The sequence below is a fragment of the Chryseobacterium sp. NG-CE01 genome (assembly GCF_055695505.1).
The window spans coordinates 3,337,190-3,394,860 of record NZ_CM146369.1; the positions used below are offsets into that span (position 1 = coordinate 3,337,190).

The 57,671-nt window shown below is 36.6% G+C and carries 48 protein-coding genes and 1 tRNA gene (2 of these 49 running past the window's edge); 30 read left to right on the top strand and 19 right to left on the bottom strand.

Annotated elements, in window-relative coordinates; translation table 11 throughout:
* Positions 1–692: the 5' portion of an L-histidine N(alpha)-methyltransferase gene (gene egtD, locus ACYT6F_RS15540; RefSeq protein WP_472598539.1), read on the bottom strand. It extends 301 nt beyond the left edge of the window; only the first 692 of its 993 coding nucleotides appear in the window; it begins with the start codon at positions 690–692; its stop codon lies off the left edge, out of view.
* A 219-nt stretch (positions 693–911) separates the two neighbouring features.
* Here egtD and ACYT6F_RS15545 point away from each other — a divergent pair, with 219 nt between their 5' ends.
* Both ACYT6F_RS15545 and ACYT6F_RS15550 read left to right on the top strand, forming a co-directional pair.
* The gene (locus tag ACYT6F_RS15545; RefSeq protein WP_472598540.1) at positions 912–1,916 is read left to right on the top strand and encodes an SDR family oxidoreductase; all 1,005 of its coding nucleotides are present in this window, start codon (positions 912–914) and stop codon (positions 1,914–1,916) included.
* Positions 1,917–1,950: 34 nt separating this feature from the next.
* Positions 1,951–2,271: a hypothetical protein gene (locus ACYT6F_RS15550; RefSeq protein WP_472598541.1), complete on the top strand. Its 321-nt coding sequence runs from the start codon at positions 1,951–1,953 to the stop codon at positions 2,269–2,271.
* Positions 2,272–2,358: 87 nt separating this feature from the next.
* On the opposite strand, the gene ACYT6F_RS15555 is transcribed toward ACYT6F_RS15550, so the two are convergent.
* Positions 2,359–4,509 carry a glycoside hydrolase family 97 protein gene (locus ACYT6F_RS15555; protein WP_472598542.1) on the bottom strand — a complete coding sequence of 717 codons (2,151 nt, stop codon included), beginning with the start codon at positions 4,507–4,509 and terminating at the stop codon, positions 2,359–2,361.
* Positions 4,510–4,700: 191 nt separating this feature from the next.
* On the opposite strand from ACYT6F_RS15555, the gene ACYT6F_RS15560 reads away from it, so the two are divergent.
* A complete protein-coding gene (locus ACYT6F_RS15560) occupies positions 4,701–5,207 on the top strand; it encodes a hypothetical protein (protein WP_472598543.1) in 507 nt (168 codons plus the stop codon).
* Between the two features lie 20 nt (positions 5,208–5,227).
* On the opposite strand, the gene ACYT6F_RS15565 is transcribed toward ACYT6F_RS15560, so the two are convergent.
* The 3 genes from ACYT6F_RS15565 to ACYT6F_RS15575 all read right to left on the bottom strand — a co-directional run bounded on the left by ACYT6F_RS15565 (position 5,228) and on the right by ACYT6F_RS15575 (position 8,513).
* A complete protein-coding gene (locus ACYT6F_RS15565; protein WP_472598544.1) occupies positions 5,228–7,267 on the bottom strand; it encodes a PAS domain-containing sensor histidine kinase in 2,040 nt (679 codons plus the stop codon).
* A gap of 180 nt (positions 7,268–7,447) precedes the next feature.
* Positions 7,448–7,609, bottom strand: a complete 162-nt coding sequence (locus ACYT6F_RS15570) for a hypothetical protein (RefSeq protein ID WP_169230391.1) — start codon at positions 7,607–7,609, stop codon at positions 7,448–7,450.
* A gap of 139 nt (positions 7,610–7,748) precedes the next feature.
* Positions 7,749–8,513 (bottom strand): Rossmann-fold NAD(P)-binding domain-containing protein, encoded by a 765-nt coding sequence (locus ACYT6F_RS15575; RefSeq protein WP_472598545.1) that lies wholly within the window; start codon positions 8,511–8,513, stop codon positions 7,749–7,751.
* 237 nt (positions 8,514–8,750) lie between these two features.
* Here ACYT6F_RS15575 and ACYT6F_RS15580 point away from each other — a divergent pair, with 237 nt between their 5' ends.
* Complete coding sequence (locus ACYT6F_RS15580) at positions 8,751–10,250, top strand: PAS domain-containing sensor histidine kinase (RefSeq protein WP_472598546.1); 1,500 nt, start codon at positions 8,751–8,753, stop codon at positions 10,248–10,250.
* 1 nt (position 10,251) lies between these two features.
* A complete protein-coding gene (locus ACYT6F_RS15585) occupies positions 10,252–10,614 on the top strand; it encodes a response regulator transcription factor (protein ID WP_169230388.1) in 363 nt (120 codons plus the stop codon).
* Between the two features lie 65 nt (positions 10,615–10,679).
* On the opposite strand, the gene ACYT6F_RS15590 is transcribed toward ACYT6F_RS15585, so the two are convergent.
* Positions 10,680–11,528: a cyanophycinase gene (locus ACYT6F_RS15590; protein WP_472598547.1), complete on the bottom strand. Its 849-nt coding sequence runs from the start codon at positions 11,526–11,528 to the stop codon at positions 10,680–10,682.
* Between the two features lie 244 nt (positions 11,529–11,772).
* On the opposite strand from ACYT6F_RS15590, the gene ACYT6F_RS15595 reads away from it, so the two are divergent.
* Positions 11,773–12,369 (top strand): Crp/Fnr family transcriptional regulator, encoded by a 597-nt coding sequence (locus ACYT6F_RS15595; RefSeq protein ID WP_472598548.1) that lies wholly within the window; start codon positions 11,773–11,775, stop codon positions 12,367–12,369.
* Positions 12,370–12,425: 56 nt separating this feature from the next.
* Entirely contained in the window at positions 12,426–13,028 is a 603-nt protein-coding gene (locus ACYT6F_RS15600; RefSeq protein WP_472598549.1) for a DNA-3-methyladenine glycosylase, read from the top strand.
* A gap of 81 nt (positions 13,029–13,109) precedes the next feature.
* Here ACYT6F_RS15600 and ACYT6F_RS15605 read toward each other — a convergent pair whose 3' ends face one another.
* Positions 13,110–13,730, bottom strand: a complete 621-nt coding sequence (locus ACYT6F_RS15605; protein ID WP_472598550.1) for a DUF4142 domain-containing protein — start codon at positions 13,728–13,730, stop codon at positions 13,110–13,112.
* A 197-nt stretch (positions 13,731–13,927) separates the two neighbouring features.
* On the opposite strand from ACYT6F_RS15605, the gene xth reads away from it, so the two are divergent.
* From xth to ACYT6F_RS15645, 8 genes are all read left to right on the top strand, one after another.
* On the top strand, positions 13,928–14,698 hold the full coding sequence (gene xth, locus ACYT6F_RS15610; RefSeq protein ID WP_472598551.1) for an exodeoxyribonuclease III: 771 nt from the start codon (positions 13,928–13,930) through the stop codon (positions 14,696–14,698).
* A 196-nt stretch (positions 14,699–14,894) separates the two neighbouring features.
* Entirely contained in the window at positions 14,895–15,287 is a 393-nt protein-coding gene (locus ACYT6F_RS15615; protein ID WP_472598552.1) for a Fur family transcriptional regulator, read from the top strand.
* 158 nt (positions 15,288–15,445) lie between these two features.
* Complete coding sequence (locus ACYT6F_RS15620) at positions 15,446–15,811, top strand: response regulator transcription factor (RefSeq protein ID WP_472598553.1); 366 nt, start codon at positions 15,446–15,448, stop codon at positions 15,809–15,811.
* Between the two features lie 138 nt (positions 15,812–15,949).
* Positions 15,950–16,037 (top strand) — tRNA-Ser (locus tag ACYT6F_RS15625).
* Positions 16,038–16,288: 251 nt separating this feature from the next.
* Complete coding sequence (locus tag ACYT6F_RS15630; RefSeq protein ID WP_472598554.1) at positions 16,289–17,509, top strand: site-specific integrase; 1,221 nt, start codon at positions 16,289–16,291, stop codon at positions 17,507–17,509.
* Positions 17,510–17,876: 367 nt separating this feature from the next.
* Positions 17,877–20,336 carry an N-6 DNA methylase gene (locus ACYT6F_RS15635; protein ID WP_472598555.1) on the top strand — a complete coding sequence of 820 codons (2,460 nt, stop codon included), beginning with the start codon at positions 17,877–17,879 and terminating at the stop codon, positions 20,334–20,336.
* 2 nt (positions 20,337–20,338) lie between these two features.
* Complete coding sequence (locus ACYT6F_RS15640; RefSeq protein WP_472598556.1) at positions 20,339–21,523, top strand: hypothetical protein; 1,185 nt, start codon at positions 20,339–20,341, stop codon at positions 21,521–21,523.
* A gap of 327 nt (positions 21,524–21,850) precedes the next feature.
* On the top strand, positions 21,851–26,281 hold the full coding sequence (locus ACYT6F_RS15645; RefSeq protein WP_472598557.1) for an AAA domain-containing protein: 4,431 nt from the start codon (positions 21,851–21,853) through the stop codon (positions 26,279–26,281).
* Here ACYT6F_RS15645 and ACYT6F_RS15650 read toward each other — a convergent pair.
* From ACYT6F_RS15650 to ACYT6F_RS15670, 5 genes are all read right to left on the bottom strand, one after another.
* The gene (locus tag ACYT6F_RS15650) at positions 26,278–26,820 is read right to left on the bottom strand and encodes a hypothetical protein (RefSeq protein ID WP_472598558.1); all 543 of its coding nucleotides are present in this window, start codon (positions 26,818–26,820) and stop codon (positions 26,278–26,280) included. The two genes, ACYT6F_RS15645 and ACYT6F_RS15650, sit on opposite strands and share 4 nt — an antisense overlap.
* A 91-nt stretch (positions 26,821–26,911) precedes the next feature.
* Positions 26,912–27,781, bottom strand: coding sequence for a cyclic GMP-AMP synthase DncV-like nucleotidyltransferase (locus ACYT6F_RS15655; RefSeq protein WP_472598559.1), 870 nt, complete (start codon positions 27,779–27,781; stop codon positions 26,912–26,914).
* Between the two features lie 76 nt (positions 27,782–27,857).
* Positions 27,858–28,880, bottom strand: a complete 1,023-nt coding sequence (locus tag ACYT6F_RS15660) for a CBASS cGAMP-activated phospholipase (RefSeq protein WP_472598560.1) — start codon at positions 28,878–28,880, stop codon at positions 27,858–27,860.
* A 6-nt stretch (positions 28,881–28,886) separates the two neighbouring features.
* Positions 28,887–29,159, bottom strand: coding sequence for a hypothetical protein (locus ACYT6F_RS15665; RefSeq protein ID WP_472598561.1), 273 nt, complete (start codon positions 29,157–29,159; stop codon positions 28,887–28,889).
* 50 nt (positions 29,160–29,209) lie between these two features.
* Positions 29,210–29,362: a hypothetical protein gene (locus tag ACYT6F_RS15670; RefSeq protein ID WP_472598562.1), complete on the bottom strand. Its 153-nt coding sequence runs from the start codon at positions 29,360–29,362 to the stop codon at positions 29,210–29,212.
* A 96-nt stretch (positions 29,363–29,458) separates the two neighbouring features.
* On the opposite strand from ACYT6F_RS15670, the gene ACYT6F_RS15675 reads away from it, so the two are divergent.
* Positions 29,459–30,904 (top strand): RNA repair transcriptional activator RtcR family protein, encoded by a 1,446-nt coding sequence (locus tag ACYT6F_RS15675; protein ID WP_472598563.1) that lies wholly within the window; start codon positions 29,459–29,461, stop codon positions 30,902–30,904.
* A gap of 346 nt (positions 30,905–31,250) precedes the next feature.
* Here the strand turns inward: ACYT6F_RS15675 and ACYT6F_RS15680 are convergent, their stop codons facing one another.
* The gene (locus tag ACYT6F_RS15680; RefSeq protein ID WP_472598564.1) at positions 31,251–31,553 is read right to left on the bottom strand and encodes a hypothetical protein; all 303 of its coding nucleotides are present in this window, start codon (positions 31,551–31,553) and stop codon (positions 31,251–31,253) included.
* Between the two features lie 632 nt (positions 31,554–32,185).
* Here ACYT6F_RS15680 and ACYT6F_RS15685 point away from each other — a divergent pair.
* The 4 genes from ACYT6F_RS15685 to ACYT6F_RS15700 all read left to right on the top strand — a co-directional run bounded on the left by ACYT6F_RS15685 (position 32,186) and on the right by ACYT6F_RS15700 (position 38,792).
* Entirely contained in the window at positions 32,186–32,599 is a 414-nt protein-coding gene (locus tag ACYT6F_RS15685) for a hypothetical protein (protein ID WP_472598565.1), read from the top strand.
* 143 nt (positions 32,600–32,742) lie between these two features.
* Positions 32,743–34,041, top strand: coding sequence for a TlpA family protein disulfide reductase (locus ACYT6F_RS15690; RefSeq protein ID WP_472598566.1), 1,299 nt, complete (start codon positions 32,743–32,745; stop codon positions 34,039–34,041).
* A gap of 161 nt (positions 34,042–34,202) precedes the next feature.
* Positions 34,203–37,382 (top strand): SusC/RagA family TonB-linked outer membrane protein, encoded by a 3,180-nt coding sequence (locus tag ACYT6F_RS15695; RefSeq protein ID WP_472598567.1) that lies wholly within the window; start codon positions 34,203–34,205, stop codon positions 37,380–37,382.
* 24 nt (positions 37,383–37,406) lie between these two features.
* Positions 37,407–38,792 carry a RagB/SusD family nutrient uptake outer membrane protein gene (locus tag ACYT6F_RS15700; RefSeq protein WP_472598568.1) on the top strand — a complete coding sequence of 462 codons (1,386 nt, stop codon included), beginning with the start codon at positions 37,407–37,409 and terminating at the stop codon, positions 38,790–38,792.
* Positions 38,793–39,011: 219 nt separating this feature from the next.
* Here the strand turns inward: ACYT6F_RS15700 and ACYT6F_RS15705 are convergent, their stop codons facing one another.
* From ACYT6F_RS15705 to ACYT6F_RS15715, 3 genes are all read right to left on the bottom strand, one after another.
* Positions 39,012–40,058, bottom strand: coding sequence for a serine hydrolase domain-containing protein (locus ACYT6F_RS15705; RefSeq protein WP_472598569.1), 1,047 nt, complete (start codon positions 40,056–40,058; stop codon positions 39,012–39,014).
* 361 nt (positions 40,059–40,419) lie between these two features.
* Entirely contained in the window at positions 40,420–40,734 is a 315-nt protein-coding gene (locus tag ACYT6F_RS15710) for a hypothetical protein (RefSeq protein ID WP_472598570.1), read from the bottom strand.
* A gap of 279 nt (positions 40,735–41,013) precedes the next feature.
* The gene (locus ACYT6F_RS15715) at positions 41,014–41,442 is read right to left on the bottom strand and encodes a MauE/DoxX family redox-associated membrane protein (protein ID WP_472598571.1); all 429 of its coding nucleotides are present in this window, start codon (positions 41,440–41,442) and stop codon (positions 41,014–41,016) included.
* A gap of 269 nt (positions 41,443–41,711) precedes the next feature.
* Between ACYT6F_RS15715 and ACYT6F_RS15720 the strand changes: the two genes are divergently transcribed.
* The 3 genes from ACYT6F_RS15720 (at position 41,712) to ACYT6F_RS15730 (ending at position 44,905) form a co-directional block, all read left to right on the top strand.
* Positions 41,712–43,418, top strand: coding sequence for a helix-turn-helix domain-containing protein (locus ACYT6F_RS15720; RefSeq protein ID WP_472598572.1), 1,707 nt, complete (start codon positions 41,712–41,714; stop codon positions 43,416–43,418).
* 142 nt (positions 43,419–43,560) lie between these two features.
* Complete coding sequence (locus tag ACYT6F_RS15725) at positions 43,561–44,199, top strand: hypothetical protein (protein WP_472598573.1); 639 nt, start codon at positions 43,561–43,563, stop codon at positions 44,197–44,199.
* Positions 44,200–44,413: 214 nt separating this feature from the next.
* Positions 44,414–44,905: a DUF421 domain-containing protein gene (locus tag ACYT6F_RS15730; protein WP_472601129.1), complete on the top strand. Its 492-nt coding sequence runs from the start codon at positions 44,414–44,416 to the stop codon at positions 44,903–44,905.
* Positions 44,906–44,958: 53 nt separating this feature from the next.
* On the opposite strand, the gene ACYT6F_RS15735 is transcribed toward ACYT6F_RS15730, so the two are convergent.
* Both ACYT6F_RS15735 and ACYT6F_RS15740 read right to left on the bottom strand, forming a co-directional pair.
* Positions 44,959–45,441 carry a DUF6265 family protein gene (locus ACYT6F_RS15735; RefSeq protein ID WP_472598574.1) on the bottom strand — a complete coding sequence of 161 codons (483 nt, stop codon included), beginning with the start codon at positions 45,439–45,441 and terminating at the stop codon, positions 44,959–44,961.
* Positions 45,442–45,520: 79 nt separating this feature from the next.
* Positions 45,521–46,336, bottom strand: coding sequence for a DUF6597 domain-containing transcriptional factor (locus tag ACYT6F_RS15740; protein ID WP_472598575.1), 816 nt, complete (start codon positions 46,334–46,336; stop codon positions 45,521–45,523).
* A gap of 828 nt (positions 46,337–47,164) precedes the next feature.
* Between ACYT6F_RS15740 and ACYT6F_RS15745 the strand changes: the two genes are divergently transcribed.
* The 4 genes from ACYT6F_RS15745 to ACYT6F_RS15760 all read left to right on the top strand — a co-directional run bounded on the left by ACYT6F_RS15745 (position 47,165) and on the right by ACYT6F_RS15760 (position 50,752).
* Positions 47,165–47,425: a helix-turn-helix domain-containing protein gene (locus ACYT6F_RS15745; protein ID WP_472598576.1), complete on the top strand. Its 261-nt coding sequence runs from the start codon at positions 47,165–47,167 to the stop codon at positions 47,423–47,425.
* A 21-nt stretch (positions 47,426–47,446) separates the two neighbouring features.
* Positions 47,447–47,773: a hypothetical protein gene (locus ACYT6F_RS15750; protein WP_472598577.1), complete on the top strand. Its 327-nt coding sequence runs from the start codon at positions 47,447–47,449 to the stop codon at positions 47,771–47,773.
* Positions 47,774–47,874: 101 nt separating this feature from the next.
* Positions 47,875–49,443: a type I restriction-modification system subunit M gene (locus tag ACYT6F_RS15755; protein ID WP_472598578.1), complete on the top strand. Its 1,569-nt coding sequence runs from the start codon at positions 47,875–47,877 to the stop codon at positions 49,441–49,443.
* Between the two features lie 703 nt (positions 49,444–50,146).
* A complete protein-coding gene (locus ACYT6F_RS15760) occupies positions 50,147–50,752 on the top strand; it encodes a restriction endonuclease subunit S (protein WP_472598579.1) in 606 nt (201 codons plus the stop codon).
* A gap of 58 nt (positions 50,753–50,810) precedes the next feature.
* On the opposite strand, the gene ACYT6F_RS15765 is transcribed toward ACYT6F_RS15760, so the two are convergent.
* On the bottom strand, positions 50,811–52,031 hold the full coding sequence (locus ACYT6F_RS15765; RefSeq protein ID WP_472598580.1) for a restriction endonuclease subunit S: 1,221 nt from the start codon (positions 52,029–52,031) through the stop codon (positions 50,811–50,813).
* Positions 52,032–52,110: 79 nt separating this feature from the next.
* Between ACYT6F_RS15765 and ACYT6F_RS15770 the strand changes: the two genes are divergently transcribed.
* The 3 genes from ACYT6F_RS15770 to ACYT6F_RS15780 form a co-directional block, all read left to right on the top strand.
* Positions 52,111–53,037, top strand: coding sequence for a tyrosine-type recombinase/integrase (locus ACYT6F_RS15770; RefSeq protein ID WP_089757283.1), 927 nt, complete (start codon positions 52,111–52,113; stop codon positions 53,035–53,037).
* Between the two features lie 100 nt (positions 53,038–53,137).
* On the top strand, positions 53,138–55,996 hold the full coding sequence (locus ACYT6F_RS15775) for a type I restriction endonuclease subunit R (RefSeq protein ID WP_472598581.1): 2,859 nt from the start codon (positions 53,138–53,140) through the stop codon (positions 55,994–55,996).
* A 158-nt stretch (positions 55,997–56,154) separates the two neighbouring features.
* Positions 56,155–57,671: the 5' portion of a DUF262 domain-containing protein gene (locus ACYT6F_RS15780; protein WP_472598582.1), read on the top strand. Its footprint extends 205 nt past the window's final position; the window shows 1,517 of its 1,722 coding nt (coding positions 1–1,517); the start codon lies at positions 56,155–56,157; its stop codon lies off the right edge, out of view.

Genomic DNA, 57,671 nt, shown 5'->3' on the forward strand with positions numbered 1-57,671 from the left:
GACAAGAGATTAAGATTAAACGCAGCGGTAATTCCCGATTGGTCGCTGTATGCGTTGAGAACAGTGTAAGGATTTTTCTTTAGGTCAAAACCAATCAGCACGATATCTTCCCTGTTGAGAAGCTGATGCAAAGCAGCACAGAATTTCCCGGCCTCTTTTCTGGTCATGTTTCCGATGTTTCCGCCTAAAAACAAAATTACTTTTCTTTTTGATGAGAGCTTCATTGCTTTTTTCAGCATCTGGAAATACTCTCCTTCGAGGGTGGTAATATTGATGTCGGGAAGCTGTTTTTTCAGATTATTTTCCAGTACGGAAAGAATATTCCCTGATATATCGATCGGCATATAGGTAAAGTCACTTCCTTTTTCGCTAAGATATTTCAGCAGGTACGTCGATTTCAGTGCATCTCCTGCTCCAAGCTCAATCAGATCGAATGGTTCCTGATCTGCTTTTATTCCCTGTGCAAGTTCGGCAGTTTTATTTTTAAAAATATCAAGTTCACAGCGTGTAAGATAATATTCTGGCATCGCCATAATCTTCTGAAACAGCTCATCGCCTGTTTTATCGTAAAAATATTTTGAGGATAAATGTTTGGGATTGCTGTGAAGACCTGTAAGAACATCATTCAGAAAATGATCCGAATTATTTTTTTCACTTTTTTCTTTTGATTCTTTGGTTAATTGAAGGTTCATATGAGTTGTCATTTGGGTTGTAAAATTGAGCAACTATCTTGCCGCCATGATATAAATTTAATAAAATATTTCATTAAAAATGATGTAATTATAAGATAATCATAAAAATATAAATCTCAATTCCTGTTAAAAAACAAAAGTTTTTAAAGCTTGGAATATTCATTGCTATACATTGGTTACCTGGCTTCCACAGCCATACCACACCACAAATATTATATTATGGAAAAATCAATCACAAGAAGAAATGCGCTTGGTAAGATAGCGGCTACTGTTGCAGTTGCTGCCGTTTCGCCGGGAGTATTGGCACAATCTCAAAACCAGAAACCCCGGAATTCTACCGCTCCGGATCTCACAGATCCCACAACGAAGTATCCGAGGCCTCCTTTTAAAAGCCAGTCACAGCCTTTTCCAGGATTAGCCAGTAAAATGGATCCTGTTCCTGATCACGGAGAAAAAAGCTACGTAGGATCCGGAAGGCTGATGGGAAGAAAAGCGCTTATTACAGGCGGTGACTCCGGAATTGGCCGTGCTGCAGCCATTGCTTATGCACGAGAAGGAGCAGATGTTGCCATTAATTATTTACCGGAAGAAGAATCGGATGCGGCAGAAGTTATTGAACTGATTGAGAAAGCCGGACGTAAAGCTGTGGCAATCCCGGGCGATATCCGGGATGAATCTTTTTGTAAAAATCTTGTTTCACAAGCGGTACAGCAACTTGGCGGACTTGATATCCTTGTGAATAATGCAGGGCATCAGAAAACGCATGAATCTATTCTTGACATCAGCACTGAAGCATTCGAAAGAACCATGAAAACCAATATATACGCACCTTTCTGGATCACTAAAGCTGCACTGCCGCATTTAAAACCAGGTTCCTCTATTATCGGATTATCGTCGGTTCAGGCTTATGATCCTTCTGAAAATCTGTATGATTATGCACAGACGAAAGCCGCAACAACAAGTTATGTAAAATCGCTGGCTAAGCAACTCGGTCCGAAAGGAATACGGGTAAACGGTGTTGCACCGGGCCCGGTATGGACAGCGCTTGAGGTAAGCGGTGGCCAGACACAGGAAAATCTTGTAAAATTCGGAGCAGATACCCCGTTAGGAAGACCGGGACAGCCGGCAGAACTCGCCTCAATCTTTGTACAGCTCGCTGCCAATGATGCAAGCTTTTCTACAGGCCAGATTTATGGTGCTGCGGGAGGAAGCGGTCAGCCATAAGCACAATATATTTAAAATTTAAAATCATCATATCATGAACAGTAAAATAAAAATCGCCTTAGCGCTTATCGGAGCAGGTACAGTAGTTGCCTGGGGATTGAACAGAAAAAAGAACGGGAAAGCAAAAACTTTTACGGCTCCCGACGGAAATACCTATGAAGAGAATAAAATCTACAGGACTTTCGACAATAAGCTTTATAAAAACGGCAAAGAGATTCATTTTGAAACTCCCGCAATGGAACAGAATGCTTCAGGAAATCATTCATTTGATCAGCACGCCGACAATCTGCCCAAAAACTATGAAGCAGTAAATAAGGATATTAATTATCATCAGAAAGGTGTAAGACACCATTAAAATTTAAAAGCTCCGGTTAATTGAATTAACCGGAGTTTTTTTTGTTGAGATCAGAAATTAACACTTTGTCAAAGTTTATTGTATATGCTACAACGGTTTTATTGAAATGGCAAAACCACCGCTCCGTGCCATTTTAAAATTAATTTTGGATTTGCCGGTAATTTGCTTTTTGTAGATATTGTAGCTCTGCGGATTATTGATATAATCTGCTTCTTTTCCATCTTCGTAAATCGTGGCTTCGTATTTTCTGCCTTTATCTAAGAATGAAAAATCTACCGTGTATTCCCGTTTGTTTTCGTCGGTGATTCCTCCTACAAACCAGTTTTCTGTACCTTTTGCTTTTCTGGCCGTAATGATATAATCTCCCGGCTCTGCCGATAAAATCTTCGTATCATCCCAGTCCGCAGCCACATCTTTAATAAACTGGAAAGCATCCATATGTTTCTGATAGTTCTCCGGTAAATCCGCAGCCATCTGAAGCGGCATGTACATCACCACATACAAAGCGAGCTGTTTTACCAGTGTTGTTTTTACAAAACGATTGTCTCCCGGGAAATAATAATCCAGTTTAGTCTGAAAAATTCCCGGAGTATAATCCATAGACCCTCCCATCCATCTTGTGAATGGAAGAATGGTCTGGTGATCCGGATTATTCCCCTGAAAAGCTTCATGCTCGGTTCCCCTTGCAGCTTCTGCAGAGATCCAGTTCGGATAGGTTCTGCTCTCTCCTCCCGGTCTTACGGATTCATGGGAATTTACCATAATTTTGTATTCATTGGCTTTTTCTGCAATCCGGTAATAATGATTGATCGTCCATTGGGAATAATGATGCTCGCCTCTCGGAACCATATCTCCTACATATCCCGTTTTTACAGAATCGTAACCATATTTGTTCATTAGTTGAAATGCCTGATCGGCCCATCTTTCATAATTGGTTGCAGATGCTGAGGTCTCGTGGTGCATTACTAATTTTATTCCTTTAGAATGCGCATATTCATTCAGTATTTTGATATCAAAATCAGGATAAGGAGTGATGAAATCAAAAACAAATTCTTTGTTGTGACCGATCCAGTCTTCCCATCCGATGTTCCATCCTTCAATGAGAAGCCCTCCGAAACCGTTGGCCGCAGCAAAATCAATGTATTCTTTTACTTTCGTATTGTTAGCGGCATGTTTTCCGTTAGGGGTTAATTTAGAAAAATCAGTTTCTCCGATATGAACATTATTAGCCGTTGAGTATGCCCACTGTGACTTTCCGATGATCATTTCCCACCAGACGCCCATGTATTTTGTAGGATGAATGTATGAGGTATCGGTATATTTTGTAGGTTCATTAAGGTTAAACATCATTTTAGATGCTAAAACTTCCTCAGCTTTTGGAGAGACAATAATGGTTCTCCATGGGGAAACGGAAGAGGTCTGGATGTATCCTTTGGCACCCTGCTTGTCGGGAGTTAAATGTGTTTTAAATTTAAAATTAACCGGATCCACTTCGAGATGAGATGCCGGATAATTTAATACTGCTGCTTCCCCAACATTTACGTACAGAGGATCTTTACCTTCTTTCTTGAGCATTAAAGGTGACTGAACCGCATTTTTAATTAAAGTCTGGGAAGAATGTTTATCAAATGCCTGATCCCATCGGCCGGAAATTTCAGAGATTTTTGTTGTCTGCGGCTGGTATTCCTGGGAGTCATAATCAGCGACAATCCACCATGCTTTCATATCCGTCGGAAAATCAATTTCAGAATCTTCTTCACGGATGACAAAATAGTTAAGGTTTTTCTGCTGTGGAAACTCATACCGGAAGCCCAATCCGTCATTGAACAACCTGAACTTAACCACGATATTTCTATCAGTAGCATCCTGGTGCAGGGTTACCGACAATTCATTATATTGATTGATGTAATTTTTTTTCTCTCCTAAAACAGGCTGCCAGATTTCATTTTTAGAATCTCTTTTTTCATCTGCTTTTGTAAAACCATTGTTCAGGTCAAACTTGGCATCTTCGGGTTTGGCAATTTCGGAAGCGAACTTTACAGAAGTGTCTTTAAACAATCTCAGTCCCAATTTAGAGTCTTCTACCACTACATTTCCGTTATACCTCAGATTGTAATAGGGAATTCCCTGCTTCAGCTGGAAGTTCATCTCAAACTTTCCGTCGGGAGATTGTAATGATTGGGCGTTAAAATTAACAAGCATCGAGAACAATAATGCTCCAATGGTATATTTTTTCATATCAGTAATTTGGTGTTTATAAAGGTAAAGAAAGTTTTAGCGAAGGACAATGTTTTCGCTCATAAATCAATAATCATCACACTGAGATTTTTTCAGATCAATAAAATGAGTAAAAAAAATGTGGTATATGTGTATTTTTTAATTACTTTTAAATTAATAAACTCAATAAATTAACCTTTAATCTCAATTATATGAAAAAATTAATTTACTCTTCTGTTTTCATTGTTTTTGCTTCTTTTTCTTTTGCAAGTGCGCAGAAAATAACGGACGGTTCAACAATAGATGTTAACGGTCTTTCTGTTACTTTTAATATTCTCAATAAAGAGTCGATCACTGTAGGCGGTAAAGAATTCGACCGTTACAAAGTATCTGCAAAACTGGTAAACAACAGCCAGAAAAATTACAATATACGATTAAACAGCGCTCCACAGATTGTTTCCAATACGACATTAGCAGAATTAAACTGCATCAATGCTACGGGAGCCAAACTGACTTCAAAAAAACTTGATCTTAAGCTTAAACCTCAAAATGTAAATGTTACCTACTGGGCTTACACAAAAGACGGCAAGTACCAAAGCTTTGTCATCCCGGTTGTTGCAGGATATTACCTTGACAGTGGAGATTCTGTAAATGAAGATGCTATCTTTATTGTACCGGAAGGAGAAAGTCCTAATGTTAATGTCAGAAGTTTACAGTAATATCAGCAGATTTATTGCATTCAGATTGCCCCGGCCAGTGCCATCGTCTCGCGCTGGTTTTTTTTCGGAATGGTAAACCAGAATGTATTGCCCTCTCCGATTTTGCTGTTCACACCGATCTTTCCGGAATGTTTTCTGATGATTTCCGAGCAGATATACAGCCCAAGCCCAAGACCGGAATATGATGCTCCAAAGTGATCTGCACGGTAATACCGGTCAAAAAGATGAGGAATGACAGACTCTGATATTCCCTCTCCGAAATCCTGTACGGAAATTTTTATATGATCGTCATATGATTCTGTATGGATATGGATTTCTTTAGAATCTTTTGCATATTTCACTGCATTATTAACAAGGTTTACCACGACCTGCTCAATTCTGTGCTCGTCGGCATGAACTTCAAGCGTTTCATTGCCTTTCAGGATAAGCTGGTATTTATCTTCAAGCCTAACATGATTGCAGCTTTTACTCAGCATTTCATGCAGATTGAAATGGTTATATTCCAGCATGAGCTGATCTTGTCCCAGCCTGCTCATATTCAGCAAATCGTCGATCAGCATACACATTTTCTCAATTCCTTTATCTGATTGTTCAATCAGCCTGATGTGGGTTTGCGAAAACGATTTATCCTTAATACGGTTGAGCAACTGTATGGAAGCTTTTACTGCTGTAAGAGGAGTTTTAAGTTCGTGGCTGGCAACACTTAGAAAATCATCTTTACGCTGTTCTGCCAGTTTTTTATCGGTAATTTCGGTCGTCATGCCTACCATTCTGTCGGCAACACCGCCTTTATCATATCTCGGGCGGCCATGCGCCTGTATCCAATGGATGGATCCGTCTTTCCATTTCACGGGATATTCGGCTTTATAAATTCCGTTCGTACGGATGGCTTCGCTTACAAGACCTTTTATCTGCTCCCGGTATTCGGGAAGAATAGCATTATAAAGATCAGAATAATTGAATTCTTCATCTGCGGCATATCCGTAATTGTATTTAAATTGCGGGGTGCTTTCCATAGCGCCGGTAGCCAGATGCACTTCTGTTGAACCCAGTCTGCTGGCATCCATGGCGATTTCAAGCCTGTTTTTGAATTCCATTACCGATTCCCTTGCATGCACCTGCTCGGTAACATCACTTGCAACGATAAGGATGGACGTACTGTTGTTATTTTCGTCAACAATGGGCTGATAAGCGAAATTAAGATAATGTTCCTTCATATCTTCTCCATTATGGATGAGCGCTTTTATTTCTTTACCGTAATACGGTTGCCCTGTTCGGTACACTTTGGAGAGAATATCAATGAATACCTGCCCTTTCAGCTCCGGCATCGCTTCTGCTAAAGGTTTCCCTATGACAGACCGGTCTTTGTTCCAGATCTGAAGTACCATATCATTCACAATATCTACTTCAAAGTGTTCACCGCGTAATGAAGCCATTGCAACCGGCGACTTTTCAACCAAGGTTTTAAAGCGCTTTTCATTTTCGCTGAGCCTATGATTGGCTGTAATGAGTTCTTTTCTTGTTTTCAGTAATTCGGTATTAGCTGTAAAAAGCTCTTCATGCTTTGACACAAGATCTTCATTGGTGGTAAGATATTCTTCATTCAGTGCTGAAAGATCATCAATAAGCTTTTGCTCGGATTTTGATTTTTCTTCAACAAGATGCACAGCATTCTGTCTTTCCGTAACCTCAGATGCGGTGTGAAGAATGTATTCCGTTCTCCCCTCTCCATCAAGCATTGCTTTATATTCAAAGTCAAAATAAAATTTCTGCGGACCGTTTTCGGTAAGGAGTACGGCAGGATAATTTTTTGCCGTGAAAGTTTGCCCGGAATCCCATACATTTTTTAAAATAGAGAAGAAAGGCTGATCATCCAGTTCCGGAAGAACAGAGCGAAAATCTTTACCGATAATATTTCTGTCTTTTCCCCAAAAACTCAACATTGCCTGGTTGGCACTTATAATCCTGATGTCATCACCTTTGTATACAGCAGTAGCATTGGGAGAGTAAAAAAGTACAGACAGTAATTTTTCTGCCTCGATTTGTTCCGGAGAATTCATAATCACTAAAAATGTTTAAATATACATAACTAAATACTAGGTTTTATTCCGTATAGTCTCATCCATTAAATTGTTCCGACAGTGGAGCATCCCGTAAATAAATAACCATAACAGAAAACTGCTATGGCTGATTTGTATTGATTACTGAAGTATGTCTGAAAAGCGTTTTGAATATATTCATTAAAAAAAATCATTGATTTTTGTACTTCCTGTAGCTCCTTTAGGAAGGAAAATGACTTTTCTTTTGATCATTTTCGCTTTTTCCAAAACTTTAAGTGCTTTCTGACGTTCAATCTCTCTGTTCAGCGACGGGGAATTTTCCCATTGTGTAAATTCTTTCATAATTTAATATTTTAAGGTGATTTGGTGTAAAGTGTAAGCTTTTTAAGCAGCTTATTATGTCTAAGCATAAAGCAGACCAATTTTTATCAAAACACTAAAATATTTTTAATATAAATGAAATTACAGCAACGTAAATGATTTATGTAAGATGAAATTTTTTCGGATCAGGATAGGTGAAGCTAAAATCAAGTTCGGAAATCAGCTTATCAGAAGAAATGATTCTCTGATTATTGTTCTCGTAAGGAACTTCAATATTGAAATTATTTTGGGCAGCAATTACTTCCTGTTTGGAGGGATGAAGAGGCGCCACGACATTATATACTTTTCCGTTAATTCTCTTTTCAATCATTGTTATGATGACTGCTGCAATATCCTTATAATGTATATGATTAACAATTCCGGAAACATCTGTCATCTTAAAATTCTTCAGCAGCCGTGAATCTCCCATTAATCCGCCCAATCTAAGGATATTGATCTGAGGAAATGCTTTTTTAACCTTATTTTCAACAAAAATACTTTCTGAAGGCATCATTTCTTCCCGAAAAATCCCGGGTTCATCAGGATAAACACTCGTGGTGCTCATAAAAAAAATCTGTTTTTCATAATTTCCTATAAATGAAAATAACTTCGAAAGCCTTTTTTCTAATATTTCCTGTGAAGTTCTTTTTTCCGAAAAAGGAACAGTAATAATAATAACATCCAGATCAGGAACGATATTCCATGGATCAGGAAATTCTTTTTCACTTTCGTTAAAAACGGCCAGCTCCGCATGAATTCCCTGAGAACGCATATCTTCAAGCTTCTCTAATGACGTTGTTGTCGCGAATATTTCTGAGTTACGCGAAAGGTCATTGTAAATTCTTGATCCGAGCCACCCGTATCCGATTAAACCGATTTTTTTCATTCGGCAATTTAAAGATTTAATCCATAAATACCATGAGTTTCAGACAAAGCAGCTGAATATAAATAAGTTTAAAAATTGCTGTTATTTTTAAAAATTAGTAAAAAAATAAATTCAAGGCATATAATTTGCGTGTGGTTTTTAGTGTTGATGCAAATTTGCAAAAGAAAATGCTTTTTCTCATATTTGCATATCAATGAAAGTTTAAGTTTGGAAACTTGACAAAACCGCTTTAATCCGATGAATAACAACATTGACCTTTATATACAGGCACTGAATTCTGCCAACTGCGGGATTATCATCACAGATAATACCCAACCGGACAACCCTATTGTCTATTGCAACAAAGCCTTTGAAAACATGAGCGGATATTCTCACAACGAGATTATCGGACACAACTGCCGGTTCCTTCAGGGCCAGGACAGAAGTCAGCCTGAAAGAGACCTGATCAAAGACTCCATCAGAGAAGGAAAAGACTGCAAACTGGAAATAAGAAATTATAAAAAGAACGGGAACCTTTTCTGGAATGAACTTTTTATCTCTCCCGTAAAAAACGGAGACGGAAAAATAACACATTTCATCGGAGTTCAGAATGATATTACAGAGCGCAAAAAGGCAGAGCATGAGCTTAGGGAAGAAAAGTCTTCAGTTGAAAGAAAAATAAAGGAAAGAACGAAAGAGCTTGTTGATAATGAAGCATTTCTTTCAAGTATTATTCAAACCGTCAGAGAGAGTTTACTGGTACTGGACGCCGACTATAAGGTATTGAGCGCTAACACTCATTTTTTAAATTCATTTAAAGTTACGGAAGAAGACACCGTAGGGAAAATACTTTTCGAACTTGGGAATCATCAGTGGGACATTGAAACCCTGAGAGAGCTTCTGATGAAGATCTTACCTACCAATAACCCTGTAATTGACTATGAAGTGGAGCATGATTTCCCGTACATCGGTAAGAAAGTAATGCTTGTAAATGCCTACCGTATCGAATTTGAGGGCCAATACAAAGACAGGATATTAATTGCAATTGAGGATATTACCGAGAAAAAAGAAATCGACCGCAGGAAGGATGATTTTCTTTCTATTGCAAGCCACGAACTGAAAACGCCTCTTACAACAATAAAAGGTCTGGTACAGTTGCTGCAGCGGATGATTCCTGAAAACTCACCGGAAAAGTTCAATACCACTCTTGATAAAGTATCGGTATATGTAGACCGGCTGAACATTCTTATTTCTGATCTCCTGGATACTTCCAAGATACAGTCAGGAAATATAGAGCTGCATCTCGATCCTTTTGATATCGACAAAACCATTCTTGATACGGTTGAAAACCTCTCGGTATCTGCCCCGAATCATAAAATTTCGTTAACTGGCTCTACGGGCGCCATGATCCTGGGAGATGAACTGCAGATTTCACAGGTCATCAATAACCTTATTTCAAACGCTATAAAGTATTCTCCGGGTTCCGATAAAGTAGATGTTTATATCAACAGGGTCGGAAATTTCGTGAAAGTTTCCGTGAAGGATTACGGAATGGGAATCAATCCTCAGGACAAAGCCAAAATCTTTGACCGCTTTTTCAGAGCACGGGAAATCCAGAAGAAGTTTCCGGGGCTGGGAATCGGTCTTTACATCTCTCATGAAATAATCGCCAACCACAACGGTACGCTTTGGGTAGAAAGCGAAATCGGGGAAGGATCAACATTTAGTTTTACATTACCCATAATGAAAAATCACTGAAATGAATAGCAAAAAGATAATGGTCTGTGATGATGATCAGGGTATACTCGATGTCCTTCAAATGCTTCTGGAATCGGAAGGTTTTACCGTTTTTACCGAAATTAACAGTACGAATCTGATCAAGCAGATTCAGGTAGATGAACCCGATCTTATTCTTCTTGATCTCTGGATGCCTCTTTTGTCGGGTGACCAGGTTTTAAAGGCCATCAGAAGTACACAGGGCGTGAAGGATCTTCCGGTAATCGTACTTTCTGCCAGTGTAGACGGAGACGATATTGCAGCAGATGCAGGAGCGAATGATTTCGTTGCCAAGCCTTTTGACCTTGATGACATTGTTTCTAAAATAAACAGCCTTTTGGTTTAAACCATCGAATATAAAATACAATAAAGGAATATGACGCTGCATATTCCTTTATTCTTGTTAACAATCTAAGGGGCTGTAAACGCTCCCGATTCGAGGTCGATTGAACAGCCGTCCGTAATAATATGGACTTTTAAATTTTCTCCATAAACGGGATGCCCGTCTTCTGCCGTATCTACATTGGTCTTCTCAAGATCTCTTGCACTGATTCCTATTACCATTCCGGAACCTTTACAGATTGCTCTTTTACCTTCTTCAATTAAAAGAGCGGTATCTTCTCCCAAACCGATTCCGAAACATTCTCTTTTAATCATCACGGCATGGGAAAGCCTTCCGAATCTTCCGCGATGAACGAAATGCGTATCAACAATACACCGGGACAATAGTCCGAGACCTGAAGCCAGTGTAATGTCATTTTCCAGTATGGCTTCGCCATCCTCCCCTTCACAAATGATAATTTCCGGCATACACATGGCTCCAGCACTGGTTCCGGCAATAACGAAATCATCTTCGTTGAGATATTTCTCCTTTAATGCATCACAGAGTGGCGTGTCTTTAAATTTATCACAGATTACGTTCTGGTCTCCACCGGTAAAAAAAACCGCTTTGCTGTTTTTGATCCTCTGGACATCTTCATCCATGGCTTTATCAACAAAATGAATAAATCCGAAATTGGTATATCCTATTTCTTTAAATGTTTTGGTATAGGTATCGCGCATACCTTCCGGCTCGGAGCTTGCCGTAGTGATGACCTCAATCCTGTTTTCTTTATTGCTGATAAGAAGTTTAAGAATTTCGTGAGGTATGAAATCCTCATTTTTATTTTTTATTTCAACTTCCGTATCATCGCGGTCTTCTTTACCTCCGATAATTAACAATTTTCCTTTCGGAGTTGTTGTCCTTTCTTTCATGTTCATATTCATATTCTGATCAATATTGGTATTCTGTTAGTATCGAATTTAAGGAAGAAATATAAGAATCGGGTTGATTCAAATCAATGACAGTAAAATTTATTTTTCATACATGATTTTATTTAAATCAATCGTATATGATATGGGTCATAATCTTTTGCAGATTATAATGATAACTTGGGGAAATATAATACCTTAAAGAGCATGTTACATTAGGTTTTCACCGTTTTAACCTTATAAAATCACATCTATGTTAATTGAAGAAGAACTTTTATTGTCCTATGGAGCCGCCGTCGAAGATCTGAACACCTCCGATACGATTTTCCAGGAAGGAGATACACCCAGAGAATTTTATCAGATCAGGAAAGGCAGGATAAAGCTTAGCCATTATAACGAAGATGGCAAAGAGCTTATTCTTGCCGTTCTGCATGATGGTTTCAGTGTATGTGAGCTTTTGCTTTTTATTGATAAAAAATACCCTGTAAATGCCGTTGCCATTGAACCGACAAGTATTATTACCCTCACAAAAGAAAAATTCATGAAACTGCTGGACGAAAATCCTCCGATCTCAAGAGACATCAACAGCTTTTTATCACAAAGGCTTTATTTTAAGTATATCATGCTGCAGAACAATACCTCGCTTCATCCTGATACAAGAATCAAAGGGGCACTGGAATATCATAAAAGTTTTAGCAACGACCGGAGTAAATTTTCCTTTGAAGTTCCTTTTACAAGGCGTGAACTTGCAGCGATCACCGGTCTGCGTACTGAAACCGTTGTGCGTTGTATCAAAAAGCTGGAAAAAGAAAATTATCTTAAAATAATACAGAGAAAAATATATGTTTAAAAGGCTAATTCTTTTGTAACTTTTGTAGTTAAATAAAATTAACAGCAATATATCGTATGTCAAAGTTAAAACCGGAATATTATCAAAATACCGACGCCATATTTCTAGCTCAGGATCTTTTAGGTAAAATACTTTTCACCAGGAAAAACGGCGAACTTACTGCCGGAATCATTACGGAAACAGAAGCTTATTTCGGGACGGAGGATAAAGCTTCCCATGCGTATGGCGGCCGGCGAAGTTCAAGAACGGAAGCCATGTATCAGCCCGGCGGCTTTTCCTATGTTTATTTATGCTACGGTATTCATCATCTTTTTAATATTGTCGTTTCGAAGGAGAACGATCCTAAAAGTGTACTGGTGCGATCTGTAGAACCATACAAAGGCCTGGAGATTGTTGAAAAAAGAAGAAATAGGCCCGTAACTGATAAAGCCGTTTCATCCGGTCCGGGTTCCGCATCGAAAGCTTTAGGAATTGACATGAGTTTCAATAAAAAATCTTTAACGGGAGATGAAATATGGATTGAAGATTCGGGATTGCTTTATGGCACCGAAGACATTACCTCCACTCCACGGGTTGGCGTAGCTTACGCTCAGGAACATGCCCTGCTTCCACTTCGGTTTTATCTTAGAAATAACCGTTACGTAAGTAAGAATAAATAAAATTGGATGGTAAAAAAATTCCGGGAGATCTTCGATCTCCCGGAATTAAATTGGATTTATAATAATGAATATGTGTCGTACTTATTTTACAGCTTTCTTCGCTTTTTCAGATTCCATCAGGTGATGTTCCAATGTAGGAAGCGTGCTGCTGGCGAAAGATTTCAAAGACGCTTCAGATCCGTCGGAAGCCTGTTTCTTGAATTCAGCGATATCTTTCTGATGATCTGTTACCATAAGATCCGCATACATACGGTCAAATTCAGCACCTTTTTTAGCTTTTAGATCATCGTATTTTTTCTGTTTTTCAGCATCCAGAGCTGTTGGTAATGTATACCCTGCCGTAGAAGCCCATTTTTTAAGCTCATCATTAGCTTTCCCATGGTCTTTTACCATCATTGCTCCCAAAGATTTTACGGTTGCACTGCTCGCGTTGCTTTCTGCAAGCTGTCCGAGCATTACTTCCATCATCCCTCCTGTTGCTGCGGCATCTGCAAATTTTTTATCCTGTGCACTTAATGAAGCCGATGCTGTATTGGAGTCTGACATTGCGGTTGTTGCAGAATCTCCCGTTGTCATTGTAGTATCTGCAGGTGCGGACATGGTAGCCGTAGTATCTGCAGACTGGTCAGAAGTTGTGGTTTCGTTTTTCTTACAAGCTACCATCGCAGCTACTGCAAGAACTGTTAAAATTGAATTTTTCATAATATTATTGTAAATGGTTAAATATAAATAGCAATTATTATTGCTCACGCTGATAGTAACAATTTATTTGCCAAAGTTTAAGGAATTTATTTTTTATGATACGATAGGATTCTTTTTTTGTATCGAACTGTTAAATATCTGCTTATCTGATGGAACGGATATTGTGTAATGATAAAAGAATTTAATCTTGCACGATTATGAAAATAGCAACTTATAATGTAAACGGTGTAAACGGCCGGCTTCCGGTTCTGCTTCGCTGGCTGGATGAGGCCCAACCTGATATTGTGTGTCTTCAGGAATTAAAAGCACCCCAGGAAAGATTTCCCATCAAAGAAATCAACGATGCAGGTTACAATGCCATCTGGAAAGGACAGAAAAGCTGGAACGGTGTTGCCATCCTTACTAAAAATATGGAAATCACAGAAGTTCAGAGATCATTACCCGGAGATGCGGACGATGAGCAGAGCAGGTATATTGAAGCCATTATCAATCAAACGGTTATATGCTGCCTTTATCTGCCAAATGGAAATCCTTTTCCTGGTCCGAAATTCGATTATAAGCTTTCCTGGATCAAGCGGCTTAAAAAAAGAATGGATGAACTTATTAAGATGGATCTTCCTGCAGTCGTTATCGGCGATTTTAATATTATCCCTACTCCATCGGATGTATACAAACCGGAACGCTGGGAAGATAATGCTTTATACAGACCCGAAGTAAAAACAGCCTATCAGCAGCTTCTTAAAAAGGGCTGGACAGATGCAATCCGAACACTTTATCCTGACGAAACCATCTATACTTTTTGGGATTATCTGTATAAATCGTACAGCAGGAATGCCGGGATGCGGCTCGACCATATTTTGCTAAGTCCGTATCTTGCCGGAAACCTGAAATCGGGAGGTGTAGATAAAGAGGTTCGTGGCTGGGAAAAAAGCAGCGACCATGCGCCAGTATGGATTACGCTTGATTAATCTATATTTGATCAATATTCTAAAATTTTTACTTAATTTAAATCGAAAATGATTCATTTTAAATAATCTTTGATATTTATTCTACAAATCAGCAACTTTAGTTTTGTCATTTTTAATATTCAGAGATTTTTTATCGATAAAAATTCTTATTGTAACTTTGTTGCGCATCAAATGATGTTTTCACTATAATTTTAATATGAAACAAGTACGCAATACGCAGGCAAAAACAGAAATATTAAACCTTCTAAACAGTGCTAGCAGTGCATTATCACATCAGGAAATACAACAAAAACTTGACGGACTCTGTAATCGGGTAACCATCTACAGGGTTTTGGAGCGACTGGAAAAGGAAGGGAAAATCCATAAAATTGTAAATATGGATGGCATTGTAAATTATGCCAGATGTAACAATTGCGATAAGGAAAATCATTCGCATAACCATTTGCACTTCCATTGTGAAAGCTGCAAAGCGGTAACCTGTATCGAAAATGTGGTTCCACAGATTATTCTTCCTGAAAATTTCATTGCCCACGCTTATAATTTCGTCATCAGCGGAATATGCCCGAAATGCAAAAAAGAAGGATTATAATTATTTAAATCTAAATTCATATGTCATCCTTTACCATCATTTAGTGAAAACCCTTCTCTATCAGTAAATTCTGTAAATGCTTTTCAATCTTTTTTTATGTTTGTCATAAAAAATCTATTGTTTCTGCAGATTGGCTTTGTTTTTGCGATGCAAGGGTTATGAAAACAATTTTTATACTTGAAGATGAGACAGGCATCAGAGATGCATTACAGTTACTCCTGTCATTTGAAGATTATGATGTTCGTTCCTTCTCGACCGTAGAAGCATTCAACAGCAGAGATCTTTCCGCTGTCCCTGATATTTTCATATTGGACGTGATGATGCCCGACGGATCCGGAATAGAAGTATGCAATGAGCTCAGAGCGAATCCGGGAACAGCAAATATCCCAATCATGATTATGAGTGCACACGCAAAAGATCATGAAGTAATAAGCAGATGCAATGCCGACGAATTTATCAGCAAGCCCTTTGATATCGATGCCGTGCTTCTAAAAATTGACAATCTATTGGTGGCGAGCAATTAGAATTTGAAAATCAGCTGCTTTTTGAAACACGTAATTCGGCCGAAAAGGGTTATACCATATCACGAAAAAATATTTTGCAGATTTCAAAAATAGTTCTATATTTGCACCACTGAAAACGACGATACAATCGGAGTTTAAGGAGAGTTGGCAGAGTGGTCGATTGCGGCAGTCTTGAAAACTGTTGACTGTAACAGGTCCGGGGGTTCGAATCCCTCACTCTCCGCCAGGTTAGAAACCAAAATAAGCTAAAACGCTGTAAACATCAATGTTTACAGCGTTTTTTGTTTTAGCGAAGTATCAAAAAAAAACAAAATAGGTCACGATTTATATGTCCTATTTCGTGTCCCATTCAAAAAATCACCAAAATGGGTCACGAAAAATCAAGGAAAGCCCGACCAATAGGCAGTCTAACGATTGTACATCTTGCAAAAAGTGGTAACAAAAAGTAAATTATTAAACCATTAAAGTTATCACACAATGAACAAAACATTCAACCTGTTATTCTTTATCAAAAAGAATAAGATCAGAACAAACGGAACCGCTCCCATCTACTTACGAATTACGATAGACGGCAAGGCAGCAGACATTGCTGCCAAAAGGTATATCGATCCGAAGAAATGGGATGTTAAAGCACACAAGGCATTGGGTAATTCGCAAGAAGCCAAAACGCTGAATCTCTATCTTAAAACTTTGGAACAGAAAGTTTACGATTTCCACTACCTGATGCTGAAAGAAGAAAACTTTGTAACTGCAGAGAGTTTAAAATCTAAACTGCTTGGAACGGATATTGAGCAAAGAATGCTTATTCCGATATTCCAGGAGCATAATGACAAAGTGGAAGCCTTGGTCGGTCAGGATTTTGCCCCGGGAACATTGGAGCGTTATAAAACTTCTTTAAAGCACACACAGGAATTCATTAATTGGAAGTACAAAGTTTCTGATATTGATATCACGCAAATCGATCACGGTTTTGTCAGTGATTATGATTTCTGGCTACGCAGTGTAAGAAAATGTGGAAACAATACGGCTGTAAAATACCTCAAGAATTTCAAAAAGATCATCCGTTTGTGTATGGCGCACGGTTGGATCACGAAAGATCCTTTTCTAGGTTACAAAGCAAAGATTAAAGCTGTAGAGCGTCCTTACCTTACAAAAGAAGAAATTCAGATGATCTCCGAAAAGAAATTTGCATCAGACCGATTGAATCAGGTTCGCGATATTTTTCTTTTCAGTTGCTACACCGGCCTGGCTTATGCGGATGTCAAGCAATTGTCAAAATCCAACATCAATGTCGGGATTGATGGTGACCAATGGATTTTTACTCATCGTCAAAAGACCGATACCTCAACCAGAGTTCCGCTATTGCCTTTGGCCCGGCAAATGGTTTTAAAATATGAGAATCATCCCCAGTGCGTCAATTCGGATGTCCTGTTCCCTGTTTTGAGTAATCAGAAAATGAATTCTTATCTGAAAGAAATTGCGAGTGTCTGTGGAATTAGTAAGGATTTAACATTCCATATTGCTAGACACACATTTGCCACTACTGTAACTTTGTCCAATGGTGTTCCCATTGAAAGTGTGAGTAAAATGCTGGGTCATACAAATATAAAGACTACTCAGCATTATGCGAAAATTTTGGATAAGAAAGTGAGTGATGATATGGCGGTTTTAAAGGATATCTTTAAAAGAGAAAAATAAGAAAGCTATGACTGTTAATCTTAAACCTGTGAGATAGATTTTAAGGAGTATTTTGAAGACGTTGGAGTAAATAATATTTTTTAGATAAATTGCTACGAAAAAATTAAACTTTCAAGAAATATTATTCCTTTAATAAGTTCAAAAAGCTATTCATTGGCCGCAGAAGCTAAAAAAAGACATTCTTTCATTACAAGTAAAACTGAATTATGAATTAGGAGCTTTAATTCTTTCTTACGGGTGAAAATAATGGATATTGAGTCAATAGAACTTACATTAAATAAAAAAGAATAATAAAATTAAATTTGCATATGTAGGTTAGATGTGGATGATTTTTAATTTTGTATTATTAATATAAAAAGATTGATTTATGTCAAGCATTGTATATTCAAATCCAGTAGATGTTATATCTTTTAAGATTTTTGGGATTTTTGACGCCGTTAGAACAAGTTCTGAATTAAACAATCAAGAAGACTCAGCACAAATAACTCTTTTGTTAGTGTCTTTATACAAAGACAATCTGATAAGATTAGAATTCTTTAGAGGTGATTTTAGTGTGCCCGATTTAATAAAAGACGTTTTACAATCGAAGTTGGACATAGATAAAAAGGAAATTTATTTATCTATTATTGAAATACTAATTGATTCCTTATCAAAACTTGTTAGTCAACCACTTGATTATTTATTTTTTCAACTTTTTCAAATTGAAAAAGAATTGCTTACGGAACATTTTCCGAGCATAGTTGATGATGTCATTTACAGGATTGCTTATACTCATGGGCGTTACGCTGGTGAATTTATTCAACCATTAGAATTAACTCACTTTATGAATCGTCTGTCTAACTTAAAAACAGGTTCAAAAGTTTATAATCCTTTTGCTGGACTAGCTTCTTTCGGGATTAATCTAAACCAATCTCAAAACTATTTTGGTCAAGAACTGAGTCAAAGAACATGGGCATTAGGCGCATTAAGGCTTATGGCATACAATAAGCCTGTAAATTTAGCATATCGTTGTGAAGATTCCATTTTAAACTGGCCTAGTCGCCTAGAAAAATACGATTTAATAATTTCCAATCCCCCATACGGAATTCGACTTAATAATAGATATAAAGATATTGCTTTACAGTATCGGACAATTGAATGTTTTCTAATTGATAAAGGGATTGAATCTTTAAAACAAGATGGTAAACTGATTGCTCTTTTACCACAAGGATTCTTGTTCAGAGGTGGGCAGGAGCAAAGATTGAGAAAGTTTCTAGTTGATAACGATTTAATTGAAAGTATTATTTCATTACCAAGTGGTTTGTTGTTAAACACAGGAATTCCCTTAACAATTTTAGTTCTTAATAAATCCAAATCAGTTCCTGATAAAGTTACGTTTATTGATGCTACAACTTTTGTATCCAATATAGACTCGAGATTAAAGATTTTAGATTATAACAAGTTAATTAGCTTTATTCAAAATGAAACGGTTGATGAAAATATTATCCGAATTATTGGCAATGATCAAATTCGTCAGAACGTTTATAACTTGACTGTCGCACGCTATTTTCAAAAACACATTGACGGGGTTAGACTTGCTGAAATTATTGTGCCTTTTAGAGGGCATAGAATTAATTTACCTGAAGTTGGTAAGTTAATTCGTATTCGTGACTTAAATGATGATGATGTAGATTTTTTATTAGATTTTGAAACTGTTGAAGAAGCAAATTTGAATAGATACAATATTTATCAAATAGATGAATCTTGTTTATTACTGGCAATTCGTTGGAAAACATTAAAACCAACTTTTTTTGAATTTAAGGGTAATCCAATTTTTAAAAAACAAGATATATTTTCTGCTAAAGTTGATGAAACAAGAGTGGATACAGCTTACTTAATTAATGAACTCAAATCAGAGTATGTTCAAAAGCAATTAGATTCATACCGATTAGGTTCTACAATACCTTTTATTAGACAAAGTGATTTATTAGAGGTGGTAATTAAATTACCTTCATTGGAGGAACAAAAGGCGAAAATCCAAGGTATTTATGAAGTAGCAACCAAGATTAAAGTTCTTCAGGAGGAAAGAAATGCACTAGTTCATGACAAGGCAATGAAGGATTATAATGAATTTGCTTCCCTAAAACATACACTAGGAAGACCTCGACAAAATATTCTAGATTGGTCTGATAATTTATTGGATTTCGTGATTAGAAATCAGTCCGGCTTTGAAGAGATGAATAGAGCCTTTTTAGAATATTATGAAGTCGATATTATGTCTGCTCTAAAAGAAATTAAGAGAGATGTAAACTTCATTACAGAAGTTTTAGAAAATGGTGAAAATGGCCTTGTTTTATCAGCATATGACAAACAACTTATTTCCCTTTCTGATATTAATAGCATAATTAACGAGCTATCAAGTAATGGATTTAACTTTAAGATTCAAAAGTTACTCTTGAAGACTGAAAATACAAGAGAAAGAGGAATCTCAGCAAACAAAACGCTATTAAAAATCTTATTTGATAACCTTTTAACAAATGCAAATAAGTATGCTTTTGATAAAAAAGATAGTATAAATGAAGTGGTTATTGAACTAACTGAAGTAGATGATTTTTTAGTTGTTGAAATTAAAAATAACGGTAAAGCTTTTCCTAAAAATTTTGACAAGGAAAGGTTTATTGCCAAATATTCCACAGCAGACAAAAGTGCAGGTAGTGGTTTAGGTGGTTATGATATTCACAGAATAGTCTCTGATTTTGATAATCCAGATTGGTTGTTATCATTAAATGACGATCCAATCTATAGTGTTAAGTTTAAATTTCAATTTCCAATCAAATTGATGAATTAACTATGGAAGACGTAATTTATAATATTTTATGGATTGATGATGAGCATGAAACGCTCTCAGGAACCAAAGGTCGCGCAAAAAGAAACGGAATACAATTAATTCCTTTCAAATCATTAAATGCCGGAATCAGTGAATTAGAACGAAACTATCCTTTCTATGATGGTGTATTATTGGATGCCAAGTTCTTTGAAAATGAAGAGGATATACAAGGCTCAGAAGATACCGAAAATGTACATCGAGCAAAAGAGCAATTATTGCAATTGAAGAAGAAGTTCGAAATTTTTGTTCTTACCGGGCAAGCTGAAGCCTATGAGGATAGGACTTTTAATAAAGCCTTCAAAAAGGTATATAAAAAGGGACATGAAGAGGATATTATGTGTTTGTTTGAAGACATAAAGGCTGCTGCAGCGAATCAACAAGACACACAACTTCGTCAAGCTTACAAACGCATTTTTGATGTTTGTAATGAAAAATATATAGGTGAACTGGCAGCTCAAGATATTTTAAATCTCTTAAAAGCAAATGATGAAACTAATATTGACAATCATTTCAATGCAATAAGAATAATTGTAGAAGATATCTTTGTAGCATTTACTAAATTTAAATTACTACCTAGTGAGTTTACTTCATCTTGTGTTTCTTTAAATGAAGCTAGTAAGTTTATGGCAGGTAAGAGTCCTGATGGCACATTTTTTATAGAAAAAGGTTATCAACACCAGGAGGGAACTCATTTACCAAAACAAATTACTTTTTACTTACGAAACATTTTGTCAGTGACACAAGCAGGCTCGCACCGATCTGAAATTGACTTATTTGTAAAGACTATCAAAACATCTTTTCTTTTTAAAAGTGTATTTTATCAACTTTTAGACATTATAATCTGGTTTAAAATGTACATTGACACAAAACCTCAAACTGAGAACTGGGTGAAAATTGTTGAAGTTGATAATTTGGAGCAAAAGGAAGATTCAATCACGGGTAAAGTAATTAATATAAATAATGAGAAAGGATTTGCTTTTTTACAACAAAGTACGGGTGGAAAGAATATATTTATTCCTCCACATTTAGTTAATGATTACTCCTTGGTAGCTGATCAAAAGATTATCATAGAAATTGAAGAGTATACTGATAACAGAACTGGGGATATAAAAGTCAGAGCTAGTAAAATATTAGAATTATTGAAATAAAGAGCATTAATAATAAGTAACTTAACACCTTCTGGACAGAAGATATTATAGCTACGGTAGAAGAATATATTAACCTCATTTTTATCAGTAGTCTTTCATAAAGTCACCGAGACGGAGGGTGTTTTTTAATCTACTATAAATAATTGCTGATTGTATATTTTGCTACTTTAATATACAGATATTAGATTATTTATAGTAAAATATTAAAAAAAAATCGTATTAATTACTGTTTTCCGTAATCGATATAACGTTCTTTTAAATAACTTTGTCATATACTGCAACTTCGAAAAAAGTTGTATAAAAGTTTAATATGATACTATTTAACTAATGACCAAAAAAATCATAGCTCTGGAATTTCTTGAAGAATTAGAGAGTATTCATAAAAATGAATCTTTGCATTTGTCGATAAAATATCCTCAACTAAGAAGTTTATTAGAAAAAGTTTGTAAAAATATTACCTCAACAGCCTCGATTCAGTTTGCTAATTTTTTTTCACGTCTAAATTTTGTCTGTCAAGAACATAAGGTTAACAGGTCTATTCATGGATTACGTGTCACAGCTAACAAAGTACTACATGAAGGTCTTATTCCTGATGAAACCAATTATAAATATCATATTTCTCTTTTTGCTGAATTTCTTCAGGTTGTATACGCTATCCATATTCCCGATAGTTTGTTATTCAAAGAAAAACCTATTAAGAAATTTATTACCATTAAGAATGTACGACTAAGCGAGGTTAAAGTCAGCATTGTGGAAAAGAGGGAGAATCATTTAATTTGCCATATTGATGTTTTGAGTTTAAAAGAGCCTGTTTTCGAGTTTGCTCCGGACAAACTCGTTACCGTACAGATACTAGAAAGAGGTATAAGCGATGTAATTACGTCTTGTAAAGATTTTTGGGTAGGTGCCGTTTTATATCTTGTCGATATCGATGTTGATGCGAATGAAGTTTTTCATCCCAAGATTATTGTGCTGGAGCCGGATTATCTGTTGGATGTTTCTTCTGTGGCAGAGTGTATTCAAGATTATGGAGAAACGGAGTTACTATTTTTGAAGTCAAAGTTTGAGTCGGTGGCTAACACCAAGCACATACTGCTCGGTAATTTTGCAAACCTGGTGGTCGATGAGGTATTTTCGAATCCTTCGGTTCCTGTAGAGTTCGGTGATACTTTTGTTAAGCATTTTAGAACTAGTCCGTTTGAGTATACTACCTGTAAGGATATTGTGGAGCAACAACATTTTACTACCTATCAGCAGGAAAGCAAGAAGCAATTTCTTAAAATTAAAAATACCATCGAGAACGAATTTTTACAATTGGGTATTGATCTTGAAAATATTTCTTTGGAACCTTCTTTTTTGTCTGAGAAGTTTGGGCTACAGGGAAGGATGGATATGCTTGATTGGAAAAAAAACGGAGGTCTCTCTAAGATTATAGAGTTAAAATCCGGTAGCACCTCTTTTCCAGATGACGGTGTGAGTATCAAGGGCAATCATCAAGCCCAGTTGTTTATGTATTACCTTCTTTATTCGCAAGTAGAAAAGCTGAGTGTGGGACAGATCAATGCTAAAGTGCAGGGGTTTATTTTGTATTCCAAACCAGACCGAGGAAATATGAGAAATACCGGTGCTTTTCTGAACGGGTTCCAAAAGGTAATCAATCTTAGAAATAAAATTATTGCAATAGAACATCTTCTTGCAAAAGATAATGAACAGTCTACTGCCTCTCTTTTAGCAATGGTCAATGCTCAGAATATTATTAATAGGGATATTCATCCTAATTTCAGAAATATAATAGAACCTCAACTGGACAATTTTCTTAAACCGATAGCCTCGGCTTCGGATCTGGAAAGAAGCTATTTTATTTCGTTTTTGAATTATGTTTCTTACGAGCATTTTCTAAGTAAGATGGGGAGTGCTGAACAGGATAGAGAAAATGGTTCTAATGGTTTGGCCAGACTTTGGCTGGATAGTTTTGAGGAAAAGAAGGAGAAATTTGAAATTCTGTATGATCTGGAAATTACATATAATAAAATTGATGAGACAGATCAAATTATTGAGTTCAAAAGAACAAATACAGAGAATAAACATGTTAATTTCAGAGTAGGTGATATTTGTGTGTTATATCCTCGTAACAGCGAGTCGGACCTGGTTTCCACTAGCCAGATTTTTAAATGTACTATTAAAGAAATTACTGCACGCTCAGTGACGGTATATTTCCGATACAAGCAACGTAATAAGGCGTTTTTCACTTCTTTTGGAACCCATGCAAAATGGGCATTGGAGAGTGACTTTATGGAAATTTCTTTTAATTCTATGTACCGTAATCTTTACGGTTTTCTGAAAGAAAGTTCGTCGTTTAAAAATTTGATTTTAACGCAGGAGTCTCCCGGCAAGGGCAAAGATTATGGCTATAAAAATCCTTTTGTGAGTAATGAGCAGCAAACGGTTATTAATAAGGCTTTATCTGCAGATCGCTATTTTTTATTGAATGGTCCTCCAGGTACAGGGAAAACGTCCATTATTATCAAGAATCTGGTAAAAGAGCTTATTGCCTGTGGCAAAAGTATTTTGGTATTGGCCTATACAAATCGCGCTGTTGATGAACTCTGCGATGCAATTAACAATGCCTGTGCAGGAACGAACGGACGGAATTTTATTCGCTTTGGTTCACAGTTGTCTGCAGATGCCAAATATCATGACAATTTGCTGGATGTGATCATGGAAACAAGAGAAAAAGAGTTGCGAGCATCGGGGCATAGATTTGATCGTGCTGAAGTATCCCGTATTATAAGGGAAAATAATGTGTATGTATCTACGGTGGCTTCTGTGGGCAGCAAGGAACATATTTTTCAGGTAAAAAACTTTGATTATATAATAGTTGATGAGGCTTCTCAGATTTTAGAGCCTCAATTGGTGGGTATTTTAGGAAAAGCTTCAAAGTTTGTGCTTATTGGCGATCATAAACAATTGCCTGCAATTTCGCTGCAGTCTGCTGAGCGCTCTAAAACCAATAACGGGTTGCTGGAGTCTATTGGACTGTATAACAGAAAGAATTCTTTGTTTGAACGCCTTTATAAGTTTTGCGAAGAAAATAAGCATTTGAGTTCTTATGATACCTTGACTTATCAGGGGCGTATGCATAAAGACATTTCTTTATTTCCAAATTTTGCTTTTTATAAAGGATTATTGCGCGAGGCTTATGATGCGCCAGGTATTGATGCTCCCACTAAGACCTCATTGTATCGTCAGGTAGCAGATCTGCAGTTTTCAGAATCTGGCACCAATAGCGTCAGAAAGTTGCTGAGCCAAAAGAGGCTTGTCTTTTTTAACAATAAGAAGGTCAATGATCTTTATGGAAAAACCAATGCTTGTGAAGCTGATTTTGTTGTTTATATTGTTAAGGAAATCATAGCCTTATATGAAGGTAATGATAAGCCATTTAATCCGCTTACAACCGTGGGCATTATTGCTCCTTTCCGAAATCAGATAGCGCTTATCAAGCATAAGCTCGAAGAGGAAGGCATATCCGATTATGATAAGATCACTGTCGATTCTGTGGAGCGATTTCAGGGAAGCCAACGGGATATTATTATTTATTCTTTTTCTGTGAATAATCCATTCCAGTTGCGGGGAATGATTAATTTGAATGATGAGGGCGATGTGGATCGTAAGTTAAATGTGGCTCTTACACGGGCTCGTGAGCAGATGGTACTGGTCGGCAATGATGCTATATTATCGGATAATCTTATTTATCTGAGACTGATAGAGTATTGTAAATCAAAAGGCGGCTATAGTAATACGCCTTTGTCTGATATTTTGAAAGGCCAGTCTATTTATTTTCCTGACGGGACTTCTACTGCCGGGGAAACAGCATTATCTGTGATTAGCGAACCTTTTAAAAGTGTATTTGAAAATAAGGTGGTGACTGTGGTTAAAAATGACAGACGAACTAAATGGCCTAATGAAATATTGGGGTTAAATACGGATTTTACACGCAATAATCTTATCCGGTATGGAACGGCCGATTTTGATGCACAAATTGATTTCAATTATGAGCAAAATGTAGGTTTTTTGGATAACCAGAGTTTACTGGATTTTTATACGCCAAAAGAGAATGTCTTGTTGTATTGCTATTGGAATATGAGAAAACATTTTGTTTCAGTACAGCATATTTTTCTTCATAATAAGGCATTCTTTTTGTCGAGATTTGAGCATACGGAAGGGCGAATAATGTTTGTTGATTTTGGATGCGGTCCATTCACGGCCTCTCTGGCTTTTAATAATGTTTTTAAAGCTGAGGTTAGTCGAAAGGTGCATTATCTGGGTGTGGATGTTTCGAAGGCGATGCTGAACAAGGCTCAAGAATTTAGCGAATCAGGGGCTTTTAAAGCTATGGATACTTTTGATTTGTGTGAGGGATTGGAAAAAAATAATCCGGCTTATTATAAAGATGAGTTTATATTACCTCATACGGTTGTGCTGACCTGCGCTAATTCTTTGTCTAATTTGGATCTTGACGATGTAAATGAACTGGCTGGTTTCTTAAATGATTTTATGAGTCAATACCCTCTGAATAATTATATTCTGGTATACCAGAATCCGGTGAACCGTGACCAGAATCTAAGAAAGTTGCTAGCAAAAATACCTAAACTTAATAAAGTTTTTATTGCCAGAGAGGAGACAGCGTTTTATGCTAGTCCGGATCAGGATTGGTATGCGACAAATGAGTATTTCAGCTATGAGCTGATTACTAATTAGTGTCTTAGGGATAAGATGATGGAGTACAATCGGTCTTGCCCCATACTTTTTATCGACCGGTAAGCTTCTCTGTGGCAATATCTGTATTTTTTACGGCTTCCGCAAAAGCATTTTGAGGTGCGTGATGGGTTGTCATTTTTATAGATATACATGAGCAGCGAATACATTTTGTTTGCGTCTCTGGTTTGTAGTATGTCATATAAAGATTCTAATATGCCTTGCAGTCCATGGGATCGTTCGTGAAGAAAGTAACCTTCTCTTTCTCTAAAACTTTGGTTGTGTAAATAAGGTACGACCTGGTTTTGGATAAAAGAGGTAACGGTGATTCCCTTTGCGCAGTGAATATATTCTTCTATGGGCGTACAGATACAGAAATGTCCGTCATTATACAGATGCCAATCTATATTATGCGGCAATCTTCCTTGTGTTTCATATACAAGCGGAAAGCTTCTAGGATAATCGGGAGCGCATTCTATGCGTATGGAGTAAGCGTCATACGCTACGCTGTTTTCATCGAACAGATTGATTGTGCCTTCCATAAACGGCATAGTATTTTCCCGACTATGTAGGTGTAAGTCGGGAAAATTGCTTATGGCTTCTTTAGCTTCTTGTAAAAATCGGATGTATGCGTTATTCATGACCAAACGGATAGGATGTGATTGCTCCTGCCGCTGCTGCCGCTGAACTACGTGAATTGTTCTCTTGTTTGTCTTCTCCGAGAGGAAATCTGTCTCCGAGATGTTTACGCCACAGTTTGCTAGCTTCTTTTTGGTTCGTTTCCCGAATTGCTGAGTCTGCATCTGCTATGAATTTTTCTAGAATTTCTAAGAATTTTTCTTGGTTTGGATAATTTTCAAGCAAATCATCATTAGGTACAGCTGGGACGATGCATTCAAATTTATTATTTAAAGCTTTTTTGATTTCCTTTAAAATGTCACGTGCCGTAATATCATCACGTTCATTCAATGCAATTTTTTCTTTTGCATTGCTTGCAAGGATTGTCAATGCTAGTCCACTTGGCATTTTAAAATTCTGTTTGTCTGCCCATCCTTTAAGGTATTTAATGCTTCGTATTAATCGACCCTCTTTGTCTTTTTTAGATAAAAACCAATCCACTACTGTTTTTGAATCACTATCTTCAAAACCAAAATCTTTTACTGCGATTTTGTATTCCTGTCCGTCTATTTTGTAATAAACTGGATGGTCTATTTCATAATCGTCGGCAAAAATAGAGCGGACACATTTTTTGCGATTTTCTGGCGGTGTAATTGTGTAACCATCGACGGCTTGTCTTACCCACTCCTTGAGGGTTGACGCAGAAACATCTGGCTCCCGAAAAAAGTAGATGCCATCATCTAGGTCGCAGATGTCTTCTGTTGTACGAATCCCGTTTTTCATTTTATAAGAACCTTGTATATAGAAATAGGGCACGTAATCCGGATGATTTTCTTTAAACCAAGTTTTGATTCTTTTACGAAGACCCTCTTTCGAATTCTTCATTCTCTCGTTCTTTTTTGAACCTATGGAGATATCGCTATGATATTCCTGAAATAAATTGTGACAGTTTGCCATTTTGTTATTGCTTTAAAAAGTTTAAAATTTCTGTTAATCTGTTTTTTGCTAATTCCTCACCGATAGACTTCAGACGGTCTATGTGTTTTTGTTTGGAGGAATTGAGTTCAATATTGTCACCTTTCATATCATGCTGGATGCGCAAATGGCTGAATGTGTTGCCTATTTTGCCTAATGCTCGCTGTAGAAAGAGTAAATATTGTTCTGTAATCTGTGCTTGTGTATCCAGTACTAAGTCTACCAGCTTAGGATTGGGAAATAGCCAGTCGAACACGTTTTTTGGACGCCATGTGCGTTTTATGATTTGTTTTCCCTGACCTGTACCCAAAGATAGGACCGCTATATCCCCAATGGAGATATTCAGCTTGTCGGTTGCTTCAAACACGCCTATCAATGCGGGATTGTTGGCGAATATCCCGCCATCAATCATGTTGATATTAATTCCTTCTCCAAATTCATTCTTAAATGAAAAAGTATGGGGCGGAAAATATACGGGTGCAGAGGCACTCGACATTGCTACATGGTATGCTGGAAGTTTATAGTCTCTCCTGTATTCCGGATGATGTTTAGTTTTGAGCACATTTATAGCACCGTCATTTCCGTTAAATGCAGGAATACAGACTTTGTTTTTAAGGTCGTTCATGAGCGGATCCTTGCCATCATTTGCTTCTGCGTAGACTTCTCTAAGCTTTTTTAGCAATTGCTTGTTGCTATAGATAGCATTAAAGAATGCTCTGCTTTTTCGGGGTAGAAAGCGAAAGACAAATCTTGGAAAAATAATTTTTGCATGATTTTCATAAAACTTTGCCAGTTCTTTTACTGGTATGCCTAACGCAATGCCTATTGCAAGGATAGCTCCTGTTGATGTTCCACAGATAAGATCGAAATGCTCATGTAGTGGCTTGCTGGGTTCTTTCTTTTGCAATTCTTCTTCTAATTCAGCTAGGACTTTGGCAGGGATAAGACCTCTTATCCCGCCTCCGTCAATAGAGAGTATTTTGAATTTTTTACTCACTTCTTTGTCCATAATTTATTATTTAAATGGTTCTCCGCAGACTGCTGCCCAATCATTCCAGATTGTTGAAACACATCTTTCTAACGTTATGCCCAATACTTGGACAATTGTTCTTGCTTCTTCTCTTGCTGTTTCCGCTGATTTGCTCGCATGATAAAGAGTTGTATTAGGAAAGTAAATTGTTTTACAATTTTTTATACCCGGAATTCTATCCTTGTAACCTAATTCAAACATCTTTTCTTTGAATTCCCGATGTTTGGAAGGAATATCGTAAGTGATTATTATTGCCATATTTTAAAAATTTACTATTAAAACGACCTATTATCGTCGGATTGTTCCGACTATCTATTTGATTTTTTTATTGTTTCTTTAACTGTTGTTTTAGGATGCTTGTCTACATGATTTTTCTTTACAAACTTCCCTGTTCCTGCGTCTCGATGTATTATCTTTTTGTTTGTCATTTCTACAATTTTGTTTTTATTAACTACTGCCATTAGGGCGAATTATATGCCAAGTGAAATTTTATCATTTTTAGCTTGTTTTTGTCATTAATTTTATCAATATTTGATTTTTAATTATCAAAAAATGATATGAAAACATTACTTTCTTGGATTGCAACTATGCATGACTTTTCCAGAAATCCAGAAACAAAACAGATAAACGGAGTTAACGAAAGCGGCCCGACATTTAATTTTCATAAGGATTTCTATAAACATGACAGGCATGTAATCTTATCAGCTGAAAAAGGAGTTGAACCCGATATTTATATTGAACAATTACGGACTGAGTTGAATAAAAAATATCCTGATCGCAAGATTGAAACACAATATTTGGATATCACAGACGTCATCGATATATCTCAAATAAAAAGTAAAGTAGAAGGTTTGTTGATAAGAGAATATAAAGACGATGAAATCAATATTTTTTTTTCACCTGGTACTTCCGCAATGCAAATCTCATGGTATTTGATTCATGAATCAGGGTTGTTAAATACAAAATTATATCAGGTACGTCCTGAAAGGCATTCCAAAACTGGTAAAGCCGAATTATTGGATATGCATGTTGTAAAATCTACAATTCCAGGTGGAAGTATAATTAAAGAAGAAAGTGTCGTATATCATAAAGAGAATTATCTTATAACTGCTTCATTGGAGCAAATTTATTCGAAAGCAGAGATGATTGCTAAAGCTGATCAGGTGACTACTTTAATTTTTGGTGAGAGTGGTTCTGGCAAAGAGCACTTGGCAAGTTATATACATAATAATTCAGCAAGAAATCAAAAGCCATTTGTAGCTATAAACTGTTCTGCTTTTACTGACGGGCTTCTGGAATCGAGATTGTTTGGCTATACAAAAGGAGCCTTTACTGGGGCAGTAACAGATCATAAAGGTTTACTGGAAGAAGCAAACGGTGGAACAATTTTTTTAGATGAAATTGGGGATATTTCCCCTTACATGCAGCAGCTCTTATTGCGCGTTATTCAAGAAAAGAAAATTCTTAGAATAGGTGATGTCAAAGAAAAGAAGATTGATGTAAGAATTATAGCGGCGACAAATAGAAATCTTCCTCAGCTATGTTCAGAAGGTAGTTTTCGATGGGATCTATTCTATCGTCTTGCTGTAACAGAACTTACTATTCCTCCTTTGCGTGACAGAGGAGCGAAGGAGAAGAAAGAACTGATTGATTTTTTTATAGAATCTAAAAGAAAATTATTTAAAAGACCTAAAAAGCTGCGTTTGGAGAAAGATATTGAACAATTTATATTAAATTATCCGTTTCCTGGAAATGTTCGAGAAGTTGAAAATTTAATTGAAAATCTTTATGTTTTTAATAACGAGGTTGTTTCGAGGGATACGCTTCCTGTTAGGCTTCTAAATCCTTCTGATGAATCCAAATTGGATTTGAAAACAGTTGAAAAATTACACATAATAAAAGTTTTAAAAATTGCGAAAAGTAAACAACATGCAGCGAAATTATTGGGCTGTGTAATTAATACATTAGAGAAAAAAATTAAAGATTATAATATAGAAAATTAATTAAAAATCTAATAGTGTTGAGGTAAGTTTGAATTATATGCTTTTTATGAAAAAACGGTAAATAGATTTGCAAAGATGAATTTTAATATCAAAGATATTCTTCAATAAAATGTACTTATAATTTTCGACTTAATCTATTTTTCTAAGGCCCTTATTAAGATATTAAAATTTACTGCGGGCAAAATTTGTTACCCAGCTATTTATTAGCTATGATTTATTTAAACAACAAAAATAAAACTGTTAGAATTATCAACTAAAAATTTTCTCAGAATTTTTCCAATTATTATAAAATCCTGTGTGCTACAAAAAAGAAAAAATCCCAACTCGTTAGGATTATATTTATCATTTATGATTTCAAATATTCTCTAATATCCTTATCTGTTATGGAATCAAAGGCCTCACCAAAATCAGCCATTGTAAAACCTAATGCTCCAATAATGCTAATTAATGTTATTGCTGTTGGGGATGTATTTCCATTTAACGTATCGTTCACTGTGGCCTTTCTAATTAAAGCATTGGTAGATATTGTATGATAACTGTATATGATTTTGTTATCAACAACATTTTTTTGCAAATTCTTTCCTCTCTCTAAAAGTTTTCTTAGAGAGATTATAATTTTAATTTTATTGATGTCATCTTCTGTTTTCACTAATGCAATTAACAATTTAATGAATAAAATATCGGTACGCTTTGACGTACCGATATTTTGTTTTATATTTGGCATTATTATTAATAAATAAATTATTATTTGTTAATTTTGCGATACTTCAAAGAATATTAGAAGCTATTGCTTAGAATCTCGCCATTGGAAACTGGTAATTTTTAGGAACGAGAGGATAAGTAAGCGGCTCACGACCTAGGCGTGAGTCTCTATCTCTTATCTGTTCCACGGTATACCAGTACCTCAATGGCTGATAATGTAGAGTACTCACGTCGTTTTATTTTCTTATGTAGTCCGCTCTCTCTACAATTCTCTAAGCTGCTTTTACAAAATACAGTATCAGATTAAGACAGATACAATGGCAGCGCAACCATTGCGGCTTTACAGCTTTCACGGGACACAATTTTCATTCATACTAATTTTTGACTTGTATGGGCAGGGAGCTTTGTACATAAGATTTCCAGGGCTTCCTCCTCTACGGTCATTGAACCCAACAAAAACGATTGAAAAATAAAAGGATAGACTTTGAAGCCCGGTTTTGGTCCGGCAGTAGGAAACATTCCGGGATAAAACTTATTGAATCATTCTTTCATTTTAACGACCTGGTCACCGCTAAACAAATGCTCAACAAGATTATGATCTATGCGGGAAAAAAGAAAGCCGCGATCAATGAGGATTCTTCGGCGATCTTCCATTTTCATCAGGCCTTGCGATCTTTTGTACGGGCCTGCTATGCAATCAGTATGAAGGATTTGACTAGGGAAATGAATACTAATCCGGAAAAAAAATCTCCACTGATCCAGGCCTCTCTTTCGGATAAAGAGTATCTAAATCCAATTTTGGTATTTAAAAATGCTTTTGCAGAATACAGCATCAGGGATTTTGACTACTATATAGCCATTGCAGTCTATTTCTCCATGGGTAATTATGCGCATGCAGCCGAGAGCAAAATCTTCGCTCCTTACATCCATCTCACCAAGATGCTGGATGCGGCAAACCTTATCCTTGAAAGAAGAATCCACAAGAATCAATAACCAGCAAAATTAATTCAGAGAATGCAAAACAGTACCTAGAAATTATCCTAGTATGATAAGAAAGCCCTTTCCGCAAGAGTTTGGCGACCAAACGGAAAGAGCATAATCAGTAATTAATAACTATTAAAAACCTATTCAAAAGTATGAAAAATATCTTTTGCAGGGGAATCCTGTCCCTTGTTTTTACCTTTGTGGCGGCTACCACATTCTTTGCGCAGAATAAATCTGTTAAAGTCGGAGAATCTCTTCCCGACAGCTTCTGGACAACCTCTCTTCCTGTGGTCAACCATCCGCAGAAAACTTTAAATCTTTCTGAGGATAAAAGCAAATTAATTCTCATAGATTTCTGGAACACCTGGTGCAGTGCCTGCCTGATGAATATTCCCAAGATCATTGCCCTGCAACAGAAGTTCGGGGACAGGATCAGGATACTCCCGGTAAGCAACCAGGATAAGCCGGCACTGGAAAAATTCTTTGCGTCCCAAAATGGAAAGAAACACAATACTCTCATATCCGTTTATAACGATTTCTATTTCCATCAGCTTTTTCCACATGCCGGTGTTCCGTTCATCATCTGGATCAAAGATGGAAAGCTACTGAGTACGACCGATGCAACGCAGCTTACCGAAGAGACCATTAATGAGATCCTGGACGGAAAGCAATCTTCCTTGCAGACCATTATCCAGATGGACCGTAAACGCCCACTGATGCTTTCCGTGGATTATGACCGCCAGAGAAATATCCGGCTCCTCAATTATTCATTCTTTGCTAAAGGCCCTATTCCCGACATAGGCTCCGGCGGAACATTCCGATCCACACCATCCGGAGCGATCAATGGCAGACAATTCACCAATCTTCCTCTTTGGGATATATATTATGCCATCGGATTCGAATTGTTCAGAAAGCAGTCTCGTGAATCCTTTACAAGTAAAAGAATGCTTATCGAGATCAAAGAACCCCAAAAACTGATGCTTCAACAAAAAGCAGACGGTTCTAATGACACCTCCAACCTTTACAATTACGAGTTCATCATTCCTGAGAGTAAGGCTGATGCACTTTATCAGTATATGCTGGAAGATATCAACCGCTATTCCGGCTATATGGTAACACTGGAAAAGAGACCTGTACAATGCCTGGTGCTGGTAAGAACAAGTCAGAAGGACAAGCTGGCCAGCAAAGGTGGGGGAAAACGTTCCACCTTTCCACGGACGCCATCCATTCTTAGAAATGCACCGCTCAGAAATATGATCAATATGCTGAACGGTGAAATTCCCATTAAGGAAATCTTTATTGATGAGACTGGCTATACTGGAAATGTAGATCTTGAAGTTTCCGGCATTAAAGACATATCAACACTCAGGAAAGAACTTCAGCACTATGACCTTGACTTGATCCAGGCCGAGCGAAACCTATTGATGATGGTCATAAAGGATAATCAATGATGGAATTATCTGTCACTTGCCCATAGTCAACCAAGCTGGATCATTGATCTCACTGCTTCGGAGATTCACATTTTTCCGATCCAGTGGCTTACGTTTTTGATTATGACCGCATTTTACAGAACTCCACTAAACTAACATTTAACTCAAAACTATATCAAACTATGAAGAAATTATTAATGCTTCCCACTATCTGCTTTGCCTTGCCTGTAATGGCACAACAGGTGATTATTGGAAGCGTTTTAGATGAAGCAACCCGATTGCCAGTGAAAGGTATAACAGTAGCCATACAAAATACCAAAACTGCCACCACAACAGACCAAAACGGAAAATTCAACCTCAGTACAAACGAAAAGAAGATCAGCCTTGTCATTCTCGGAAAAGGTTACGAAGAAAAGGTGCTTTCTGTGGAACTGCCATTAAAAGAACATCTGACAATCTATCTGTCAGAGAAAGTGGCGCAGATCGATGAAGTGGTACTGACCACCGGGTACCAGAAAATACCGAAAGAGCGTTCCACAGGTTCGTTCTCCTCCGTAGGTAAGACCGCTCTGAACACACAGGTCTCCACCAACATTCTTGACCGCCTGGCTGCCACTGCCAATGGGATTGTTATCAGCCGTGGAACTTTCCAGGGAACGCCGCAGATTATGATTAGAGGGCTCAGCACGATTCAGGGACCGAAAGCGCCGCTGATAGTTGTGGACAATTTTCCGTACGAAGGTGATATCAGCAATATCAATCCCAATATTGTTGAGAACATTACCATCCTCAAAGATGCCGCCGCAGCAAGCATCTGGGGAGCCCGAGCCGCCAACGGGGTCATCGTCATTACAACCAAGGGAGCAAAATACAATCAGCCGATAACGGTGGATTTCAATACCTATCTCACGACAAGCCCGAAACCGGATCTGAATTACCTCAAAGTGATTTCCAGCGCAGATTTCATCGATGTGGAACAGGAGCTTTTTAAAAAGAACTTTTACAATACGGATATCAATTCATCCAACCATCCTGTTCTCTCTCCGGTTGTCGATCTTCTCAACAAGGAAAAGAAAGGTCTGCTTTCTCACGAAACGGTCCAGCGGGAAATTGAACGGCTTAAAGGCATCGATTCCCGCGACCAGTTCAAAAGGTATATGTACCAGCCATTGGAGAACAGGCAGTATTCACTGAGTATGGCTGGAGGCGCACCCCAGTTTTCGTGGACTTCTTCATTAGGATACGATGACAACACCGGAAACCTCGGTGAGAATTACCAGCGGATGAACCTGCGTTTTCAGAACAACTGGCAACCTCTGAAGAATCTGACCCTGAACACCGGGATTTTCTTCACCCATTCAGCAACCAGGAATGGCAGAAGTGCATACGGAAGCATCATTATGAAGACCAATGCGGTTCCTTATATGGAAATGGCGGATGCGGACGGCAATGCGTTGATCGTCTCAAAATCTTTTGAACAGGGCTATAAATCAGGATTGGGCAATGGAAAATTATTGGACTGGAACTATTATCCGCTGACCGACTGGCAGCATTTCTCAGGAACAGGCCGAAGCTCGGAGATCATCCTCAATGCGGGGCTGAACTACAAGATCCTGAAGGGACTGGAAGCTGATCTGAAATACCAGTACCAGAGAACTACCGGGCTATCCAACAGCCTTTATGATGAACAAAGCTATTATGTCCGGGATTATGTCAACCGATTCACGTTCATCAACTCCAACGGCAGCCTGACGTATAACGTTCCGAAAGGAAGCATACTGGATAAAACAACCTCCCAGCTGCTCATAAACAATTTCCGTGGTCAGCTCAACTTCAACAAAGGATTTGGAAAACACCAAATCTCAGCCATTGCCGGCGGAGAGGTCCGAGATGCCAATTCCCAGTCAGCCAATACCAGATACTACGGCTATGATCCGAATAACCTTTCATTCGGTACCGTGGACTTTAAGAATAAATACCTGCTGATCACCGGTGGTACATCTTTCATCGATAATCTGAATGCCCTGCGTGAGACGAACAACCGTTTTGTATCCGTATATGCCAATGCAGCTTATACTTTCGATAACCGATATACTATTTCCGGTAGTGCCAGAAGAGATGCCAGCAACCTGTTCGGGCTCAAGACCAATGACCAGTGGAATCCGTTCTGGTCGGCAGGACTGTCCTGGAATGTTTCTAATGAAAAGTTCTATCCATTCAGCTGGCTTCCTGAGCTGAAGCTCAGGGGTTCTTACGGCTATAACGGGAATATCAACCCCGCAATGGTCGCTGTAACGACAATGGCCATACTCGGTGTTTCCACCTACACCCAGGAGCAGATGGCAAGATTTGACAACTATTATAATCCTCAGCTTCGCTGGGAGACGGTCAGAATGATCAATGCAGGACTGGATTTTTCAACCAGCAACAACAGGATCTCCGGCTCTGTAGAATATTTCCGTAAAAAAGGAGAAAACCTATTCGGGCAGGTTCCGCTGGATTATACCATAGGATTGACAAGTCTTGTATGGAATGTGGCAGGTATTGAAGGTAACGGCGTTGATGTGGAATTAAGGACGATCAACATCAATAAAGCATTCCGATGGCAGACCACGGCTAATTTCAGTACGTACAAGGATAAGGTGACAAAATATTATCCGAGCAGTAGCATTGCCCGGAACTTTGTGCTGTCCAGCGTTCCCATTTCAGGAATTGAAGGCTTGCCGGTCTATTCCATATTCGCTTACCGGTGGGCAGGGCTTGATCCGCAGAATGGTGACCCCAGAGGTTATCTGAACGGTGAGGTCAGTAAGGATTACGCTAAGATGATGGGCGCTGATGTGAAAGACCTGCAATATTTCGGTTCTGCGATTCCTACGGTGTACGGTTCATTTACCAATACCTTTTCCTATAAGCAATTCAATTTAGATGTAGGAATCACCTACAAATTTGGGTATTATTTCAGAAGGCCTTCGATCAATTACACCAGCCTTTTTAAAGATTGGATCGGACACAGCGATTATGCTCTGCGGTGGCAGAAACCCGGGGATGAGGCATTTACGGATGTGCCTTCCAACCAGTACCAGACCAACTCCAACCGGGATGCCTTCTATGCAGGTTCAGCGGCTCTTATCGAAAAAGGTGACCATATCCGTCTGCAGTACATCAACCTGGGTTATGAGATCAGCAAAAAACAGTGGCAGCAAATGCCACTTAAAGCCTTACAGCTTTACGCCAATATCAGCAACCTGGGAATCCTGTGGCAGGAAAGCAAAAGCGTGATCGACCCTGATTTTAATCTGGGCAGCAACGTGGTGAAGCCGCCTGTGATGTACACCTTAGGGCTAAAAGCTAAATTTTAAATATAAAATGAAAAAATCAGAGATATGAAAACGATTATCACAATCAACATAGTAAGAACAATAAAAACACTCCTTAAATCATCAGTGCTATTATCTGCGATAGTATCCGCTTTGAGCTGCAATGATTTTTTAGACGAAAAATCAGACCTGAAGCTGGCCACGCCAGATAAGCTGGAAGACAATCAGATGCTGCTCAATAATTATGGTTTTCTGAATGTGGATTTTGCATCCAGCGGTGAGACCAGCTCGGATGACTACTACCTGACGGATGCAGATTATAATGCGTTAAGCTTCGAGGCGTCAAAAAGGCTTTACAACTGGATGCCGAACAATGTGGCTACGCCCATTTCATCAGGAAATGACTGGTCAGCCTGCTACCGGAGCATCTATGTCTGCAATGCCGTACTTTTTAATATGAAGGATAAGAACTATACCGGCGAGCAGGCCGATAACATCAGAGGACAAGCGTTGGCATTGCGTGCTTTCCGCTACCTCGATGCTGCGCAGATCTGGTGTAAGGCTTATGATCCTCAAACCGCAGGAACAGACCTGGGGCTTCCGCTAAGACTCGACCCGGATATGAATATTCCTTCAGTACGGTCATCGGTACAGCAGACCTATGAGCAGATCATCAGTGACCTTCAGACGGCCATTCCATTATTGTTACCAAAGCAGATTTCCGGAATGCGGATCTCAAAAGTAGCGGCTTATGGTCTGTTAGCCCGCACTTATCTTTTTATGGGAGATTATGAGAAAGCGCTCAGCAATACGGAAGCGGCATTGAATCTTGGCAGTGAGCTGATGGATTATAATACCCTGAATCCTAATGCAGATTATCCTGTTGCGGAACTGAACAAAGAGGTTCTCCTTTGGTCAGCGATGAAATATGAATACCATCTGATTCCGGCCAAGATCCCTGACCACATTTACCAGATGTACGATAATAATGATCTTCGGAAAACCATATTTTTCAGGAAGAATGCAGCCAATGAAGTATTGTTCAAGGCGTATTACAATAATGCCAATGGCCCAATAGTAAGTGTGGCTACCGACGAGCTGTATCTGATGGCGGCTGAGTGTAAAATTAGGTTGAATAAAATCCAGGAAGGTATCGCTTATCTTAATGCCTTGCTTATCAAAAGGTGGAAAACAGGAACCTTTGTTCCGATTACTGCCGGTTCACAAGCACAGGCTTTGGATATTGTTCTGAAAGAACGGCGAAAAGAACTTCTGATCCGTGGGCTCCGATGGCCAGACCTCAAACGGTATAACCGCGATGGGGCTAATATCACACTGACAAGAACGGTGAAAGGTCAAACTTATATATTACCACCGAACGACCCTCGCTATGCGATCGCCATTCCGGAAGACATTATCACCTTGAGCGGAATGCCACAGAATCCGAGATAAACAGCAAAAACAGGGCTGGAAATTTTCCAGCCCTGTTTTTGTTAAGAATTGATCTGTTACGGTCTTATTTCACTTGGGTGAATGTAAATGAGACCACGGATAAATCTTACCTTCCGGTTGATCCGTGCGTTATAGGAGCCATTATCTTATCTGCCAAATTAATCAGTTCATTTTGTTTGCCTTGGTCGGCTTCATTAGATAGCAAAACAATACCGGAATTCAAGTCAGGATAGAAAACCATATAGCTGCTGAATCCAAGGCTTCCTCCTGTATGTGAGATGCTTCTCCTGCCGTCATCTGTTTTTTTACTTTCCAGTTAAGTGCAATGGCACCATCCTCGATCTTGCCAAAAGTGGGCTGATGACTCAGAGATACAACAGGATCTTTTTCATTCAATTGGAAAGCCATATATTTCAACATATCCGCAGTAGAAGATGCTATGCTGGCTGCCACTCTAAGGTCTTCCCAATCAATCACCGGCATTATTCGCCCTTTACCGTCATAGCCCTTTGCCATTTTTAATGGGACTTCTCCGGATTTTAGCAGATAGGTATTTTTCATCTTTAATGGCTTTGCAAAATATTTTTTCAGAAGATTTTCGTAATTATCATTATAAACATTCTCCATTATGTATCCCAGCAACTGTGCTGCAGTATTACAGTGCCTAGAAACACTTCCTGGTAAAACCTTTAATTTGACCTGATGAAGATCCCTGTAAAGATCCTGTCTGCTGTAAATCGTGTGTACAGAATCTAAAATATAAGGTATAGCATCCGGATCAGCTTTGCCAAAAATATCTTTATCCGGTATCCAATTGGGTAGTCCCGATGTAAGATTGGTCAAATTCAGCAAAGTGATTGGTGTTCCGTTATACTCCAAGTTAGGATAATCTTCCTTCAGATAATTTCTTATATCATCATTCAGGTTTACCTTTTTGTCAAGAACGGCCTTTGCCAGTAGCATAGCACCGAATGTCTTTGTAATAGAAGCTAGTTCGTATATGGTATGTTCTGTCGGAAGATCTTGCTTGTCTTTCCGGGTTGAGCCGTAATTATAGATAAACTTCTTCCCATTTTTTATGATACCTACTGAAATACCGACTCTCGAATTATTCTGCATAAAAGTAGAAACGGAACGCTGAACCAATGAATCCAAAGGTGTCCTTAATTGATTATCAGTCGCCGCTAATTGAGCGATCATCTGTTTTGAAAATAATACTGCAAAAAGAAGTAATACAATCTTGATGACCTGAAATGACTTTTTCATTTGAAATATTTATTGGTTCATTACACTAATGACAATCGTAATAATCAATTTGTTACATTATGAGAACGAAGTAAATTGGAAATTTGCGCAACGTTATTCTTTTAAGCGAATGATCTATATGATTCCAGCCCTGTTAATTTGTCAAATTCCGTAGTTATTTGGAATTTATTCTGAATGGTTAGTAGACAGTTCTTTTACTGGACCAATGATTGTTGCTGCTTATGCAACTTTTACAATCAAACTGGCATTGATAAAATTCTTAATCGTTGGCAATGAAATTACTATGAAAACCGCTCTTTTCACTATAAGAAAAAAACAGGGCTGGAAAATTTCCAGCCCTGCATTATTAAGGATTGATTAGTTAAGGTCTTCTTTCACTTGGGTGAATCGCGAGAACCTGAGCATTGGTTAGTCCGTCAATCACATCATTCAGGCTGCTTCCTTCCGGAACGGTCATTGAACAAGGTCTGTTTCCTGACGTAATACAGGATGGGCTTGTGCCTTCCTGCCAGTTGGCTACTTCAGCGAATGCGCCTTCTGACACATCACTGCTGTTGTAAAAATACTGTTTGTCAGCAGACTTTTTCTCCATCACTTTAAACGACATCACAGCCCCTGAGAATATCACGGCAGCAATGGCAACCGCATTGGCTTTCAAAATTTGATTAAGTTTCATAATTCCGGTCTTTTTATACATCAAAAAAGATTACCTTAAAAACTTTAGAAACCTGTCTGGAAAGTACGGACGAACCGGTAAAAATTACTCATTGTACCCATAGTTTTAAAAACTTGTCGTACCATTATACCGTATTCTTTGTGTTCCCGGACAAATTGTGATTGGTAAATACATTAAAAATTGTCGGTTGTTTAAACAGCTTTCGGCTGTCTAATTTTAAGGTTGAACATTCATAGCAAATTCAGTCAAAATCATCCGTAGGCAACTACGGTAACATACTTATTCAGCAGGCCTGCTGTATTTTAGATTTAAACTTAATGCGATAACAGAAAGAATTATACAGCCGATATTGAAGTATAAATGCTGATGCCAGCTCATTTTCTCCAATATTCCGCCGCAGGAACAAGGGAGATTTTTACTTTCACTTAGCAGTAAAGCGATATATACCGTGAAAACAATCATAAGAATAAAGCTTCCTATCAATCCTGTAGTTCTGGTTTTCCGGTAGCATAACAATCCTGCGATTAGAAATTCAGCAATAATCAAAGTGTAAGGCAGGAATTGCGAAAATCCGTTCAACAATGGTGATGCTGAAACTTGATTCTGAAAGTTTTCAAAATCCAGTAATTTACTGATAGCGGCATAACAAAACAGCAGGATAAAAAAGCAGCTGATGAATTCTGCGATTCTTGGTTTCGACTTTTTCATAATCATTATTAGTTTTCTAAATTTTTTCTTCCGGTTATTCGCCTTGAATTCTGAAGACTAAATTACAGTGAATGCAACGTTGTTAAAAGAAATCGTGGGAACGATTTATATTTTAGAAGGAACAAATGATACATTTTTACCACTGTTTTTATTTTTAAATAACTGAAAGTAAAATACTTGTGTCGTTTTTGTGATTTCTATCAAGACATTGGCTCCTACAAGTGATTTTAAAAGGATTTTTCCGGTAAATTTGAGTATATCTTATTGTTATGAATTATTATCATAAGATTTTACTACTGATTTTCAATCTATTGTCCTTCTTTATGATGGCACAGGATTCTGAAAAACTGACATACAAGACAATTTCAGACTTGTATGAGGGTTATTCTGAAAATGATGAACAAGCAATGGTGTTTGTAAACCGCTATATCGAAAAAGCCAAAAGAGAGCATTGCCTTAATAAGCAAATCATCGGTTATGAAGAAGCCATCTTTTATACTAAAAATGTAAACCGCAAATTATCTTACGCTGACAGTGCCATTTCTGTGGCGTTGCAAGCAAAAGTACCGGATGTCATATCAAGGTCTTACCTCGGAAAAGGAATCATTTATTATTACAACAAAAGACAGTATAAACAGGCTTTGGAGCAATACCTGAAAGCTTATCAATGGTCTCAAAATTCAGACAACGATTATCAGAAAAACAAGGTTGTCTATCACCTCGGAATGGTAAAAAGTTATCTGCGTGATTATCAGGAAGCGTCCGGCCATTTCCGAAATACAGCGAGATATTTTGAGAAAAGCCTCAAAGAAAATCTTGATTCCAACACCAGGCTGAATAATGAAGCGGGATATTTTAACAGCATTTATCGGCTTAGCATCTGTTACAGAAATTTAGGTTTGTACAGTCAGGAAGATTCGTTGATTGATATGGGTTTGCAAAAACTGGAAAATATCAACGACCATCTATTAGAATACGGCTATTTGCAAACAGGAAAAGGCGTACAGCTTTTGAGAAAAGGAGATAAAAATGAAGCCTTAAAACATTTAAAACTATCACGTGATATTTTACTTAATAATCAGGATTACGGTTCATTGACAATGGTTTACTATTATTTAGGAAAAGCATATTGGCTCCAAGAAAACAGGACGGAATCTTTGCGTTACCTGAATAAAGTAGATTCTATGATTCATAAGTTCCATTTCATAAGCCCCGAGATCCGCTCAAATTATCAATATCTTCTTGATGATGCAAAGCAAAATGGTAATGTTGATGGGCAAATATATTATATCGACCAGCTATTGAAAATGGATTCAATTCTCATTGCCGATTTTCCAATGATGGCATCAAAAATCTATCACGAATATGACAGGATTCCATTACTACAGGGCAAACGATTGTTGAAAAAGAAAAGTAATAATATTAATCTATTGACTATTGCTGCAGCTATAACGCTCATTATTATGTTGCTTATTCTATTGTATTACCGGCGGCGGATGAAAAAGAAAAGGATTGATATTAAGTATTATGAATTACTGGAAAGAATGAGAAATCAGGATGATCTTGTTGTGACAATGCCCATTCCTTCCAATAAAAAAGAGCCTTTCAGCCCGGAAGTTATTGAAGATATCAAAGCTAAACTTGAAAAGTTTGAAGAGCAGAAGCAATTTCTTACCAAAAATCTCACTTTACCAAAGGTTGCCAAAATGTTTGGCAGAAACCATTCCCAATTGTCTTACGTCCTGAACGAGCATCTGAAAATGTCTTTCACGCAGTATCTGAAGACTTTAAGAATCGGTTACATTACCAATCTTCTTATGGAAAATAAAAAGTTTCTGCTGTACAAAGTTGAAGATTTAGCCAAAGAATGTGGAATGTCCAGCCGACAGTTGTTTTCCTCCCATTTTCTTGAAGTTAATGGAATGAGACCCATAGAATTTATAAATAAGAGATTGAAGGAGATTGAAGAGAATTGATTATTTGAAATAAATGCTTTGTAAGCTTACACCGATACTTCTTTTACAATGCGAAGATGATTGGCGTAATTTATAATATGTAAATTTGAGTACTGTGTTCTAAATAAATTTAGTTTTAACAATATGATATACATCTCTATAAATGCTAAAAGAAAATCAAATTAAACTAACCGAAGAAATTATTGAGACAGCATACAAACTGTTGACTCACAAACTTGCATTTGGTGGGCTAACAGCTAGGAATGAAAGCGCTTTTCAAATGGAGTTTGGACATATTCTCAAGACAATTGGCCAACTATATGAGTTTCGCCTTGTTGATAAATTTCACCTTGAGTTTGAGACGTATATTTCATTGAATGGAGCTAGTATTAAAAGTAAAACAAATAGAGCAAGAGTTGACTTGTTAATAAAATATCAAGATAATGACAACTCGACAAAAGCTGCTATTGAACTGAAATTTTTCAAAAAAGAAAACCACAGAGAACCAAATAATCGTTATGATGTATTTAAAGATATTTCAAATCTTGAACTCTACAAAAGCCACGATATAGATCTTTGTTATTTTATTCTAGCAACTGACCATTCCCATTATTTCGATCAAGACAATTATTCATTGGATACAGCAGATTTTGACTTTCGGAACAATAAGGAGTATAAAGCAGGAAAGATTTTGCAATATAAAACAGCAAAACCTTTTGGTCCAGATATAACACTTAAACAAGATTATACTTTTAAGTGGGACAAAATTAATGATTTGCATTTTTTAAAATTAAAAGTCTGAGACTTTTTGGGTTCACTAAGTTCAAACCAAAAGTTAGAAAAACATTACAATAGCACTACAGGTTCACATAGAGTCGAAAAACAACTTAACATCTGTGTGAAGCTCGTTCCCATCAAGATCATTTCTGGCATCATTTTATCAACACTACTGATAAAAATAGGAAATGAAAGATTTGTTGTTTGAAAATTGGGAAAAACTTGGTCAGGTCGCATTGATGACGATTGCCTCTTTTGTCATTCTATTCCTTTTTATCAGGATCTCCGGAAAGAGAACCCTAGCAAAGTTCAACGCTTTTGATTTTGTGGTTACGGTTGCTCTCGGTTCCACCTTGGCCTATATGATGCTTGCGATGGTTCCTTTAGCAGAAGGTGTAATGGTTTTATTTCTGATAATAGCATTACAATACCTGTTTGCGAAATTGGCCAGTACGTCCGATAAGATGGAGCACCTGATCAATTCCTCTCCACGCTTACTGTTTTATAAAGGCAAATACCTCAAAGACAATATGAACACCGAGGCCATAACGGTTGATGAGATCAACGCAGTAGTACGTCAGGACGGAATTGAAAAGTTAGGTGATGTTTTGGCAATTGTCATCGAGCTCAATGGAGAGATCAGTGTCATCAAAAAATCAGATACTCCGGGTGGTAAAAGTTCTTTGGAAGATCTTGATATCCCTGACGGTCAAGGAGGTAGTGATTTATAGAAACTTTTGCCGTTATATATTTGAATTTTAATTGACCAAGCTTATCTACGTTTTTACCTTTTCACTCTTTTCATTGGAAAGGTTTGTATGCGTTTCTGTCCGTTTTTTCTTCCTGAAATTTCTGCTATCAATGAATCGGAAGTGATTTTTGTGTAAGCGATGATTTGCGGAAAGTCGTGTTGTGGATTTTCAAAGACCAATTGATTTTCTGAAATGCTCTTAGCAGCAAAACGGACAGGTAAACCCTCATTTTGATTTTTAACAGTCGGAATATAAAACAACTTTTTATTTTCCTGCAGTAGTCGGATATTTTCAAAAACGATTGTGTCTTTGTCTTTTATACTATAACTTTTCCCCAAAAATTCGTTATTGCGAGCCTTGGTCCAGGTTTCAAAGATGCTGCCTTTCCTGGTTTTATTTTCCCAAGTGCCGATGAGCCATTCAGCTTTTTGAATATCTTTTTTCTGCTTTATTGTCCAAGCATTAAGAATAATCAAACTTACTACTGTAATAAAAAATTTTGCTCCTGTTTTCATAATTTTAGCTCATTGAATAATTATCATTTGGCAAAGTTGCAATGTTTTTGAAAACTAAAATTGTAAAAATGGGACAAGACTAATCCGTTCCGTAAAAAAGCGAGGACATCTTTAAGTGATTGCCATAAAATTCTTTGGGCGTAGATCCTGTAAATTCTTTAAACTCTTTGATAAAGTGTGCCTGGTCGTAATACTCGTTTTCGTACGCCAGTTCTGAGAGGTTGGAGAACTGGTCGTTTAGCAACATTTTGAGGGCAGCCTGCAATCGAAACGTCTTGGATAGTTGTTTTGGACTTAGGCCAATGGCTGAAGAAAATTTGCGTAACAATTGTCTTCGGTTGACTTTGGTATGTTTAGATAATTCTTCCACCGAAAGTTGCCCGTTGGCTGTCATAATCGTTTCAACCGTTGATTTTACAATACGGTCAATGTTTTCGATGTCGGTCAGTCGATTAAGTAAAAATATTTCAATAAGTTTTATTCTCTCCGAAGTGGAACTGGCATTTAAGATTTGTTGCTCAATTTCCTGTCCGTCCTTTCCAAACATCTTGTCCAATGAAACGGCGGTATTTTCCATCTCCTTTATGGGAGTAGTGGTAAAAGGCAAGAATCCTTCCGGATGAAAGCGAACGGAGAAGATTCCGGTTTCGCCGGTCGGCTCAATTTCCAGCGGCCGTGTCAGTTGTCCGATGACAAAACATCTGGGCTGGATAATGCTGTTCCCATTATCTAAATATTGTTTGTATAGATCGCCATAATGAAAGATCATCTCCATACATCCGTCAGGAACAATGGTTTGTTTTTCAGGCGTTTCTTCTTTCGGGCTTTCCAATGTCCAATAACATTTGATAAATGCTGTCAAGTCCTGATCCGGTTCAAATGTATGGTAATTCATTGGCTTCTTTTGCTGAAAGTTATTCCACTTTAAAACTTCAAAGTAATTCAAATATAATCAATCTTCGTATAAGAGATTAATTGAATATTCCATCATCAACCTGCGTAATTTAAATACAGGTCAACTGGAAACCTGCGTAAAAAGTGTACAGGTTATTTTAAAACCTGCTCAAAAAATAAGCAACCCAACACCAATCCTGCGTAAAAATTGAGCAGGGTATTTATTTTTGTGTTCAAAATTTGAGCATCCATATTTCTTAGCTTCATTTAAGAAAATATAGCAGCGCATACCCCTGCTTAAAAATTGCGCACCTCATTTTAAAACCTGCTTAAAAATGTTACAAGAAAACGCCGACCTGACCCAACAATTAAGCAGCTTCTTTCACAACCTGCGTAAAAATTGAGCAGAGTATTGTCAATGCTGCTCAAAAATTGAGCAACCTTAAATTCATTACCGTTCCGCTTCCTTTTCTTTTCGATAGCAATTAGTGTAAATAATTGTTAATCAGTTAAATAAAATCTTTTTAAGAGCTCTGAAAAAAAGAGCAGTATTGCTTTGCAAGATGTGTCTTTGTATATACAAACTTTTCAAGTTGTACATCCAAAAGCCCTCTTGCCTTTTTTGCAAAAAGGGGAAAGACTTCGGGACTCGTCTTTTTTCTAAAATCAGGTATAATATTCCAGATTATTCTTTTTTAATCTCCAAAGATTACAAAGAAATCCAGATTATTCTTTTATAGCCCAAGTCCCTTTAACACTATTGTTTTCACGCTTTTGATGTTTCAAATTTGTAGAAGAAAATTTAGTCAAAAACATAAATGAAGTAACTATGATAGTCAACCTAATCACCAAAGAAGACCTCAAGGAATTTAAAGCCGAATTGCTAGAAGACCTACAAAACCTATTTCAAATTAAGATTTCCCAGCAGAAATTATGGCTCCGCTCCTCAGAGGTCAAATCACTTCTGAAAATTTCTTCCGGAACGTTGCAAAACCTGCGCACCAATGGAAGCTTATCTTACACCCGGGTTGGCGGAACACTATATTACAATTACAAAGACATTGAAGAAATGCTGAAGAAGAAGCAATGATACTTCACAATACCGAAACCAATGAATTATATCAAACATCTTACAGTTTTCTATGAAAAGGTGGCTCAGGATCATACGCTCAACCCATCACACATCAGCCTCTATTTAGCCTTATTCCAGTTCTGGAATTTCAGCCGTTTCCGAAATCCGGTCAGTATTTCCCGCGATGAAGTGATGCGCATCAGTAAAATCCGCTCAAAAGCCACCTATCATAAATGCCTGAAGAATCTCCATTCTTCGGGCTATATTGATTATCAGCCGTCTTATAATCCGTTTCAGGGAAGTCAGGTGGTGATGTTGGATTTTGGTGGGGAGTTGAAGGTTGGTAAACAAAGACGAAATAAATAATCTTTATTACTTTTCCAATATCGATTTAATATTTATAGCTATTTTTAGGGTTTATACATTTAACATTTTTTATCTTTGGGAATTAACCTTTAGGATTTAAAATGTCAGAAGAACAGAAACGCCAGCTACAACAGCAACTTTGGAATATAGCGAATACTTTACGTGGTAAAATGGATGCGGATGAATTCCGCGATTATATCTTAGGATTTATTTTTTATAAATATCTTTCCGAGAAAATACATTTTACGGCTAACAAAATTTTATTAGATTCAGGTGAAGATGTTGATTACAATGATGTTGATGAAAATACTGAAGAAGGAAAGGAAATTGTAGAAGCCATTTATGAAGAAGTCGTTGAAGATTTAGGATATTTCCTGAAACCTTCGGAACTTTTCAGTAATATTGCCAAAAAAGGACATCAGAAACAGGAAGGTAAATCTAATTTTATCTTAGCTGAACTTTCTAAAATCCTTAATAATATTGAGCAATCCACATTAGGGACAAACAGTGAAGATGATTTTGAAGGACTTTTCGATGATTTAGATTTGACTTCTGCAAAATTAGGACGAACGGAAGATGAAAAAAATACATTAATCTCCAAAGTCCTGTATCATTTGGATGATATTGACTTCAATTTATCGGATACCAATGCCGATGTCTTAGGAGATGCTTACGAATATCTGATTGCACAGTTTGCAAGTGGAGCTGGTAAAAAAGCAGGAGAATTCTATACGCCTCAACAGGTTTCTACTATCTTGGCAAGAATTGTTACGAGCAGAAAATCACAGTTAAAATGTGTATATGATCCAACTTGCGGAAGTGGTTCCTTACTTTTGCGTGTTGCCCGTGAAGCAAAAGTAAGCGATTTCTACGGTCAGGAAATGAACCGTACGACTTATAATCTGGCAAGGATGAATATGATTCTTCACGGTGTTAATTACAGCAACTTTGATATCCGTCAGGAAGATACCCTTGAAAAACCACAACATCTTGATAAAACTTTTGATGCGATTGTAGCGAATCCTCCTTTTTCTGCAAAATGGAGTTCTAATGAATTGCTTTTGTTGGATGAAAGATTTTCACAATACGGAAAATTAGCGCCTTCTTCAAAAGCAGACTTTGCGTTTATTCAGCATATGATTCATCATTTGGATGAAAACGGAATTATGGCTGTCGTAATGCCTCACGGCGTTCTGTTCCGTGGTGCTGCCGAATTAGTTATCAGAAAATATCTGATTAAAGAGAAGAACTATTTAGATGCAGTAATTGGTTTACCTTCCAACATTTTCTTCGGAACAAGTATTCCTACCTGTATTTTGGTCTTTAAAAAATGCCGTGAAGCTGATGAAGACATTTTATTTGTCGATGCAAGCAAAGAGTTTGAAAAGCAGAAAAATCAAAATGTGTTGCTTAATGCTCATATCAATAAAATTGTTGACACTTATCAAAACCGTACAGTAATTGAAAAATTCAGTCATAAAGCGACATTGCAGGAGGTTGCAGATAATGATTACAATCTAAATATTCCTCGCTATGTGGATACTTTTGAGGAAGAAGAGGAAATTGATATTCAGGCGGTAATGGCAGAAATTAAGGAGCTTGAAGCAAAGCGTTCTCAACTGGATTCTGAAATTGAAGTTTATTTGAAAGAATTAGGATTAGTAAGCTAATTTTTAGCTTAGTAAAATCCTCAAGGCTTAGAATTGTAACAAATAAATAATCAAGATGACAGAAGAAAATAAAAGTGTAAAGAATTTTCCTAATTTACGATTTCCAGGGTTTGAAAGGGAATGGGAAGAGAGGAAATTGTGAGGAGCTTATCCAAACTTTTTCAGGATCAGGATTTGCTATTTCATCAAAGCGAGATATTTTATTGGAATGGGAATAAACCTTGTATATCTTCGAAAAATTTCACAAAATATGGCTACGGAAATTTCGATGATAATATTTCTAAATTTATTACAAGAGCAACCGCCAAAACAGTATAAATATGTAAGGAGGGAGATTTACTGATTTTGCTTACAGATTTAACCCCTTCTTGCGAGCTTTTAGGAAAACCACTTTTGTTAAAAAAAGAAGATGGAGAAGTATGGCTAAATCAGAGAATTATAAAACTTATTATTGAAGATTTAAAACTGAAAAATTGGTTGTTTTACTATTTTCAAACAGAAGACTATTTAAAAGCAGCTAATGAAGTGAAGAAACTTCTATTAAAGGAATTCTACTGTTCGTCATAGTTCAAATAAGATTATAAACCAACTACAAATTTTCATTCCAAATAATCCTGAAGAACAACAAAAAATCTCATCACTTATTACTTTAGTTGACTCTCATATCCAAACCCAAAAGAAAATAATTGAGGATACTTGTAAGATGAAATTAAAACTTTCTCATAATCTTTTTACTCAAAACTTTAGAATTAATCGGCAATATATCAGCAAATGGAAAGAAAAGACATTAGGGGATATCTCTGCAATTCTAATGGGACAATCTCCAGATTCATCTGCCTATAACACTGATGAAAAAGGATTACCTTTAATTCAAGGTAATGCAGACATTGTTCAAAGATTTTCACAACCGAGACAATTTACAAGCCAAATTACAAAGACGTGTGATATTGGAGATATAATATTAACCGTACGTGCTCCTGTAGGTTATGTTGCAAAATCAAAACATTTTGCTTGTATAGGGCGTGGAGTTTGTGCTATCAAAAGTAATGAAAAATCTGATTCAGAATTTATTTACCAGTTTTTACTATACTTTGAAAATAAATGGTCTTCTTTTGAACAAGGTAGTACTTTCACCTCAGTGAATTCATCTGATATAAAAACTATTAAAATAAATGTACCAACAATAGAAGAGCAAAGAGAAATAGCACATTTTTTAAAAATTTTTGATGAGAAAATTAATATAGAAACAGAATTGTTAATTCAATACGAAAATCAGAAAAAGTATTTATTACAAAATCTTTTTATTTAAGAGATTGGGATTTCGAGAAAGTCTTGTCAAGGTTTCAAACCTTGACAAGACTTTTTTATCAAACAAATAAATTAGCCAAAAGAAACTTCTTCTGAAGCTCTAACTTTTCTAAAATCTGTTTTTCTGTTTCTATTTTTTCTTGAATTAAGGATAAGTAATGGGCAATTTTGGTTTGTTCTTTTATTGAAGGCAATAGAATTTTAATTAATTCAATTTCTGATTTACTTATCTCTGGAAAAGTTGAGCCATTCGCGCGTTTTATTAATTCAAATTTATTTTCCTTTATCCAATGGAACAAAAAAACATTATTACAATTTTCTTTTACTATTAAAGATTGAAACCCTTGATTAGTCGTACATTCTTCTTGCGCAATTGCAACTTCGCCAATAGTCGCCCTAGTTGTCAATAAAATAGAACCTTGTGGAAGAATTTTAGCCGATGAATTTTTCAAACCCAATTCGGAGATGGTTCTTTCGCTTTTAAAAGCAAAATTTGATTTTATTTCTGTTGGGGTAAACCATTGAATATTACCATTCCAAAATTCGGATTTTTGGGTGTCTGGCGTTCCACCACCGATTATAAAACAAACATTTTTCAGTTCCGTTAAATCCCAATCAGAAAAATAATTTCCTTGTTCATCTTTAAATCTTAATTTCTGAGAAAATAATTTTTCACGATTAGCTTTCATTAAGGTTTCTATTTGTTCAATTATTTTCTTTTGGGTTTGGATTCTTTTGTCAATCCTTTCAAAGAATGAGGAAATTTTTTCTTGTTCTATTATGGCAGGAAGACATATTTTCTTTGATTTTATTTCTGAAGAGGAAATTCCTTTAATAGAAGTTCCTTGCACTTCATTAGCTGCTTTTTTCATCACTTTAGAAAGCTGAAAAGCTAAATAAAGTTGATTACATTTAAGTTTAGATATATTTGTAAAGTCCTGACTTGTACACACATCATTTAACGATAGAGCTACTTTTCCAACTCCAACTCTGGAAACAATTAATACTGAAGGTGCTTTACATAATTTTGTAGAAGATTTTTCAATTGCATCTTGAGTAATAAATCTGGTAATATTAATTTTTAAAATATTATCTTCTTCTAGGTCAGAAGAAGATATCCAAGGTATGTTTCCATTCCAAAAATTCTCATTAGATGAGATAGGAGTTCCTCCTCCTGAAAAAGTTCCCAAATCACTCAAAATTTTCTCTTCCCATTCCCCTTCAAACTCAGGAAATCGTAAATTAGGAAAGAAAGTCATAATTATCTCCTTTCCGCACATTAGGGAGAAATTTATCCACTAATCCTAAATTCATAACTTTTAGGATTTTAAATAATAAATCATTAAAATCAAAAAAATTATGACAAGAAAGAAAACATTGGCAGAAATCGCTGAATTATGGAAGAATGACAAAAAGCTGTATGTGAAAAAATCAACCTTTTCGGCTTATGTGCTGTTGCTGGAAAATCATTTATTGCCTGTATTTAAAGACTATTCCGAGATTGAGGATGAAGATGTACAGAAGTTTGTGTTTCAAAAGCTGGAACAGGGATTGAGTCAGAAAAGTATCAAAGACATTCTGATTGTTTTGAAAATGGTGCTGAAGTTCGGAGCAAAGAATAAATGGATTGAGTTTATCAATTTTGATGTGCAATATCCTACAGTTAGGGAAACGCATACGATTGAGGTATTGAGCAGAACGCATCAGAAAAAAGTGATGAGCTATATTCAGGAGCATTTTACCTTTAGAAATCTGGGTGTTTATATCTGTCTTTGTTCGGGAATGCGGATTGGGGAGATTTGTGCCTTGACCTGGGAAGACATTGATACGGATAATGGGATTATTAATATCCGAAAAACCATTCAGAGAATTTACGTGATTGAAGATGGAGAACGAAAAACAGAATTGTTGATTGACACGCCTAAAACAAAAAATTCCATCCGGGAAATTCCGATGAGCAGGGATTTATTGAGAATGCTTAAACCTTTCAAGAAAATTGTGAATCCTGCGTTTTATGTGTTAACCAATGATTCTAAACCTACAGAGCCCAGAACTTACCGGAGTTATTATAAAAATCTGATGCGTTTTCTGGAAATTCCGGATATTAAATTTCACGGTTTAAGGCACAGTTTTGCAACCCGATGTATCGAAAGTAAATGCGATTATAAAACCGTAAGTGTTTTGCTCGGCCATTCCAATATCAGTACAACTTTGAACTTATATGTGCATCCAAATCTTGAACAGAAGAAAAAAGCAATCGACCAGATGTTTAAAGCGCTAAAATAGTTTTAGTTATCGTTGATAATTTCTTACATTTGGTAAAACTGAAATAACTTTGTCAAAGTTCTGAGCTTTGACAAAGTTTTAACCAAAAACTCAAAACCGAATGTCAAGTCAGCCGGAATATATTTTAGAGCAGAAATTAGTAGAACAATTACAACACTTAGGTCATAAAAAAGTTACGATATGTAACGAAGCAGACCTTATTAAAAACCTAAAGGCTCAGCTCGAAGTTCACAATAAAAAAACATTCTCAGATACTGAGTTTGAAAAAATTCTCAATCATCTTTCCAAAGGAAATGTTTTTGAAAAAGCTAAAACATTACGTGACCGTTTTCATTTTTTTAAAGATGATGGTACTTCAGAATGGATTGAATTCATCAGCCAAGACCATTGGTGTCAGAATCAATTTCAGGTAACGAATCAAATTGCTCAGGAAGGAAATTTCAAAAACAGATATGATGTAACCATTCTCATCAACGGATTACCTTTGGTGCAAATTGAGCTGAAACGCCGAGGACTGGAAATGAAAGAGGCTTTTAATCAAATCAACCGTTATCATCATCAGTCTTTCAATTCTGGAAGTGGGTTGTTTAATTATGTTCAGTTATTTATTATCAGTAACGGAGTAAATACAAAATATTACTCCAACAACGCAAAACAAACATTTAAGCAAACCTTCTTTTGGTCTGATGAACATAATAATAACATCACTCAACTCGACCATTTTGCTCCTGCATTTTTAGAGCCTTGTCATATTGCCAAAATGATTACCAAGTATATCGTTCTGAATGAAACGAACAAAATACTGATGGTTTTACGACCTTATCAATATTATGCGGTTGAAAAAATTGTTGAAAGAGTAAGAAATACCGATAAGAACGGTTTTATCTGGCACACAACAGGGTCAGGAAAAACATTGACTTCTTTTAAAGCGAGTCAGATTCTGAAAGAAATTCCCAAAGTGGAAAAAGTTGTTTTTGTTGTCGACCGAAAGGATTTGGATTATCAGACCCAAAAAGAATTTGATGCTTTTGAAAAAGGAAGTGTGGATGCTACGGAAAATACAGCACATTTGGTTAAGCAGCTTTCCGATAATACAAAATTGATTGTTACCACTTTGCAGAAGTTAAATACTGCAATTACCAAAGAAAAACACGGTAATAAAATTAACAAACTGAAAGATAAGAAAGTGGTTTTTATTTTTGATGAATGTCACAGAAGTCAATTTGGAGATACACATCAGAATATCAAAAAGTACTTTAAGAACGCCCAAATGATTGGCTTTACGGGAACTCCGATTTCTGAAGTGAATTCAATTGGGAAAATAGATGGAGCTCCGGCAACGACTAATAGACTTTTTGAAGATTGTTTACACAAATATGTGATTACGGATGCCATTCGTGATGATAATGTTTTGAAGTTTTCTGTGGAATATGTTGGAAGATATAAAGAGAAAGAAGGAAGCAATACTTATATTGATACTGATGTTGAAGCAATTGACACACAGGAACTTCTTGAAAGCCCGAAACGTCTTGAAAAAATAACAGATTATCTCATCGCAGAATACGGAAGAAAAACGCACAACGGTACTTTTAATGCAATGTTTTGTGTGAGTAGCATTGATGTTTTGCAAAAATATTATGACCTTTTTCAGAAGAAAAAAGAAGAAGGTAAGCATCAATTGAAAATTGCGACTATTTTCAGCTATGGAACTAATGAAGAGTCTAAAGATGCCAATGGAATCTATGATGAACCCGAATTCGGAATGGTTGCAGAACCGCAGGCGCAATATGGAGATTCTCATAGCAGAAATATATTAGAAAGGTATATTGGTCATTACAATGAAATGTTTGGAATGAACTTTACGACCAAAGACAGCCAGAGTTTCTACAATTATTATAATGATATTGCTAAAAGAGTCCGCAATAAAGAAGTTGACTTAATCATTGTAGTGAATATGTTTCTGACAGGATTTGACAGTCCGCAATTGAACACTTTATTTGTTGATAAGAACCTGAAATATCACGGATTGATTCAGGCATTCTCCCGTACCAACAGATTGTTAGGCGAAAAAAAATCACAAGGAAATATTGTCTGTTTTAGAAATCTAAAATCTGCAACCGACGATGCTGTGACTTTATTTTCAAACAAAGAAGCGATTCAGGAAATTATCATCCTACCGATTGAAGATTATATTGAGCTTTTCAACGCTGCTTTGGAAACATTAAAGATTATCGCTCCTGAAATTGACAGTGTCAACAGTTATCAAACCGAACAGGAAAAGTTTGAATTCATAACCGCTTTCCGTGAAGTAATGCGTGTTCTGAATGTTTTAAAATCATTTGCTGATTTTGATTTTGATAAATTAGAAATGACTGAATATGAATTTGACGGTTATAAAAGCAAGTATCTGGATATTTGGAAAGAAACAAGACCGCAGGGAGGCGAAGGAAGAGTAAGTATTCTAGATGACGTCGACTTTGAGCTAGAATTGATTCATCGAGATGAAATCAATGTAAGTTATATTCTTTCACTATTAGCCAATTTGACGGATTCTAATCTGAAAGGCAATAAGCTGGAACAAAAGAAAAAAGAAATCAGAGATATTCTTTCCGGAGATGCCAAATTGCGAAGCAAAAAAGAACTCATAGAAAAATTCATCGAAGAAAACCTGCCTCATATTTCTGACGGAGACAACGTGAATGAAGAATTTGAAAAATACTGGAATAAAGAAAAAAACACTGCTTTTGAAAAAATAGCAACTGAAGAATCTTTGAATAAAGACAGATTCAGAGATGCTATTGATGATTTCCTTTTTACTTCCAAAACTCCAAAAATAAGCGATACACTAAAGCTACTTGAGATAAAACCCAAGCTTACTGAGCGTAATAATATCGGAAGAAGAATTATTCAGAAAGTACAGGATTTTGTGGATGTGTTTATTGATGGGGTGGCATCGTAATCTATAATATTATTTACGGTTTTCCGTAATTTTCAATGAGATATTCAGATTATTTTTGCTCATTGGAAAGATTCTTTCTAAATATTTTTTTGATTTCATTAAAAATAACAGATAAGTCAATGTTAATAAATTGACAGAATAATTTAAAACTAATAATTATGAATAAAATAGAACTAAAACCAATAAATGACTTGTTGGGCGAATCTTTTTATGTTCCCTCTTACCAGAGAGGATATCGCTGGACAGAAACAGAAGTCAATGCACTTTTAAATGATATTTTGGAATTTTATACCAATAATAAGAATGCAGTTGTAGAGCCTTTCTATTGTTTACAACCTTTGGTTGTTTCTAAAAAAGATGATCAATGGATTTTGATTGATGGACAGCAAAGATTAACTACGATTTTTTTAATATTAGATTGTTTAAAGCCATTAAGAGAAATATTTAGCAAAGGAACATATTCTATAGAATATGAAACTCGCAAAAACAGTCAATCATTTTTGAAAAACATAGAATACGATAAAGAATATGAAAATGTAGATTATTATCATATTTGCTTAGCACGTAAAGCCGTTGAAAAGTGGTTTTCAGAAAAAGACGGAGTATACAAAAATCATATTCTACAAACCCTTACATCTCCATCAGAAGCAGGAATAAATATAAGAGTTATATGGTATGAAATAGATAATAAGAATGCTATTGAAATATTTACAAGGATAAACATAGGCAAAATCCCGCTCACAAATGCTGAGTTAATAAAAGCTCTTTTTTTGAGAAAGCGTAATTTCATTAACAAAGATTCTAGCGAAGTTTTATTGAAACAAATTGAGATTGCTTCACAATGGGATGTTATCGAGAATACGCTTCGAAATGATAGTTTTTGGTATTTTATAAAAGATAACAATTCTAATTATGATACACGTATCGAATATATCTTTGATGTAATAAAAAAGAAATCAAACTCTGATGAAGAGTTATTTACCTTCCTAAAATACAATGAAGAGTTTGAAACAAAAAATAATAACATTACAGAAATCTGGAAGGAAGTAATGGACTTATTTTTACGTTTCAAAGAATGGTATAATCATCATAAACTATATCACTTAGTTGGTTATGTTATAACCACCAAGATCATTTCAATTGAAAAATTGATCAATGAAAATACTAATTTAAAAAAATCAGAATTTGAAAATTATATAAAAGATAAGATCAAGAAGCATTTCGAAAAGTATGACATTGATAGCCTAAAATACAATCAACATTCCACGACAATCAAGAATCTACTGCTATTGTTCAACGTTGAATACATTTTAAAGAATGATAAATCTAACCTTCGTTTTCCTTTTGATGAATATTTAAAGAATAATTGGGATCTAGAACACATCAGTTCTATCAATACAGAGATGCCAAAAGAAAAGAATGCTAAATCTTGGATGATGGCTGTGTATGAATATTTTATTGGTACAAAGGTAACAGGCAATTACGAATTTAATGACGATGCGACTTTAAAACTAATTAACGAAATCAAATCCCTGCTTGAAAAAGAAGATTTTAATTATGGAAAGTTTGAGGTTTTATTCAATAAAGTTTTGTCTTATTTCAAAGAAGATGAAATAGATGGAGATGTGAAAGACAGTATCGGGAATCTTTGCTTACTGGATGCTTATACCAATAG

What these genes read in the sequence shown, in the direction of transcription:
- ACYT6F_RS15545 (WP_472598540.1), top strand. Translation starts at nt 912, where the DNA reads ATGGAAAAATCAATCACAAGAAGAAATGCGCTTGGTAAGATAGCGGCT.
- ACYT6F_RS15550 (WP_472598541.1), top strand. Translation starts at nt 1,951, where the DNA reads ATGAACAGTAAAATAAAAATCGCCTTAGCGCTTATCGGAGCAGGTACA.
- ACYT6F_RS15555 (WP_472598542.1), bottom strand. Translation starts at nt 4,509, where the DNA reads ATGAAAAAATATACCATTGGAGCATTATTGTTCTCGATGCTTGTTAAT.
- ACYT6F_RS15560 (WP_472598543.1), top strand. Translation starts at nt 4,701, where the DNA reads ATGAAAAAATTAATTTACTCTTCTGTTTTCATTGTTTTTGCTTCTTTT.
- ACYT6F_RS15565 (WP_472598544.1), bottom strand. Translation starts at nt 7,267, where the DNA reads ATGAATTCTCCGGAACAAATCGAGGCAGAAAAATTACTGTCTGTACTT.
- ACYT6F_RS15570 (WP_169230391.1), bottom strand. Translation starts at nt 7,609, where the DNA reads ATGAAAGAATTTACACAATGGGAAAATTCCCCGTCGCTGAACAGAGAG.
- ACYT6F_RS15575 (WP_472598545.1), bottom strand. Translation starts at nt 8,513, where the DNA reads ATGAAAAAAATCGGTTTAATCGGATACGGGTGGCTCGGATCAAGAATT.
- ACYT6F_RS15580 (WP_472598546.1), top strand. Translation starts at nt 8,751, where the DNA reads ATGAATAACAACATTGACCTTTATATACAGGCACTGAATTCTGCCAAC.
- ACYT6F_RS15585 (WP_169230388.1), top strand. Translation starts at nt 10,252, where the DNA reads ATGAATAGCAAAAAGATAATGGTCTGTGATGATGATCAGGGTATACTC.
- ACYT6F_RS15590 (WP_472598547.1), bottom strand. Translation starts at nt 11,528, where the DNA reads ATGAACATGAAAGAAAGGACAACAACTCCGAAAGGAAAATTGTTAATT.
- ACYT6F_RS15595 (WP_472598548.1), top strand. Translation starts at nt 11,773, where the DNA reads ATGTTAATTGAAGAAGAACTTTTATTGTCCTATGGAGCCGCCGTCGAA.
- ACYT6F_RS15600 (WP_472598549.1), top strand. Translation starts at nt 12,426, where the DNA reads ATGTCAAAGTTAAAACCGGAATATTATCAAAATACCGACGCCATATTT.
- ACYT6F_RS15605 (WP_472598550.1), bottom strand. Translation starts at nt 13,730, where the DNA reads ATGAAAAATTCAATTTTAACAGTTCTTGCAGTAGCTGCGATGGTAGCT.
- xth (WP_472598551.1), top strand. Translation starts at nt 13,928, where the DNA reads ATGAAAATAGCAACTTATAATGTAAACGGTGTAAACGGCCGGCTTCCG.
- ACYT6F_RS15615 (WP_472598552.1), top strand. Translation starts at nt 14,895, where the DNA reads ATGAAACAAGTACGCAATACGCAGGCAAAAACAGAAATATTAAACCTT.
- ACYT6F_RS15620 (WP_472598553.1), top strand. Translation starts at nt 15,446, where the DNA reads ATGAAAACAATTTTTATACTTGAAGATGAGACAGGCATCAGAGATGCA.
- ACYT6F_RS15630 (WP_472598554.1), top strand. Translation starts at nt 16,289, where the DNA reads ATGAACAAAACATTCAACCTGTTATTCTTTATCAAAAAGAATAAGATC.
- ACYT6F_RS15635 (WP_472598555.1), top strand. Translation starts at nt 17,877, where the DNA reads ATGTCAAGCATTGTATATTCAAATCCAGTAGATGTTATATCTTTTAAG.
- ACYT6F_RS15640 (WP_472598556.1), top strand. Translation starts at nt 20,339, where the DNA reads ATGGAAGACGTAATTTATAATATTTTATGGATTGATGATGAGCATGAA.
- ACYT6F_RS15645 (WP_472598557.1), top strand. Translation starts at nt 21,851, where the DNA reads ATGACCAAAAAAATCATAGCTCTGGAATTTCTTGAAGAATTAGAGAGT.
- ACYT6F_RS15650 (WP_472598558.1), bottom strand. Translation starts at nt 26,820, where the DNA reads ATGGAAGGCACAATCAATCTGTTCGATGAAAACAGCGTAGCGTATGAC.
- ACYT6F_RS15655 (WP_472598559.1), bottom strand. Translation starts at nt 27,781, where the DNA reads ATGAAGAATTCGAAAGAGGGTCTTCGTAAAAGAATCAAAACTTGGTTT.
- ACYT6F_RS15660 (WP_472598560.1), bottom strand. Translation starts at nt 28,880, where the DNA reads ATGGACAAAGAAGTGAGTAAAAAATTCAAAATACTCTCTATTGACGGA.
- ACYT6F_RS15665 (WP_472598561.1), bottom strand. Translation starts at nt 29,159, where the DNA reads ATGGCAATAATAATCACTTACGATATTCCTTCCAAACATCGGGAATTC.
- ACYT6F_RS15670 (WP_472598562.1), bottom strand. Translation starts at nt 29,362, where the DNA reads ATGGCAGTAGTTAATAAAAACAAAATTGTAGAAATGACAAACAAAAAG.
- ACYT6F_RS15675 (WP_472598563.1), top strand. Translation starts at nt 29,459, where the DNA reads ATGAAAACATTACTTTCTTGGATTGCAACTATGCATGACTTTTCCAGA.
- ACYT6F_RS15685 (WP_472598565.1), top strand. Translation starts at nt 32,186, where the DNA reads ATGCTCAACAAGATTATGATCTATGCGGGAAAAAAGAAAGCCGCGATC.
- ACYT6F_RS15690 (WP_472598566.1), top strand. Translation starts at nt 32,743, where the DNA reads ATGAAAAATATCTTTTGCAGGGGAATCCTGTCCCTTGTTTTTACCTTT.
- ACYT6F_RS15695 (WP_472598567.1), top strand. Translation starts at nt 34,203, where the DNA reads ATGAAGAAATTATTAATGCTTCCCACTATCTGCTTTGCCTTGCCTGTA.
- ACYT6F_RS15700 (WP_472598568.1), top strand. Translation starts at nt 37,407, where the DNA reads ATGAAAACGATTATCACAATCAACATAGTAAGAACAATAAAAACACTC.
- ACYT6F_RS15705 (WP_472598569.1), bottom strand. Translation starts at nt 40,058, where the DNA reads ATGAAAAAGTCATTTCAGGTCATCAAGATTGTATTACTTCTTTTTGCA.
- ACYT6F_RS15710 (WP_472598570.1), bottom strand. Translation starts at nt 40,734, where the DNA reads ATGAAACTTAATCAAATTTTGAAAGCCAATGCGGTTGCCATTGCTGCC.
- ACYT6F_RS15715 (WP_472598571.1), bottom strand. Translation starts at nt 41,442, where the DNA reads ATGAAAAAGTCGAAACCAAGAATCGCAGAATTCATCAGCTGCTTTTTT.
- ACYT6F_RS15720 (WP_472598572.1), top strand. Translation starts at nt 41,712, where the DNA reads ATGAATTATTATCATAAGATTTTACTACTGATTTTCAATCTATTGTCC.
- ACYT6F_RS15725 (WP_472598573.1), top strand. Translation starts at nt 43,561, where the DNA reads ATGCTAAAAGAAAATCAAATTAAACTAACCGAAGAAATTATTGAGACA.
- ACYT6F_RS15730 (WP_472601129.1), top strand. Translation starts at nt 44,414, where the DNA reads ATGACGATTGCCTCTTTTGTCATTCTATTCCTTTTTATCAGGATCTCC.
- ACYT6F_RS15735 (WP_472598574.1), bottom strand. Translation starts at nt 45,441, where the DNA reads ATGAAAACAGGAGCAAAATTTTTTATTACAGTAGTAAGTTTGATTATT.
- ACYT6F_RS15740 (WP_472598575.1), bottom strand. Translation starts at nt 46,336, where the DNA reads ATGAATTACCATACATTTGAACCGGATCAGGACTTGACAGCATTTATC.
- ACYT6F_RS15745 (WP_472598576.1), top strand. Translation starts at nt 47,165, where the DNA reads ATGATAGTCAACCTAATCACCAAAGAAGACCTCAAGGAATTTAAAGCC.
- ACYT6F_RS15750 (WP_472598577.1), top strand. Translation starts at nt 47,447, where the DNA reads ATGAATTATATCAAACATCTTACAGTTTTCTATGAAAAGGTGGCTCAG.
- ACYT6F_RS15755 (WP_472598578.1), top strand. Translation starts at nt 47,875, where the DNA reads ATGTCAGAAGAACAGAAACGCCAGCTACAACAGCAACTTTGGAATATA.
- ACYT6F_RS15760 (WP_472598579.1), top strand. Translation starts at nt 50,147, where the DNA reads ATGAAATTAAAACTTTCTCATAATCTTTTTACTCAAAACTTTAGAATT.
- ACYT6F_RS15765 (WP_472598580.1), bottom strand. Translation starts at nt 52,031, where the DNA reads ATGTGCGGAAAGGAGATAATTATGACTTTCTTTCCTAATTTACGATTT.
- ACYT6F_RS15770 (WP_089757283.1), top strand. Translation starts at nt 52,111, where the DNA reads ATGACAAGAAAGAAAACATTGGCAGAAATCGCTGAATTATGGAAGAAT.
- ACYT6F_RS15775 (WP_472598581.1), top strand. Translation starts at nt 53,138, where the DNA reads ATGTCAAGTCAGCCGGAATATATTTTAGAGCAGAAATTAGTAGAACAA.